Source organism: Micromonospora sp. NPDC049374, from assembly GCF_040677165.1.
Classification (GTDB): Bacteria; Actinomycetota; Actinomycetes; order Mycobacteriales; family Micromonosporaceae; genus Micromonospora.
Genome location: NZ_JBFAQH010000024.1, coordinates 1 through 57,671, shown reverse-complemented (window position 1 = coordinate 57,671; position 57,671 = coordinate 1). Strand labels below are relative to the sequence as shown.

At 71.0% G+C, this 57,671-nt stretch carries 46 protein-coding genes and 3 pseudogenes; 27 read left to right on the top strand and 22 right to left on the bottom strand.

Annotated elements, in window-relative coordinates:
• Nucleotides 1–226: 226 nt before the first annotated feature.
• From AB0J93_RS28030 to pgi, 3 genes and pseudogenes are all read right to left on the bottom strand, one after another.
• Nucleotides 227–601 (bottom strand): YciI family protein, encoded by a 375-nt coding sequence (locus AB0J93_RS28030; RefSeq protein WP_363925320.1) that lies wholly within the window; start codon nt 599–601, stop codon nt 227–229.
• 102 nt (nt 602–703) lie between these two features.
• Nucleotides 704–1,949: pseudogene (locus AB0J93_RS28025) on the bottom strand (DUF6596 domain-containing protein).
• 81 nt (nt 1,950–2,030) lie between these two features.
• A complete protein-coding gene (gene pgi, locus AB0J93_RS28020; RefSeq protein WP_363925319.1) occupies nt 2,031–3,665 on the bottom strand; it encodes a glucose-6-phosphate isomerase in 1,635 nt (544 codons plus the stop codon).
• A gap of 232 nt (nt 3,666–3,897) precedes the next feature.
• Here pgi and AB0J93_RS28015 point away from each other — a divergent pair, with 232 nt between their 5' ends.
• Nucleotides 3,898–5,340 (top strand): glucose-6-phosphate dehydrogenase, encoded by a 1,443-nt coding sequence (locus AB0J93_RS28015; RefSeq protein ID WP_363925318.1) that lies wholly within the window; start codon nt 3,898–3,900, stop codon nt 5,338–5,340.
• A gap of 69 nt (nt 5,341–5,409) precedes the next feature.
• Here the strand turns inward: AB0J93_RS28015 and AB0J93_RS28010 are convergent, their stop codons facing one another.
• Both AB0J93_RS28010 and AB0J93_RS28005 read right to left on the bottom strand, forming a co-directional pair.
• Nucleotides 5,410–6,852, bottom strand: a complete 1,443-nt coding sequence (locus AB0J93_RS28010; protein ID WP_363925317.1) for a cellulase family glycosylhydrolase — start codon at nt 6,850–6,852, stop codon at nt 5,410–5,412.
• Nucleotides 6,853–7,045: 193 nt separating this feature from the next.
• Nucleotides 7,046–7,276 carry a hypothetical protein gene (locus AB0J93_RS28005; RefSeq protein ID WP_363925315.1) on the bottom strand — a complete coding sequence of 77 codons (231 nt, stop codon included), beginning with the start codon at nt 7,274–7,276 and terminating at the stop codon, nt 7,046–7,048.
• 181 nt (nt 7,277–7,457) lie between these two features.
• Between AB0J93_RS28005 and AB0J93_RS28000 the strand changes: the two genes are divergently transcribed.
• The 4 genes from AB0J93_RS28000 (at nt 7,458) to AB0J93_RS27985 (ending at nt 10,189) form a co-directional block, all read left to right on the top strand.
• A complete protein-coding gene (locus AB0J93_RS28000; RefSeq protein ID WP_363925314.1) occupies nt 7,458–8,339 on the top strand; it encodes a hypothetical protein in 882 nt (293 codons plus the stop codon).
• A gap of 140 nt (nt 8,340–8,479) precedes the next feature.
• A complete protein-coding gene (locus tag AB0J93_RS27995; RefSeq protein ID WP_363925313.1) occupies nt 8,480–8,803 on the top strand; it encodes a plasmid stabilization protein in 324 nt (107 codons plus the stop codon).
• 318 nt (nt 8,804–9,121) lie between these two features.
• The gene (locus tag AB0J93_RS27990; RefSeq protein ID WP_363925312.1) at nt 9,122–9,601 is read left to right on the top strand and encodes an aromatic ring-opening dioxygenase LigA; all 480 of its coding nucleotides are present in this window, start codon (nt 9,122–9,124) and stop codon (nt 9,599–9,601) included.
• Between the two features lie 222 nt (nt 9,602–9,823).
• Complete coding sequence (locus AB0J93_RS27985; protein ID WP_363925311.1) at nt 9,824–10,189, top strand: hypothetical protein; 366 nt, start codon at nt 9,824–9,826, stop codon at nt 10,187–10,189.
• A gap of 331 nt (nt 10,190–10,520) precedes the next feature.
• On the opposite strand, the gene AB0J93_RS27980 is transcribed toward AB0J93_RS27985, so the two are convergent.
• Nucleotides 10,521–11,192, bottom strand: coding sequence for a response regulator transcription factor (locus AB0J93_RS27980; RefSeq protein WP_363925335.1), 672 nt, complete (start codon nt 11,190–11,192; stop codon nt 10,521–10,523).
• Between the two features lie 5 nt (nt 11,193–11,197).
• Nucleotides 11,198–12,433 carry a sensor histidine kinase gene (locus AB0J93_RS27975; RefSeq protein ID WP_363925310.1) on the bottom strand — a complete coding sequence of 412 codons (1,236 nt, stop codon included), beginning with the start codon at nt 12,431–12,433 and terminating at the stop codon, nt 11,198–11,200.
• A 153-nt stretch (nt 12,434–12,586) separates the two neighbouring features.
• Between AB0J93_RS27975 and AB0J93_RS27970 the strand changes: the two genes are divergently transcribed.
• The 4 genes from AB0J93_RS27970 to AB0J93_RS27955 all read left to right on the top strand — a co-directional run bounded on the left by AB0J93_RS27970 (nt 12,587) and on the right by AB0J93_RS27955 (nt 18,735).
• On the top strand, nt 12,587–13,006 hold the full coding sequence (locus tag AB0J93_RS27970; protein ID WP_363925308.1) for a DUF6220 domain-containing protein: 420 nt from the start codon (nt 12,587–12,589) through the stop codon (nt 13,004–13,006).
• The gene (locus tag AB0J93_RS27965) at nt 13,003–14,967 is read left to right on the top strand and encodes a multicopper oxidase family protein (protein WP_363925306.1); all 1,965 of its coding nucleotides are present in this window, start codon (nt 13,003–13,005) and stop codon (nt 14,965–14,967) included. Before AB0J93_RS27970 ends, AB0J93_RS27965 begins: the two co-directional genes overlap by 4 nt.
• A 343-nt stretch (nt 14,968–15,310) precedes the next feature.
• Nucleotides 15,311–17,023 carry an ABC transporter ATP-binding protein gene (locus AB0J93_RS27960; protein WP_363925305.1) on the top strand — a complete coding sequence of 571 codons (1,713 nt, stop codon included), beginning with the start codon at nt 15,311–15,313 and terminating at the stop codon, nt 17,021–17,023.
• On the top strand, nt 17,020–18,735 hold the full coding sequence (locus AB0J93_RS27955) for an ABC transporter ATP-binding protein (RefSeq protein WP_363925303.1): 1,716 nt from the start codon (nt 17,020–17,022) through the stop codon (nt 18,733–18,735). The genes AB0J93_RS27960 and AB0J93_RS27955 overlap by 4 nt, the downstream gene beginning before the upstream one ends.
• A gap of 135 nt (nt 18,736–18,870) precedes the next feature.
• On the opposite strand, the gene AB0J93_RS27950 is transcribed toward AB0J93_RS27955, so the two are convergent.
• Nucleotides 18,871–20,274, bottom strand: coding sequence for an MFS transporter (locus AB0J93_RS27950; protein WP_363925302.1), 1,404 nt, complete (start codon nt 20,272–20,274; stop codon nt 18,871–18,873).
• Between the two features lie 213 nt (nt 20,275–20,487).
• Between AB0J93_RS27950 and AB0J93_RS27945 the strand changes: the two genes are divergently transcribed.
• Complete coding sequence (locus tag AB0J93_RS27945; RefSeq protein ID WP_363925300.1) at nt 20,488–21,174, top strand: TetR/AcrR family transcriptional regulator; 687 nt, start codon at nt 20,488–20,490, stop codon at nt 21,172–21,174.
• 101 nt (nt 21,175–21,275) lie between these two features.
• On the opposite strand, the gene AB0J93_RS27940 is transcribed toward AB0J93_RS27945, so the two are convergent.
• Complete coding sequence (locus AB0J93_RS27940; protein WP_363925299.1) at nt 21,276–22,640, bottom strand: PHB depolymerase family esterase; 1,365 nt, start codon at nt 22,638–22,640, stop codon at nt 21,276–21,278.
• A 286-nt stretch (nt 22,641–22,926) separates the two neighbouring features.
• On the opposite strand from AB0J93_RS27940, the gene AB0J93_RS27935 reads away from it, so the two are divergent.
• The gene (locus AB0J93_RS27935) at nt 22,927–24,021 is read left to right on the top strand and encodes a PaaX family transcriptional regulator C-terminal domain-containing protein (RefSeq protein ID WP_363925297.1); all 1,095 of its coding nucleotides are present in this window, start codon (nt 22,927–22,929) and stop codon (nt 24,019–24,021) included.
• Between the two features lie 53 nt (nt 24,022–24,074).
• On the opposite strand, the gene AB0J93_RS27930 is transcribed toward AB0J93_RS27935, so the two are convergent.
• Nucleotides 24,075–25,208 carry a sensor histidine kinase gene (locus tag AB0J93_RS27930; RefSeq protein ID WP_363925295.1) on the bottom strand — a complete coding sequence of 378 codons (1,134 nt, stop codon included), beginning with the start codon at nt 25,206–25,208 and terminating at the stop codon, nt 24,075–24,077.
• Nucleotides 25,209–25,283: 75 nt separating this feature from the next.
• On the opposite strand from AB0J93_RS27930, the gene AB0J93_RS27925 reads away from it, so the two are divergent.
• The 4 genes from AB0J93_RS27925 (at nt 25,284) to AB0J93_RS27910 (ending at nt 31,165) form a co-directional block, all read left to right on the top strand.
• Entirely contained in the window at nt 25,284–25,922 is a 639-nt protein-coding gene (locus AB0J93_RS27925) for a nitroreductase family protein (protein ID WP_363925294.1), read from the top strand.
• Between the two features lie 136 nt (nt 25,923–26,058).
• Nucleotides 26,059–26,481 carry an OsmC family protein gene (locus AB0J93_RS27920; protein ID WP_363925292.1) on the top strand — a complete coding sequence of 141 codons (423 nt, stop codon included), beginning with the start codon at nt 26,059–26,061 and terminating at the stop codon, nt 26,479–26,481.
• Between the two features lie 137 nt (nt 26,482–26,618).
• Entirely contained in the window at nt 26,619–29,450 is a 2,832-nt protein-coding gene (locus tag AB0J93_RS27915) for an AAA family ATPase (protein WP_363925290.1), read from the top strand.
• 158 nt (nt 29,451–29,608) lie between these two features.
• Entirely contained in the window at nt 29,609–31,165 is a 1,557-nt protein-coding gene (locus AB0J93_RS27910; RefSeq protein ID WP_363925289.1) for an SGNH/GDSL hydrolase family protein, read from the top strand.
• Nucleotides 31,166–31,234: 69 nt separating this feature from the next.
• Here AB0J93_RS27910 and AB0J93_RS27905 read toward each other — a convergent pair whose 3' ends face one another.
• From AB0J93_RS27905 to AB0J93_RS27890, 4 genes are read right to left on the bottom strand one after another with little or no spacing between them, the layout of a single operon-like run.
• Nucleotides 31,235–32,461 carry an ABC transporter permease gene (locus AB0J93_RS27905; RefSeq protein WP_363925288.1) on the bottom strand — a complete coding sequence of 409 codons (1,227 nt, stop codon included), beginning with the start codon at nt 32,459–32,461 and terminating at the stop codon, nt 31,235–31,237.
• A gap of 1 nt (nt 32,462) precedes the next feature.
• Nucleotides 32,463–33,146, bottom strand: a complete 684-nt coding sequence (locus AB0J93_RS27900; protein ID WP_363925334.1) for an ABC transporter ATP-binding protein — start codon at nt 33,144–33,146, stop codon at nt 32,463–32,465.
• An 8-nt stretch (nt 33,147–33,154) separates the two neighbouring features.
• Complete coding sequence (locus AB0J93_RS27895) at nt 33,155–34,231, bottom strand: peptidoglycan-binding protein (RefSeq protein WP_363925287.1); 1,077 nt, start codon at nt 34,229–34,231, stop codon at nt 33,155–33,157.
• Nucleotides 34,228–34,761 (bottom strand): hypothetical protein, encoded by a 534-nt coding sequence (locus AB0J93_RS27890; protein ID WP_363925286.1) that lies wholly within the window; start codon nt 34,759–34,761, stop codon nt 34,228–34,230. Before AB0J93_RS27890 ends, AB0J93_RS27895 begins: the two co-directional genes overlap by 4 nt.
• Nucleotides 34,762–34,890: 129 nt before the next feature.
• Here AB0J93_RS27890 and AB0J93_RS27885 point away from each other — a divergent pair, with 129 nt between their 5' ends.
• Together AB0J93_RS27885 and AB0J93_RS27880 are read left to right on the top strand one after the other, a co-directional pair.
• Nucleotides 34,891–35,547, top strand: coding sequence for a response regulator transcription factor (locus tag AB0J93_RS27885; RefSeq protein ID WP_363925285.1), 657 nt, complete (start codon nt 34,891–34,893; stop codon nt 35,545–35,547).
• Entirely contained in the window at nt 35,544–36,707 is a 1,164-nt protein-coding gene (locus AB0J93_RS27880; protein WP_363925284.1) for a HAMP domain-containing sensor histidine kinase, read from the top strand. The genes AB0J93_RS27885 and AB0J93_RS27880 overlap by 4 nt, the downstream gene beginning before the upstream one ends.
• A gap of 74 nt (nt 36,708–36,781) precedes the next feature.
• Here AB0J93_RS27880 and AB0J93_RS27875 read toward each other — a convergent pair whose 3' ends face one another.
• A complete protein-coding gene (locus AB0J93_RS27875) occupies nt 36,782–37,897 on the bottom strand; it encodes a GNAT family N-acetyltransferase (protein WP_363925283.1) in 1,116 nt (371 codons plus the stop codon).
• Nucleotides 37,898–37,954: 57 nt separating this feature from the next.
• On the opposite strand from AB0J93_RS27875, the gene AB0J93_RS27870 reads away from it, so the two are divergent.
• On the top strand, nt 37,955–38,404 hold the full coding sequence (locus AB0J93_RS27870) for a MarR family winged helix-turn-helix transcriptional regulator (RefSeq protein WP_363925282.1): 450 nt from the start codon (nt 37,955–37,957) through the stop codon (nt 38,402–38,404).
• 171 nt (nt 38,405–38,575) lie between these two features.
• Complete coding sequence (locus AB0J93_RS27865; protein ID WP_363925281.1) at nt 38,576–39,073, top strand: VOC family protein; 498 nt, start codon at nt 38,576–38,578, stop codon at nt 39,071–39,073.
• A 27-nt stretch (nt 39,074–39,100) separates the two neighbouring features.
• Here AB0J93_RS27865 and AB0J93_RS27860 read toward each other — a convergent pair whose 3' ends face one another.
• On the bottom strand, nt 39,101–40,567 hold the full coding sequence (locus AB0J93_RS27860; RefSeq protein ID WP_363925280.1) for a hypothetical protein: 1,467 nt from the start codon (nt 40,565–40,567) through the stop codon (nt 39,101–39,103).
• Between the two features lie 424 nt (nt 40,568–40,991).
• On the opposite strand from AB0J93_RS27860, the gene argS reads away from it, so the two are divergent.
• Entirely contained in the window at nt 40,992–42,722 is a 1,731-nt protein-coding gene (gene argS / locus AB0J93_RS27855; protein WP_363925279.1) for an arginine--tRNA ligase, read from the top strand.
• Between the two features lie 203 nt (nt 42,723–42,925).
• On the opposite strand, the gene AB0J93_RS27850 is transcribed toward argS, so the two are convergent.
• Complete coding sequence (locus tag AB0J93_RS27850; protein WP_363925278.1) at nt 42,926–43,567, bottom strand: maleylpyruvate isomerase family mycothiol-dependent enzyme; 642 nt, start codon at nt 43,565–43,567, stop codon at nt 42,926–42,928.
• A gap of 56 nt (nt 43,568–43,623) precedes the next feature.
• On the opposite strand from AB0J93_RS27850, the gene AB0J93_RS27845 reads away from it, so the two are divergent.
• Together AB0J93_RS27845 and AB0J93_RS27840 are read left to right on the top strand one after the other, a co-directional pair.
• Nucleotides 43,624–44,331, top strand: coding sequence for a helix-turn-helix domain-containing protein (locus AB0J93_RS27845; RefSeq protein WP_363925277.1), 708 nt, complete (start codon nt 43,624–43,626; stop codon nt 44,329–44,331).
• The gene (locus AB0J93_RS27840; protein WP_363925333.1) at nt 44,310–44,624 is read left to right on the top strand and encodes a dihydrofolate reductase family protein; all 315 of its coding nucleotides are present in this window, start codon (nt 44,310–44,312) and stop codon (nt 44,622–44,624) included. Before AB0J93_RS27845 ends, AB0J93_RS27840 begins: the two co-directional genes overlap by 22 nt.
• 73 nt (nt 44,625–44,697) lie before the next feature.
• On the opposite strand, the gene AB0J93_RS27835 is transcribed toward AB0J93_RS27840, so the two are convergent.
• A complete protein-coding gene (locus AB0J93_RS27835) occupies nt 44,698–45,207 on the bottom strand; it encodes a GNAT family N-acetyltransferase (protein WP_363925276.1) in 510 nt (169 codons plus the stop codon).
• A gap of 262 nt (nt 45,208–45,469) precedes the next feature.
• Between AB0J93_RS27835 and AB0J93_RS27830 the strand changes: the two genes are divergently transcribed.
• From AB0J93_RS27830 to AB0J93_RS27820, 3 genes are all read left to right on the top strand, one after another.
• Entirely contained in the window at nt 45,470–46,924 is a 1,455-nt protein-coding gene (locus AB0J93_RS27830; RefSeq protein WP_363925275.1) for a glycoside hydrolase family 43 protein, read from the top strand.
• 222 nt (nt 46,925–47,146) lie between these two features.
• Nucleotides 47,147–47,374: a potassium transporter TrkA gene (locus tag AB0J93_RS27825; protein WP_282238207.1), complete on the top strand. Its 228-nt coding sequence runs from the start codon at nt 47,147–47,149 to the stop codon at nt 47,372–47,374.
• 49 nt (nt 47,375–47,423) lie between these two features.
• Nucleotides 47,424–48,902, top strand: coding sequence for a cation:proton antiporter (locus AB0J93_RS27820; protein WP_363925274.1), 1,479 nt, complete (start codon nt 47,424–47,426; stop codon nt 48,900–48,902).
• Between the two features lie 46 nt (nt 48,903–48,948).
• Here the strand turns inward: AB0J93_RS27820 and AB0J93_RS27815 are convergent.
• From AB0J93_RS27815 to AB0J93_RS27800, 4 genes and pseudogenes are all read right to left on the bottom strand, one after another.
• A pseudogene (locus AB0J93_RS27815) lies at nt 48,949–50,631 on the bottom strand (hypothetical protein); the annotation flags it as partial.
• 337 nt (nt 50,632–50,968) lie between these two features.
• Entirely contained in the window at nt 50,969–51,682 is a 714-nt protein-coding gene (locus tag AB0J93_RS27810; protein ID WP_363925273.1) for an aquaporin, read from the bottom strand.
• Nucleotides 51,683–51,730: 48 nt separating this feature from the next.
• Nucleotides 51,731–53,323, bottom strand: a complete 1,593-nt coding sequence (locus AB0J93_RS27805) for an FGGY-family carbohydrate kinase (RefSeq protein ID WP_363925272.1) — start codon at nt 53,321–53,323, stop codon at nt 51,731–51,733.
• 4 nt (nt 53,324–53,327) lie between these two features.
• On the bottom strand, nt 53,328–55,703 hold the full coding sequence (locus AB0J93_RS27800; RefSeq protein ID WP_363925271.1) for an aminotransferase class III-fold pyridoxal phosphate-dependent enzyme: 2,376 nt from the start codon (nt 55,701–55,703) through the stop codon (nt 53,328–53,330).
• 98 nt (nt 55,704–55,801) lie between these two features.
• On the opposite strand from AB0J93_RS27800, the gene AB0J93_RS27795 reads away from it, so the two are divergent.
• Together AB0J93_RS27795 and AB0J93_RS27790 are read left to right on the top strand one after the other, a co-directional pair.
• Nucleotides 55,802–56,983, top strand: coding sequence for a helix-turn-helix domain-containing protein (locus tag AB0J93_RS27795; protein WP_363925270.1), 1,182 nt, complete (start codon nt 55,802–55,804; stop codon nt 56,981–56,983).
• A 497-nt stretch (nt 56,984–57,480) separates the two neighbouring features.
• Nucleotides 57,481–57,671 (top strand): annotated as a pseudogene (locus tag AB0J93_RS27790) (1,4-beta-xylanase); the annotation flags it as partial.

Genomic DNA, 57,671 nt, shown 5'->3' with positions numbered 1-57,671 from the left:
CAGCGGTCTCCTTCGTCGTTGATGCCGGCGACCCGACGCGCCGTCTCGATCGACCACCACCTTGCGCAACGACCTTGGAGTCGACCGCACGGTTGGATGACAGTTGGATGACAGTCACAGTGGCGTGCTGGCCGGTGGCCGGGAGTCTCCGGTCCGGTCGGCTGCCGGCTGCCACAGCACGAAGGTGCCGGCAGGGGGTCGCACAGCGCGATCCGCCGTGGTCAGGTCAGCCTCGTCTGCCGGCCTCGCGGAGCATCGCGTCGGTTTCGGGGTCCGGCATGAGGTGCCGCACCTCCTGCGCGCAGCGGCAGGCGACAGCGATCTTGGCAGCCCAGGTCAGCGCCTCCTCGCGGGTGGCCACGTCGACGACCACGAATCCGCCGATGACCTCCTTGGTCTCCGGGTAGGGGCCGTCGGTCACCAGCCCGTCCGTGGCGACGACGCTCGCCCGCTGCCGCTGCAGTCCGGCGCCGAACACGAACACTCCGGCGTTCACGGCCTCCTGGGTCACCGCGTGCGCGGCCTTGCCCACGTCGGGCCAGTCCTCGTCGGGGATGTGGTCCATCGCGCCGTCGTTGAACGAGATCAAGTACCTCGTCATCACATCGCTCCCTTGTCCCGGCGGCCTCCTCCGGCCACCTGTCACCTGATCCACGAACGACCCGCCGCCCATCCGACAATGTGCCAGGAGATTTTTCACCGGTCAGCCCGCGAGCTGGTCGCGGCGGCGGGCGAGATAGGCCCGCTCCGCGGGGTTGCCGGCAAGACCGATGGCCCGGTCGTACGCCGCCCGCGACTCGCCGCCGCGTCCGAGCCGTCGCAGCAGGTCGGCGCGGGCGGCGTGGAAGGCGTGGTAGCCGTCGAGGGTGTCGGCGAGTCGGTCGATCTCGGCAAGCCCGACCGCGGGACCGTCGACCTCGGCGACCCCGACCGCCCGGTTCAGCCGCACGATCGGCGAGGGGTCGAGCAGCAGCAGGCGGCCGTAGAGAGCGACGATGGTGGACCAGTCGGTGTCCCGGCTGGACGGGGCGTCCATGTGGACCATGTTGATCGCGGCCTGCAGTTGGTAGCGACCCGGTGGGTCACCGCCGCCCGCCACCGCGCTGATCCGCTCGCGGATCAGCGCGCGGCCCCTCGGCGACGAGGGTGTGATCCCATGCACCGCGGTCCTGCTCGTCGAGGGTCACCAGTTCACCGGTGCGGGACACGCGCGCCGGACGCCGGGCGTCGGTGAGCAGCATCAGGGCGAGCAGGCCGGCCACCTCGCCGTCGTCCGGTAGGAGGGTTCGGAGCAGGCGACCGAGGCGGATCGCCTCGTCGCTGAGGTCGGCGCGTACCGGGTCGTCTCCCTGGCTGGGCAGGTAACCCTCGTTGAAGACGAGGTAGACGACGGCGAGCACCCCGACGAGCCGTTCGTGGATGTCATCGGCCTCGGGTACCCGGTAGGGGATGCCTGCCGCCTTGATCTTTGCCTTGGCGCGGGTGATCCGTCGCGCCATCGTCGTCTCCGGCACCAGAAAGGCGCGGGCGATCTCGCCGACGGTGAGGCCGCCGAGCAGGCGCAGCGTCAGCGCCACCCGGGCCTGCATCGCGAGCGCCGGGTGGCAGCAGGTGAAGACCAGTCTGAGCCGGTCGTCCTCGATCGGACCGGTCGGCTCAGCCGGGGTGTCGTCGTAGACCATCCGGGCCGCCCGGTGCTTGGCGTCGCGCTGCGAGTCGCGACGAAGCCGATCGATCGCCTTGCGGGTCGCGGTGGTGGCGAGCCAACCGCCGGGATTGGGCGGTACGCCCTCGCGCGGCCACCGCTCCGCGGCCGTCACGAACGCCTCGGCCGCCGCTTCCTCGGCGACATCGAGGTCGCCGAAACGGCGCGCGAGGCTGGCGACCACCCGCGCCCACTCCTGGCCGTGGACGCGGGCGATTGCCTGCTCAACGCTCCGACCAGTCACGGCTCACGCAGCGCTCGGCCGGGATTTCCGGGTTCGGTCGGTACGGGCCTCGACCCTGCCGCGGCGCGCTATTGATCAATTTCAGTCCCGTTGGCGCTGGACGCGGTAGCGGCGGATCAGGGCGGCGGTGGAGGAGTCCAGGTCGGTCAGGTCGGCCCGGTCGCCGGTGAGCAGCGGCGCGAGCTGGTTGGCCATCACCTTGCCCAGCTCGACACCCCACTGGTCGAACGGGTTGATGTCCCAGATCGCGCCCTCGGTGAGCACGATGTGCTCGTAGAGGGCGACCAGCTGACCGAGAGTGGCCGGGGTGAGCCGGTCGGCCACGATCGACGTGGTCGGGTGGTTGCCGCCCATCACCCGGTGCGGCACGAGATCGGCCGCGGTGCCCTCGGCCGCGACCTGCTCGGCGGTCCGGCCGAAGGCCAGCGCCGCGGTCTGGGCGAAGAAGTTCGACATGAACAGGTCGTGCATGTCGCCGATGTCGTGGTTGGGCTCGCTGAAGGCGATGAAGTCCGCCGGCACCAGCCGGGTGCCCTGGTGCAGCAGCTGGTAGAAGGCGTGCTGGCCGTTGGTGCCGGGCTCACCCCAGAAGATCTCCCCGGTGTCGTACGACACCTGGCGGCCGTCGGTGCGTACCGACTTGCCGTTGCTCTCCATGGTCAGCTGTTGCAGGTAGGCGGGGAACCGGTGCAGGTACTGCGAGTACGGCAGCACGGCGTGGGTCTGCGCGCCAAGGAAGTTGGTGTACCAGACGTTGAGCAGGCCGAGCAGCACCGGCGCGTTGGCCGCCAGCGGCGCGGTACGGAAGTGCTCGTCGACGGCGTGGTAGCCGGCCAGCATCTCGTCGAAGCGCGCCGGCCCGATGGACAGCATCACCGACAGGCCCACCGCCGAGGGCAGCGAGTACCGGCCGCCGACCCAGTCCCAGAAGCCGAACATGTTGGCCGGGTCGATGCCGAAGTCCGCCACCCGCTGGGCGTTGGTGCTGACCGCGACGAAGTGGCGGGCCACCGCGTCGGCATCGGCGTCGAGGCCGGCGAGCAGCCAGCGCCGGGCCTGCTCGGCGTTGGCCAGCGTCTCCTGCGTGGAGAAGGTCTTCGACACCACTACGAACAACGTGGTGGCCGGGTCCAGGTCGGCGGTGGTGTCGTGGATGTCGGTGGGATCGATGTTCGACACGAAGCGGCAGCTCAGACCACCGTCGCGGTACGCCTTCAACGCCTCGTACGCCATCACCGGCCCCAGGTCGGAGCCGCCGATACCGATGTTGACCACGGTGCGGATCCGCTCGCCGGTGTGCCCGCGCCACTGGCCGGAGCGCACCTTCTCGGCGAACTCGGCCATCCGCTGCCGCACCGCGTGTACGTCGGCCGCCACATCCTGCCCGTCGACGGTGAGCGTGGCGTCGGACGGCAGCCGCAGCGCGGTGTGCAGCACCGCGCGATCCTCGGTGCCGTTGATGTGGGCACCGGCGAACATCGCGGCGATCCGCTCGGTCAGCCCGACCCGCTCGGCCAGGGCGGTCAGCAGGCGCAACGTCTCGTCGGTGACCAGGTTCTTGCTGTAGTCGACGTAGAGGTCGGCCACCTCGACGGTCAACCGTCGGCCCCGTTCGTGATCGGTGGCGAACAGCTCCCGCAGGTGCGTCCCGCGGATCTCCTCGGCGTGCTTGCGCAGGGCCTGCCACTCGTCGGTGCTGGTGACGTCCGCAGCCATCGGATCGATCGTCTCCTCGCAGGTTCGGGCACGCCGCCGGCCTCGTCCCCGGCCGACGGTGAGACCAGACTGCCACATGAAGATCGGCTCGCCAGCCCGACACCACGACCGGTGGGAACTCCGGACACCACGGGGGTGACGATCCGCACGGATCCGGGTGCGGTGCGCGAACGGCCGGCGAGTCCACGGGGTCCGGTGCTTGCCGGTCGCCGGGACAGGGCATGGTGGTGGCATGACGACGCCGGCATCGAGCGCCCCCGCAGCTGTCCCCGCAGAACCCGCCGCCACCGGCGTACGGCAGACACTGCTGGTGCTCGGCGCCAGCGGTGACCTGACCGGGCGGTTGTTGCTGCCCGGCCTGGGCCGGCTGCTGGCCACCGGGGCGGTGCCCGGGTTGCGGCTGATCGGCAGCGGCATGGACGGCTGGGACGACGAGCGCTGGCGGCGCCGGGTGGCCGACTCCTTCGGAGCCGTCGGCGCGGTGGGTCCGGTCGAGTCCGAGGTGATCCGTGAGACGCGCTACGTGCCCGCCGACGTGACGCGCGAAGAGGACCTGCGGTCGCTGCTGAGCTGCTGCACCGGGCCGCTGGTGATCTTCTTCGCGCTGCCGCCACTGGTGACCGCCCGATCGGCCGCCGCGCTGGCCCGGATCGGGGTGCCCCCTGGCACCCGGCTGATGCTGGAGAAGCCCTTCGGCGTCGATCGGATCTCGGCCCGCTCGCTCAACGAGCTGCTGACCACCCTCGTACCGGAGAACCAGGTCCACCGGATCGACCATTTTCTCGGCAAGTCGACGGTGCTCAACCTGCTCGGCCTGCGCTTCGCCAACCGGATCTTCGAACCGGTACTCAACTCCGCGCACGTGGCCTGCGTGGACATCGTCTTCGACGAGACGCTCGGCCTGGAAGGGCGGGCGGGCTACTACGACGGTGCCGGGGCGCTGGTGGACATGGTGCAGTCCCACCTGCTCCAGGTGCTGGCCCTGCTCGCCATGGATCCGCCGCCGACGCTGCGCGCCGAGGAGCTGCGGGGACGCAAGGCGCAGGTGCTGCGGGCCACCCGGCTGTGGCGTGACGACCCGGCGGTGGCCAGCCGGCGTGGCCGGTACACCGCAGGAGAGGTCGGCGGGCGGCGGCTGCCGAACTACGCCGACGAGCCCGGCGTCGACCCCGCGCGCGGCACGGAGACGCTCGCGGAACTGGCGGTCACGGTGGACACCTGGCGCTGGGCGGGAGTGCCGTTCCGGCTGCGCTCCGGAAAGGCGGTGGACGCCGTACGCAAGGAGGCGATCATCACCTTCAAGCAGCCGACCCGGGTGCCCGACGGCCTGACCGGCTACGAGCGACCCGACCGGCTCCGGATCGGCTTCGGCCCGGACCGGCTCTGCCTGGATCTCAACGTCAACGGTCCCGGGAACCCCTTCGAGCTGGAACAGGTGAACCTGACGGCGAACTTCGGCCCCGGCGGCCTGCCCGCGTACGGCGAGGTGCTGCGTGGCGCCTTCGACGGCGATCCGACCCTGTCGGTGCGCGCCGACGTCGCCGAGGAGTGTTGGCGCGTCGTGGAGCCGGTGCTGGCTGCCTGGAAGGCCGGTACGGTGCCGCTACAGGAGTACCGGGCGGGCTCTGCCGGGCCGGCCGACTCGCTTATCGGCCCGCTGCCCGACGCGACCTGAGCCGGGCCTCCGCACCAGTGCGGCCCCGGCGGTGAACCGCCGGGGCCGCGTGGTGGTGGTGCGCTCGGATCAGCTGGTGGGGAAGTTGTCCGGGGTGCGGATGCGGTCGCGCATGAACGCCCCGGAGGTGGTGAGCACCGAGGTGCCGGTGTAGGTGCTGCCGTTGCAGGTGCCCGGCCGCAACGCGGCGCTGCCCTCGGCCTTGTCGGAGAAGGTCCAGTTGGCGTAGCCGATCTTCAGCCGGTCGAGCAGGTCGAGCCACTGGGCGCTGCTGGTCAGGTCGGCGGCGCCGTCACCGGTGTAGTCCACCGTGCCGAACTCGGTGACGAACAGCGGCAGCCTGGCGGCGGCCCGCTCCACCTCGGCGCGGTAGTTGTCCTTGTGTGACGCGGCGTAGAAGTGGAACGCGTACATGATGTTGCTGGCGTTCACCGGGTTGTTGACGATCTCGGTGTGGTTGGCTCCCTCGGAGACGCCCAGCGAGGACCAGGCGCGCGTACCCACGATGATCACCGCGTCCGGGTCGTTGGCCCGGATCACCGGAATGACCTGCTCGGCGTAGTTCTTGATGGTGGACCAGGCGACCCCGTTGGGCTCGTTGGTGATCTCGTAGATCACGTTGTTCTTCGCGGCGTGCCGGGCCGAGACGGTGGCGAAGAAGGTCTTGGCCCGCTCCAGGTTGTACATCGGGTCGCCCGGGGTGAGCGTGTGGAAGTCGATCATCGCGTACATCCCGCGCCGGGTGGCCTCCTCGACCAGGTTGTTGACCCGGTTGGTGAAGCCGGCCGGGTCGGTCTCGTAGCCCTGCTCCTGCACGTACATCGCGATGCGGAACAGGTCGGAGCGCCAGTCGTCGGCGAGGGCGTCGAGGGAGGCGTTGTTGTAGCAGTTGCCGAACCACTGGATGCCGTGGCTGCTCATGCCGCGCAGTTGGATCGGTCGGCCGTACTGGTTGCAGAGGTTGACCCCGCAGACCCGCAGTTGCCCGTTGATGGCCACCGGAGTCTGCCCACCGGGCGGGGGCGTGGTGGGCGGCGGGGTCGTCGGCGGGGGAGTGGTGGTCGGCGGGGGAGTGGTCGGCGTGGTCGAGCCGGTGCACGCCGTGCCGTTGAGGCTGAACGAACTCGGCGACGGGTTGGCGCCGGTGAAGCTGCCGTTGAAGCCGATGTTGGTGCTGGCTCCGGTGGCGAGCGAACCGTTCCAGGACATGCTCTGCGCGGTCACGGAGCTGCCGCTCTGGCTCCAGGTGGCCGACCACCCCTGGGTGAGCCGCTGGCCGCTGTCGGGGAAGCTGAAGCCGAGCGTCCAGCCGTTGACCGGGTCACCGAGGTTGGTGACGGTGACGCTCGCGGTGAACCCGCCGGACCAGCTGTTCGTCGTGTAGGTCACGGAACAGCCGGTCGCGGCCATCGCGTTGGTGGTGGGCAGGGCCGTCAACGCGCCGAGGGTCAATGCGCCGACGGCACCGGTCGCGACCAGCAGGCGCCTCAGGCGGCGCGGGGGTTGCTTCATGATGGACCATCGCAATCCGGTCGTGGTGGTGGGGGTACGGCACTCCGCGACAAGGGACGAGAATTCCGGGAGCGCTCCCACGGCAGCCTACGATGCTTCGAAACGATGACGCAATATTTCGATACGTCGAAGCCCTGGATCAACTGTGGCCCCGGGACGACGTCCCGGGGCCACAGTTCGGGGCAGGTCTGGCTCAATCCACGCCGGCGGCCCGTCGCCGGTCGGCTTCGGCGTCGGCAGCCCCGACGGGAGTCGGATCGGTGTCCCGTCCTGCTGCGGTCAGATCGATGTCGGCTCCGGCTCGTACGGCATCGGCCGCCGCGTCGTCCGCGCCGACCAACTCGGCGCCGGTGTCGCCATCGTCGTCGATCAGCTTGCCGGTCCCGGTCAGCGCGATCGGCGTGTACCTCGGGTCGGTCGTCATCTCGTCCTCCTCTCCGGTGCCCGACAGGTACCCGCCGCGCGACCCCGGCACACCGGATAACCCGCGCGCGACGTCCGTCCTCCGGATGGTCGGGGAGTCGATGGCGTCCGGACTTGCGCTGCTCACTACCCTGACTGTGATCATCGGCAAGGTAACCTCTCGACTTTGACAAGGGCATCAGATGAGTGACAGCCACCCTCCGTACGGTGGGCAACAGCCGGATCCGAACGCCGCCCCCTGGGGCACACCACCCGGATCCCCGGTCGGTCCGCCGGGCTCACCGGTCACCCCGGCCGGCTACCCCTCGCCGTACGGTGCGCCGGTGCCGCCTCCACCCCCGCCCTACGGGACGCAGCCGACGAAGTCCTCGAACAAGGGCCTCTGGCTCGGTCTGGGAATCGGTGCCGTCGTGATGGCGGTGCTCGTCGCCTGCGGTGGCGTCATCGGCTTCTTCGTGCTGGCCGACGACGACGAGGGGGAGCCGGTCGCGGGCACGCAGAGCGTCGCGCCCGGTGCCCCGACCGACGCGCCGTCGATCGTTCCGCCGGCAGAGGAGCAGCCGGACAACAACAACGCGGTCACCGCCCGTAACTCCAGCGACATGTCCGCCGTGTGCGAAGGCAGCCCGATCCTCAACGCCGCGCCCTACAGCGGGGCGAAGGGCACCAAGGTCTACACGTTCGCCAACTCCCCGGAGCGCCCGCAGTCCTGGCTGAGCAAGTCGGTCGGCTTCGACAAGCCGTACTACGCCAAGACCGCCGAGTGGGCATCGGTCTCCGTCGTCGGCTGCCTCACCTTCGAGCAGGGCAGCGAGGGCACGCCCCGCAAGTGCCAGTACAAGGACCGCGACGACAAGCAGGTAAGCGTCGACTACGTCTCCTCGCGCTACACGCTGACCTTCTACGCCGCCAAGACCGGCGAGAAGATCGGTGAGGGCGGCCGGGTCAACGCCCCGGCGGTGCGGTGCCCGAGCTTCATCTCCTACAACAAGGAGACCATGCGGGCGTACGCCCAGCCGGACAGCGGTGCCATCGAGGTGGCGCTGGACAAGTTCACCTCCTGAGTCACCGGCATCCCGGGTGGCGGGACGGACACCGTTCGCCCCGCCACCCCGGTCACGGGGCGGGTTCGCGCGCTGGGTGTTTCGGTCGCCGGCGGTGGGGCACCTGACCACTGAACACTGTCGGTGGAGGGAGGCACTCCATGCCTGCGGGATCCAGCCCGAAGAGAGAACGGCAGTACGAGCACATCAAGGCCAGCGCCAAGAAGCGTGGCGTGGCCACCAGCCGGGCCGAGGAGATCGCGGCCCGTACGGTAAACAAGGAGCGGGCCCGATCCGGTGAGGCGCGGACCGCCAGCCGATCCTCGGTCGACGACGTCTCGTCCGGCCACCGGGGTGGCAAGCGTTCGCACCGTGGCGCTGGTGGGCGCACCAAGGAACAGCTGTACAACGAGGCGAAGAAGCGTGGCGTCAAGGGCCGCTCGTCGATGTCGAAGGCGGACCTGGAGAAGGCCCTGTCCCGCTGATACGGCGTCCCGGAAAGGTCGGCGGCCCGGTGAACGTTCCTGGACATCGCGCGCTCCGGACACCGACCCCGAGCCGGCACGACGGCCCGCCGAGCCACCACCCTCCCGCAGCAGCGGAGAACCCTTACTGCTGTGCCGGCCGCACCGCGGACGCCTCCGGTGCGGGATGCTCCCGGTCACCCCCTCGGTCTGTTCATCGGCCTGCCTGCGGGTCCGGGGGGTGTGCGCGCAACGCGGTACGTCCATACTGATCATCGTCCCCACCCTGGGGCAGCCGCATCCGCAGACGTGCGGGCTGCGACCAAGAAGGGAGAAGTCATGACGAAGACGACCGACGCCAGCGCGGTCAGGTCGACGACGCCCGGCGGTATCGTCCGGGTCCTGTCGGTGCTGGTGATCGTGGCTGGCCTGGTCATGTCGGTGGCCGGTGGGGCGACGTGGCTGACGGTGCAGCGGCAGCTTGCCGACGAGCGAATCACGGTTTCGGAGGACGCGAAGTGGTTCGCCGGTGAGAAGATCGACGGCCCCCTCACCGCGTACGCCGAGGCCGAGGTCATCGAGCGGCACGCGCTGGAGGCCAGCGGTGGCCGGACGTACGCTGAACTCGACCGGGAGGACCCGACGCGGCAGGTCGTGATGACCGGGTCCTTCCTGCGGGCGTCCCTCTTCACCTCGGTGGTGTCCTTCGGGGTGGCCGCCCTGGCCATGGGCCTCGGACTGATCCTCGCCATCATCGGCTACGTGCTTCTGCTCGTCTCCCGCCGACTGGCCGCGCTGACACCGCCCGCGACGGATTGACGATCGGCTGGTGGTCGCGCCACGGCCGTGGGTGGGCCCGCACCATCGGGCTCGCCCGCGACCGGTCGCTTGATTCTGTGCGCGCCTGGCACCGGGCAGGACTGTCGACACCCGACGAACGGAGACCTCTCGCGGGTGCGCGAGACGCCCGACGCGGCGTCGATGTCGGAGCCGGCGGCTAGCCTCTCGGCATGTCGCGATCGGTAATCCCAGGGAGAGGCGATGGCTGACGCCTCCGACGTACGCCGGCTGGCCCTGGCGCTACCGCACGCCGTGGAGATCGACAGCGACGGCTTCGACTTCCGGGTCGCGGACAAGGGCTTCGTCTGGTCCTATCCCGAACGCCGGCCGGGCAAGCCGCGCGTCATCCGCACCGACATCGCCGTGTTGTACGTCGGCGACGAGGCCGAGAAACAGGCGCTGCTCCTCGGCGAGCCGGCGCTGTTCTTCACCACCCCCGCCTACGACGGGCTTCCGCTGGTCATGGTGCGTCTGGCCGAGGTCACCGTCGAGCGGCTCGACGAGCTGATCACCGACGCGTGGCGGATGCGCGTACCGGATCGTCTGTCGCCGTCTCGACGCCCCTGACCCGGACGTCGACAAGGCGGCGTAGCGCCTCGGTCTCGCCACACCAGTCGGACGTACACGGCACAGATGACGGAGATCCGGCACGTCTCGTCGCCGCCGAGGATCAGGCTGTAGCAGTTGACCGCGACCTCCTCGACGGTCAGCGCGACCCCGTCCACCTCGGCGCTCGCGAGCATGCTGAGCACGTCGTCGCCCGGCTTGCTCCGCCGCTCCTCGGCCACCTCGGCGGCGAAGTCGAAGGAGCCCGCGCCGACATGGTCCGATGGTGGCAGGCCGAGCACGCTCCCGTGTGGACTCTTGCCGGTTCCTTTCCGACGCGGCTGGGACCGGATCAGTGCTGCTCGGTGTACTGGCCCAGACCGGTCTGGTAGGCGATCGCCACCAGTTGCGCGCGGTCCCGGGCACCCAGCTTGCCCATGGTGCGGCTGACGTGGGTGCGGGCGGTGGCCGGGCTGAGGAACAGGACGGCCCCGATCTCGTCGTTGCTCAACCCCTGCGCGACAAGCGCGAGCACCTCACGCTCGCGATCGGTGAGCACGGCGAGTCGGTCCTCGCCGGCCTGCGCCGCCTTACGCCGCGCGGTGAACTGACTGATGAGCCTGCGGGTGACCCGGGGGGCGAGCAGCGCGTCTCCGGCGGCGATGACCCGGATGGCGTGCAGCAGCTCGGCAGGGCCGGCATCCTTGAGCAGGAAACCACTCGCGCCCGCCTGAAGGGCCTCGAACACGTTCTCGTCGGTGTCGTAGGTGGTCAGGATGAGAATGCGGACCTGGTCCATTCCGGGCATCTCGACGATCTGCGCCGCGGCGCGGATGCCGTCCAGTCGCGGCATGCGGATGTCCATCAGGACGACGTCGGGTCGGGTGGCGCGAGCCAGTTCGACGGCCTCGGCGCCGTTGGTGGCCTCGCCCACCACGGTGATGTCGTCCTCAAGGTCTAGCAGCAGCCGGAAACCGGAGCGGACCAGTCGCTCATCGTCGGCGAGCAGCACCTTGATGGACACGGCGGTCACGGGAGGGACGCAACCGACGCGAGCGGCAGGCGGGCGACGACCTCGAAGCCGCCACCGGGACGTGCCGTGGCGTGCAGTTCCCCGCCGAGCAGTTGGCAGCGCTCCCGCATGCCGACGATCCCACGGCCGCTCGACTGTGGACCACCCGCACCCACCGCGACCAGCACGGGGTCCCGGGCGCCCTCGTCGATCACCTGGATGCGGAGCGCGTCGGACGCGGTCTCGATCGTCACGGCCACCCGGGTCGGCCCGACATGGCGGATCACGTTGGTGATCGACTCCTGGACGATGCGGTAGGCCGCGCTGTCCACCGCGCTCGGCAGCGACGCCACGGCCGGGCTCTGCTCGATGGTGACCTCCAGGCCGGCCTCGCGGGCCTTACCGGCGAGCGCGTCGACCTGGTCGAGACCCGGGTGAGGTTCGCGCCCGTCGTCCTCACGCAGGACGCCGAGCACCGCGCGCATCTCGTGCAGCGCCCGGGAGCTGGTCTGCTCGATGGCCCGCAACGCGTCGCGGGCCTGAGCCGGCCGCTTGTCGAGCACGTGCGCCGTGACGCTGGCCTGCACGTTGATGATGGCGATGGCGTGGGCGACAGTGTCATGGACCTCGCGGGCGATCCGTAACCGTTCGGCGTCGACCCGCGCCCGGGTCTCCTCCTCGCGGGCGCGCTCGGCCATCTCGGCCCGTCGTTGCGCGTCGGCGGCGATGACCCTGCGGGACCGGACGGACTCGCCGAGCGTGATGCTGATGACCGACGCCCCGATCCGGAAGAGCACCCAGCCCAGGGCTTCACTCGGCTGGACGTCCGCCCCGGCGACCAACCAACCGGCGGCCAGCACCGCGGTGCCCGTGCCCGCGATCAGCAGTGACCGCCGCCCGTCGCCGTAGGCGGCGAGGGTGTACAGGGCGACGAACAGACCGAGGCAGGACATCCGGTCGGGGAACCCGAGGCCGAAGTAGACCAGGCTGGCCGCTCCGGTGACCGCGAACACGGCAACCGGCCACCGGCGTCGGGCGACGACGGCCACGCCACTCAACACCACCAGGGCGTAGCCGGCGTACCCGAAATCCGAGGCGGGACGGCCGATCGGCTCGGGAAGGACGGCACCGTGCTCACTGACACTCTGGACCTGAACCACCGTGACGAACAGAGCCAACAGGACGTCGGCGAACCAGGCAGGCCGACGGCCGAGCCAGGCCCGTAGTCGTTCCGGCATCAGCCGCAGGTCCATGCCGCGATCCTACGACACCTGTCGCACTCTCCGGTGCGTGGCCGACTACGCCCTGCGACGTACCCGGACCGTCTCCAGCTACGCGGATCCGCGTAGTAGGAGCCACGCCTCGTGCCATGCGCGACAGGTGGCCCCGGCACCAGGATCGGTGCCATGAAGAAGCTCTTCGCGGGCCTGGCGTCACTGTTGCTGCTCGCCGAGGTCGCACAGTTCTATCTCGCCGCCAGCGGAGCGTTCGACTCCGCGCCGATCGAGGAGGCGTTCTCTCCCCACCGCTTCCTCGGGTATTTGATCCTCTTCTCCGCTGTGGTGCTCGCGGTCGTCTCCGCGGTGGCCCGGATGCCCGGCCGGGTCATCGGCAGGACGGCCCTGGTGGCCGGGCTGGTGCTCATCCAGTCGCTGATCCGCGAGGTCGCCAGGTCCTTCGGCGAGGGCTCCGAGACGGGTCACCTCATCTTCGGCGTACACGCCGTCAACGGGCTGATCATCGTCGGGGCGACCATCTGGGTGGTGCGGGAGGCTCGCCAGATCGCCTGGCAGCGCACCGAGCTCAGCGACGCGACCCGGTCATGACCACGGCGGCACTGACCGTCCTGGACCACGCCTGGGCGCTGCTCGGCGCCGGCGCGTGGCTCGCCTCCGCAGTGACCGCGGTACGGGGCCACGCCAGAGCCGCCCTGGTGCTGCTCGGCGCGGCACTGGTGTTCACCCTGGCCAAGGCCGTGTCGGTGGCGGTGCTGGCCGGACGGGGCTGGTGGTTCGTCCAGGAGAAGGTGCTGCTGGGGATGCCGCTGCTCGCGGTGGCCGCGGTGGCCGCCGTGGTGACCGCCGGACCGATGCTGCTCGCCCGGGGTACCGGAGCACCCCGGCGATCCGGTGGCGAAAGGGTGGGCGTCGTCGCGCTGTTCGCTGCCGGGTACGCCGCGTTGGCCGGCTTCGTGGTCACCTACCTCGGGGGGTATCCGCTGACCCTGCCGACGGCGCTGATCACGGTCGGCCTGGTGGCGGCGGCCGTCGGGCTGACCGCGCGGTCGCTCCCGGCACCCGGCGCGGACGTCGCGGGGGAGGGGTTCCCGAACGCCGGGATGCGCCTGTCCCGCCGTGGCTTCCTCGGCGTCGCCGGTGGCGTGGCCGCGGTCGGCGCGACCGGCACCGGCGCGGGCCTGTCGGTGCTGTCCTCCGGCGCGACGCACACCGTCGGCGGTGGGCCCGGCCCGAGCCGAGGGTTGCTGGTGTCGGTGGCCGACCTGCGCGGGCCGGACACCCCCGCGCCGGGCGGCGTTCGACGGGCGTACGAGGTGACCGCCCGCAAGGCCGCCGTGCGTCTGCCGTCCGGGAAGGACATCGACGCCTGGACCTTCGACGGTGCGGCGCCCGGCCCGCAGCTCAGCGCGACCCAGGGCGACCTCCTCGAAGTGAGACTGGTCAACCAGGACATCGACGAGGGGGTGACCCTGCACTGGCACGGCTACGACGTGCCGTGCGGGGAGGACGGGGTGCCGGGGCTCAGCCAACCGGCGGTGGCGCCCGGAGCCGCCTTCGTCTACCGGTTCCGCGCCGAGCAGGTCGGGACGTACTGGTATCACACCCACTACGCCTCCCATGTCGGCGTGCGGCGCGGCCTCTACGGCGTGCTCGTCGTGACCCCTCGTACGGATCCCGATCCCGCCGATCTCGACGTGGTCGTCCCCGTGCACACGTTCAGCGGCGGCGCGGCCGTCGCGGGCGTCGAGCATGTCGCGGTGGCGGGCGCGACGGTCCGGTTGCGTCTGATCAACACCGACTCCGACCCGCGTCGCTTCGCGCTGGCGGGCACCCCGTTCCGGGTGGTCGCGGTCGACGGCCGGGACCTGCACGGGCCCGGTGAGACGAGCCGGACCGCGGTGCGGGTCGCCGCGGGTGGGCGGCGCGACCTGGTGTTCGCCATGCCGGAGACCGCCGTCGCACTGTTCGTCGACGGCGTGGCCGCGGTGTGGCTACGACCTCATCCCGGCGCGCCCGACGGTGCGGCGGCCGCGCAGGACACCGCCGGGTGGCCGGAACTGGACCTGTTGACCTACGGGACCTCGACCCCCGTGCCATTGCGCACCGCGTCCGCGGACCGGCATTTCACCCTCGTGCTCGACCGTGGGCTGGCCATGGTCGACGGACGACCCGCGTTCGCGCAGACCGTCAACGGGCTTGGTCACCCGTCGATCCCGGACCAGCTCGTCGCCGAGGGCGACGTCGTCCGATTCACCGTGGTCAACCGCAGTCTGGAGACCCATCCCTGGCACCTGCACGGCCATCCGGTGCTGATCCTGTCCCGCGACGGCCAGCCGTCCTCGGGCAGCCCGCTGTGGATGGACACCTTCGACGTCCGTCCCGGCGAGGTGTGGAAGGTCGTGTTCCAGGCGACGAACCGGGGCATCTGGATGAACCACTGCCACAACCTGCCGCACGCCGACCAGGGCATGATGCTCCGCCTGCGGTACGACGGCGTCAGCACGCCGTTCCACGGCGCGCACGCGGCGGGACACCGCCGCCCTTCCTGACACGACAGCCTCAGGTGGTCAGCATGATCTCCGGGTACCGCGCCGTGACCATCTCGCTCACCTTCGTACCACGAACGAACACCACGTTCTCGTGATCGATCTCTGGGCGAGCCACATTCTGTTCATTCGCGGCCTGCCGGTTCGCGGTAGCTCGGCGGATGGGTCCGGGGTAGGGTGATTCTCGAACATGTTTGAAAATAGGGACGGGAGAGCGATGAATGCGACCCACTCCGTTGAGGTAGGAGAGCAGTCCACGCCGTCATCGGGAGGCACTCCCACGGTACGGCAGCCGGTGAACACGGGGCCGTTGCTGCGCCCTCATGCCCCCAGTTTCGTGGCGGTCGTGGTCCTGCAGGTCATCGGCGCCGTCGCCGGGCTGGCGCCGCTGTTCGCGGTGATCGAGTTGGGGCGCGCCCTGCTGTCGTCCGGCCCGGTTGACTCCGATCGGGTATGGACCTTCGTGATCCTCGGTGCGATCGGTCTGTTCGTCCGGCTGGTGTTCACCGGCGCGTCGTCCGGGCTCGGCCACGTCCTCGACGGCAAGGTGCAGCTGTCGCTGCGTCGGGCGCTGGCCCGCAGCCTCGGGCAGGCTCAGATCGGCTGGCTCTCCCGCCGCCGCAGCGGTGAGCTGGCGAAGGTGGTCGGTGACGATGTCGCCGCCGTGCACCCGTTCATCGCCCATGCTCCCGGCGAGTTGGTCTCCGCCTTCGTCGTGCCGTTGGTGTCGCTGGTCTACCTGCTGACCATCGACTGGCGGCTCACCCTGATCACCCTGATCCCGGTGGTGCTGGCCATCGCCCACGTCCCGCTGCTGATGACTCCGGCGCGTACCCGCGAGCAGCAGGACTTCGACGCGGCGATGGGCCGCATCGCCACCTCCGTCGTCGAGTTCGTACAGGGCATCGCCGTGGTCAAGGCGTTCGGCGGCTCCGAGCGCGCCCACCGCAAGTTCCTCACCGCCGCCGACGAGTTCGTCGACATCTTCACCCGCTGGGTACGCGGCGTCTCCGCCGTCGCCGCCGGCATGCAGTTGGCGCTGTCGCCGCCCTTCGTGCTGCTGGTGGTGCTGATCGGCGGCACGGTGCGGATCACCTCCGGCGACATGGCACCGGTGGACCTGCTGCCCTTCCTGCTGCTCGGGTTGGGGCTGACCGCTCCGGTCGCGGCCCTCGGCCACGGCTTCGACGACATGCAGGCCGCCGGCCGCGCGGTGAGCCGCATCCGCGAGGTCCTCGGGGTGGGGGCGCTACCGCAGCCCGCGCGCCCGGCCACCCCGCAGGACAACCGGGTGGAACTGCGTGACGTCCGGTTCAGCTACGACGACGGCCCCGAGGTCCTGCGCGGGATCGACCTGACGCTGGAACCGGGCACGCTCACCGCGGTGGTCGGCCCGTCCGGAAGCGGAAAGTCCACGCTTGTGCAACTGCTGCCCCGGTTCTTCGACCCGACGGACGGTTCGGTGCGCCTCGGCGGCGTCGACCTGCGCGACATCGACAGCAGAGAGCTCTACCGTCGAGTCTCCTTCGTCCTGCAGGACGTCCGGCTGCTGCGCACGTCGGTCGCGGACAACATCGCGCTGGCGGTTCCGCACGCCGCCCCCGAGGACGTGAAGCGCGCCGCCCAACTGGCGCACATCCACGACCGCGTCCTCGCGTTGCCCCGCGGCTACGAGACCGTGATCGGCGACGAGGTCAAGCTCTCCGGCGGCGAGGCGCAACGCATCGCCATCGCGCGTGCCCTGGCCGCCGACACGCCCGTCCTGGTACTGGACGAGGCGACCGCCTTCGCCGACCCGCAGACCGACCAGGCGGTACGGCAGACCCTGGCGACGCTGCGCGACCGGACCGTCCTGGTCATCGCCCACCGCCTGGAGACCATCGCCGACGCCGACCTTGTCGTGATGCTCGAGGACGGGGCGGTCGTCGAGCAGGGCAGACCGACCGACCTGCTCGCCCAGGATGGAAAGTTCGCCGCGTTCTGGCGGGCCCAGCAGTCGGCGGCCGCCGACGACAGCGAATCCCGCGGTGGTGTACTGCAAGGAGACCTTTCCCGATGATCAGAATGTTGTTGCGGGTGCTCGGCGACGAGTACGCCAAGCCGATGCGTCGCACGGTCGCCCTGATGACGGTGACCGCCGTGCTGGAGGGTCTGCTCTACGCCCTGCTGGTGCCCGTGCTGCGGGCGCTGTTCGGGGACACTCCGTCGGACGCCTGGCCGTGGCTGATCGCGTTCGGGATCTCCGTCGCGGTCTACGCGGTGCTGCGGTACACCAGCGACCTGTCCGGCATGCGCGTCGGCACCACGATGCTGCGGGGCATGTACCACGGCCTCGGCGAACACCTGGCCCGGTTGCCCATCGGCTGGTACAACGCCGCCCGGGTGGGCGAGGTGTCCGTCATGGCCAGCCGCGGTCTGCTCGCGGCGATGGGCGTGTCGGCGCACCTGCTCGGGCCGTTCATTTCCGCCTGCGTGACGCCGCTGACGATCGTTGCCGTGATCACGGTGTTCAACTGGCAGCTCGGGCTGGCCGCGCTGGTGGCGGCGCCGCTCGTGGTGATCACTCAGCGATGGACCGCGCGACTGACGGCCGCCAACGACGCCGACGACGCCGCGCGCAACAACGATGCAAGCGCCCGGGTCATCGAGTACCTCCAGGCTCAGCCGGTGCTGCGGGCCGGTGGCCGCAGCGGCGAGCGTTTCAGTCTGCTCGACGACGCGCTGCAGGGCGTGGAGCGGGCCTCCCGCCGCCAGACGATGTCGGTGCTGCCCGGCGCGGTGGGTCTGACGCTCATCGTGCAGGCCGTCTTCACCACCGTACTGGTCCTGGGAACCTATCTCGCGCTCGGCGGAGACGTCGGAGCCGCGGAGGTTCTGTCCATTCTGGTGCTCGCCGCCCGGAGTGCGGACCCGCTGCTGTCCCTGTCCGACATCGGCGGCAAGCTACGCACCGCCCGCGCCGAGTTGGACCGGCTCGACAAGGTGCTGCGCACCGAGCCGCTGCCCGAAGCGGACCAGCCGGTCCAGCCGCAGCGGTTCGACCTGGAGTTCGACGCGATCACGTTCCGCCACGGCGACCGCACGGTGTTCGACGGCGTGTCGCTGTCGGTGCCGCAGGGGCAGCGGTTGGCCGTCGTCGGTCCGTCCGGCGCGGGCAAGAGCACGCTGCTCCAGCTGATCGCCCGGTTCTACGACGTGGAGTCGGGAGCGGTGCGGGTGGGCGGGGTCGACGTGCGACAGATCGACTCCGGCGTGTTGATGGCACAGATCGCCATCGTCTTCCAGGACGTCTACCTCTTCGACGGCACGATCGAGGAGAACGTACGGCTCGGTCGCCCCGACGCCACTGACGCCGAGGTGCGGGCGGCGGCGACCGCCGCGCGGCTGGACGAGGTCGTCGAGCGGCTGCCCGGTGGATGGGCCGCGAACGTCGGCGAAGGTGGCGCGTCGCTGTCCGGCGGTGAGCGCCAGCGGGTCTCGATCGCGCGGGCACTGCTGAAGGACGCGCCGATCGTTCTGCTCGACGAGGTGACCTCGGCCCTCGATCCGGTGAACGAGGCGGCCGTCCACGACGGCATCGAACGCCTGATGGCGGGTCGGACGGTGGTCATGGTCGCGCACCGGATGCGGACCGTCCGACGCGCCGACCGCGTCGTCTTCGTCGACGACGGACAGTTCGTGGAGGAGGGCAGTCACGACGAGTTGCTGCGTCGCGGCGGTCGCTACGCCGACTTCTGGAGCCTGTCCATGGCCTCCAACACGAGTGAATGAGCTGCTCAGATGCCGGCCCATGAGCTGCTCGCGGGGGCGTGCGATTCCGGCCAGGGGCGGCGCACGACACGTGTGTCGTCGCGTGCCGCCCCCGGCCGTCACCGAGTGAGCCGCTCAGGACCTACCGGCCGCCGGTCAGGCCGCCTTCTCCGGTACGTCGATCAGCTCGCGGTCGCCCAGCTCGGCCTGAGCCGTCGGGCTGACCCGGGGTAGCACGACGAGCGCGATGACGGCGGCGACGATCCAGAGCCCGGCGCCGAGGGTCAGGGCTAAGGCGTACCCGTCGCTGAGCGCGCTGGGCGTGCCCTCCTTGCCGGAGTACTCGAAGGCGGCGGTGCTGAGCGCGGCGAGCCCGAGCGCGGCACCGAGCTGGCGGGAGCTGTTCAACAGGCTGGACGCGGTGCCGGTCTCGTGTTGGGCGACCCCGTGCGTGGCGGTGGAGACCATCGGCCCGAGGCAGAGCCCGAAGCCGACACTGGTGATCACCGACGGAACGAGGACGTCGGCGAGGAACGAGCCACCGGCATCGATCATGCCGAACCCGGCGAACCCGACCGCGCACACCAGCGCACCCGCGATCATGAGCGTGCGGGCGGGAATCTTGTAGCCGAGCTTGATGGCGATGACGGAGCCGACGACCACACCGATCGCCAGTGGCAGGAACTTCAGCCCGGTCTCCGCCGGGCTGGTGCCGAGCACCCGTTGCAGATAGAGCGAGAGGAAGTAGAAGGCCGAGGCCATGGTGGCGCCGGAGATGAGGTTGTAGGTGTTGGCACCCGCGACCGAACGGTTGGCCAGCAGGCCGACCCGGACCAGGGGATCGCGGGTGGTGGTCCGCTCGACGTAGACGAACGCGGCGAGCAGCACGACCGCCGCCGCCAGGGTGCTGAGCGTGACCATCGAACTCCACGCGTACCGGTCCGTACGGACGATGCCGAGCACCAGCAGCGTCATGCCTCCGGTGGCCAGCAGTGCACCCAGCACGTCCGGGCGGCCTTCGGGCGCGACCGGCAGGTCCCTGGCGATGCCACGCCAGGTCAGGACCATGGCGAGCGCGGCCATCGGCGCGCTGACCCACATCACCCACTCCCAGCCGGCGTACTCGGTGAGCACGCCGCCGATCAGGACGCCGAGGGCACCACCCGCGGCGTTCATCGCGGCCCACACGCCGAACGCCTTCACCCGGGGCTTGCCGCTGGGGAAGGTCGCGGTCAGCAACGCCAGCGCGGCGGGCGCCAGCATCGCGGCCCCGACACCCTGCGCGACGCGGGCGGCCACCAGCTGACCCGGCACGTCGGCGAAACCGCCCGCGAGGGAGGCGAGACCGAACACGACGAGCCCGATGAGCAGCATCCGCTTGTGGCCGTACCGGTCGGCGATCTTGCCGCCGAGCAGGAGTAGTCCGCCGAAGGCCAGGGCGTAGGCGTGGATCACCCAGGTCAGGCCCAGTTCGCTGAAGCCGAGGCTTTCGGCGATCTCCGGAAGACCCAGGTTCACGACTGACAGGTCCAGCGAAACCATGAACTGCACGACGGCCACGGCGGCCAGGGTGAGCCCTGGCCGGGCACCCCGGTCGACTGCTGATTGTCCGTTGACTAATGCCTTGTTCGTCACCGCAAAACCGGTCCTCTGTCGTAGCGACGGGTAGCGTCCGAGTTTTCGAACGCGTTCTTAAATTAACCTCGGCCGTGGGCCGCTGTCTAGCGCGTCACCTCGAAGGAACCTGGTTGGTGGAGGGGGCATGATGGGTCGGTGCCCCAAGCCAATGCGCCGCGACTCAAAGCAGGCAGACCGCCGACGACATCTCGCGCCCAGATCCTGGCCGCCGCGCGCGGCCTCATCGATCGCAACGGCTGGGAGAGGCTCACCATCCGCAAGCTGGCCGCCGAGATCGGCGTGGGGGCAACGACCCTGTACCACCACGTGCAGGACAAAGAGGACCTACTGTTCCTCTTGATCAATGAGTACGGAGAGCAGGTCGTCCACCCCCGGCTGCCGGAGGAGCCGCAGGAACGCGTCATCGTCGCTGCCGCCACGATCCACGATGCGCTGGCGGCGTGGCCGTGGGCGGCCGAGGTCCTCACCACCGACGGATTCATCACCCGGCTCGGCGACTCGCCGCTGGGGCTGGTCGAGGCGGTCCTGGCCGGCGCCATCGACCACGGCTGCACTCCCGACCACGCTGTCTACGTCTTCCGCAGCATCTGGTACTACACGGTCGGTGAAATTCTCGTCCGGTCACACACAGCGCGTCGGGGCGGCGGCGACGGGGCGAACCACCGAGGCCCGTTCTTCGGCAACATCGACGCCGAGAAGCTGCCGCATCTCGCGGCGCTCGGTGACCGCTGGGCGGTGCTGGCCCCGCGCGACACCTATGTCGACGGCCTCCGTGCTCTCGTCGACGGGCTGCTCGCCCAAGGCGTCCAGGCTGAGTCGTAGGCGCGTCGGGGCGCGGGACCCCAGGGCTGCCGACGCGGCATGTCACCGACAGGCACGCCGGGGAGGTGCGCCAACGGCTCCTCCCCGGCGTGCCGACGGTGTCAGGCGATCGTGCAGGACGCCCCGTTGAGGGTGAACGAGCTGGGCCTTGCGGTGTTACCGGTGTGGGTGGCCTGGAAGCCGATCGTCAACGATCCGTTGGCGGGGATGCTGGCGTTGTACGAGACGTTCCTCGCCGTCACCTGCCCCGAGCTGGGGGAGTAGGTGGCGTTCCAGCCGCCGGTGATGTTCTGACCACCGGGCAGGGTGAACACCAGTGACCAGCCGTTGATCGCGCTGGTGCCGGTGTTGGTGATGGTGATGTTCTCGGTGAGCCCGTTGTTCCACGCGTTGATGGCGACGGCCACGCGGCAGGCGGCGGGGCCCGGCGGTGGCGTGGTCGGGTTCGGCGGCGGGGTGGTCGGGTTCGGCGGCGGCGTGGTGGGGTTCGGCGGCGGGGTGGTCGGGTTCGGCGGTGGCGTGGTCGGGTTCGGGTTGGTCAGGCCGAAGAACTGGACGGCGGCTGCGGCCATGCCGCCGGAGGGCAGGCTGTGGCCGGCACCCTGGATGCTGTACGCCTCGACCTGGACGGTGCCGCTGGTGTCGGCGAACCGGCGGCGGTTCCAGTTGGCCTGCGGCGTGTCGGTGGAGGTCGGAGTCTGGCTGAGACCGAACACGTTGGTCCACTGCTCGACGGCTTCCTGCAACAGTGAGAACGGCACGAGCGTGTCGTTGGTGCCGTGCCACAGCTGCACCCGGGGACGCGGACCGGAGTAACCGGGGTAGGCCTGGCGCACCGCGTCACCCCACTGCTGCGGGGTCCGGTTCATGTTGCCGCCGGTGCACTGGCTGCTGCCGGGCGGGTAGTCCGCCGCGTTGGCGAAGCAGTTGAACGGGACCCCCATGAACGCGGCACCGGCCTTGAACACGTCGGGGTAGAGGGCCAGCATGTGGTTGGTCATCATGCCGCCGGACGAACTGCCCGTCGCGTACACCCGGTCGGGATCGGCGTTGTACTGCTGTTGCGCGTACCGGACCATCGACATGATGGAGACCGGGTCGCTGCCGCCGCCGCGACGCTTGGCGGCATCCGACCAGACGTCGAAGCAGTTGCCGAAACCGGCCTGCTGGGTCGCGGACGGGTAGATCACGATGAAGCCGTAGCGGTCGGCCTGGCTGGCGAACTCGCTGCCGGAGTAGAAGCCGGGGCCCGAGCCGCCGCAGCCGTGCATGGCCACCACCGTCGCCGGCCTGGCCGGGCGGTTGTCCGGCACGTAGATGTGCATGCGCATCCGGCCGGGGTTGTCGCCGAAGCTGGTCACCTCGGTCAGCGAGGCCGCGTACGCGGGACTGATCGTGGGGGCCACCAGGCCGGCCGCGACAAGCGACACGGCCAAGCCGAGCAGTAACTTTCTTCTGATTTTCACGGACGACTCCTTCGAACGCCTGTTAGCAGGCTGGGATCGGTCTGCGCGTTGTGCTCGCGGGTGCGCCCAACTCCCCGCAGTGATCACGGCGTGTCCACCACGTCTGGCTTGCCCTGCCCGGCTCCGTGTGGCGTCGTGTAGCAGATATTGTTCTCCTGGGCCCAGGAAGTGTCAATCGACGTACCTCGATCAACTGTGGCCCTCGTCCCGGCCGGGCCGACGGACCGACTCATCAGCGTCCATCTACAGTCGATACCCCGTCCCCCGAGTCGAGTCCGGAGCGCCCGTGACTAGCCCGTTCCACATCGAGGAGATCTACTCCGACGACGGGAGCAACTCGCTCCGGATGCCGCGGCGACAGGTGGGCAACTCGCCTCAGGGCTTCGCGATGACGCTGCTGGCGGACTACACCCTGCGGACCCGCGCCGCGCTTCCCTCCGCCGCAATCGTCGCGCTGCTCACCGAGTCCGGGGTCACCACCGCCGGTGCCCGTACCGCGATCAGCCGGCTGGCCCGTCGTGGTGTGCTCGAAGGAAGTCGGCACGGACGCCGCAGCTCGTACCGACTCAGCCGGGCCGCCGCCGCCAACCTCTCCAGCGGAGGCAACTGGATCCTCACCTCCACCACCGCCGCGGCGCCGTGGGACAGGTGCTGGACGATCGTGGCCTTCTCGCTGCCGCAGGATCGCAGCGCCCAGCGCCGGGCGCTGCGCAGTCAACTCCGCTGGCTCGGGTACGCGCCGCTGTACGACGGCCTGTGGATCTCGCCGTACGAACTGACGCCGCGGGCGCGGGTCCAACTCGAACAACTGACCCTCGGCACCGTCACGGTCTTTCGCGGCCGCCAGAACGTGCTGGGGTCGATCAGTGACCGTGCCCCCATCGAGGCATGGGACATCGACGCCATCAACCGGCACTACGCGGAGTTCCTGGACAGTTGGACTTCGCTGCTGCCGCTGGTCAGCTCCGGGCAGGTCGACGGTGCCGCGGCGGTCCGAGCGCGTACCGAGGTGATGGACACCTTCCGCCGCTTTCCCACCCTCGACCCGCAGCTACCGGTGGAACTGCTGCCGGCCGGCTGGCTCAGGCAGCCGGCCCGGGAGCTGTTCGCAGCGGTGTACGACGGTCTCGCGCAACCCGCCGAGCAGCACGTCCGGGCGGTCGTCGGGCGGTTCACCGACAGCGCGCCGCTCGGCATCCGGGCCCACACCACCGCCGACCTGATCGCCGGCGTACGCGCTGACGGCGGCGCCGGCCCGGCTGAGACCGGGCAACCCGGTGAGTGGCAGGGCCCGGACCCGGCCACCCACTGCGACGAGGCTGACGGCCCGGGCCCCGGCCGAGCTGACCTGACGGCCCGGGCTCCGGCCGTGCGGACCTGACGGCCGGCGTCCAGCACCTGACCGTCAGGCCGGCGGGCGTCGCCCGCTGCGGCTCATGCCGCCACGGTGCGCGGCAGCGTCGCCGACACCGTCCAGCCGCGGTCGAGGTTCGGCCCGGCATCGACCGAGCCGCCGAGCAACTGGGCCCGTTCGCGCATGCCGATCAGCCCGAAGCCGGCGGGCCCGAACCCGCGTGGACCAGGACCTTCTCCGTCGTCGCTGACCCGTAGCCGCACCACCTCATCGTCGCAGGCGACCCGCACCACGATGCGCGTCGCATGTCGGGCGTGCCGGCGGGCGTTGGTGATCGATTCCTGGGCCAGCCGGTAGATCGCAGTGGACACCGGCATCGGCAACCCGTCGAGATCACCGGACAACTCCACCTCGACCGCCGGGCCCCGAGCGGAGCGGCTGGCCAGATGTTCGAGGTCGGCGATGCGTGGGGCCGGCGTCCGGTCGGCCGGCTCGTCGCGGCGTAACACCCGCACCATCGCGCGCATCTCGACAAGCGCCCGGGTCGCCTCGGCCTCGATGATCCGTAGCGCGTCGGCGGCAGCGGCCGGTTGCGTGTCGAGCACGGCCAGCCCCGCCTGGGCCCGGATCGCCATCGCGGACACGTGATGGGCGACCGTGTCGTGCAGATCGCGGGCCAGTCGCTCCCGCTCCAGCAGCTTCACCTGCTCGAACTCGCGTTGGCGCGCTCGTGCCCGGTAACGCAGCGCAGCTCCGAGGGCCAGCGCGGCCGAGACCACCCCGGCCCCGGCCAGCGCGTCGCCCGGACGGAGATGACCGACCGCCGCCGACAGCACGATCTTCGCGGCGACGATGGTCGCTCCGAGGACGGCCTCGCGTCCCGCACCCCACCGCGACAGCGAGAACACCAGGATCAGCAGGTAGGCCAGCGTGTGCAGGCCGAGATCGCCGCCGACCACGGCCTCGCCGACGGCGCAGACCGGGAAGGCGACCGCCGCCATGAGCAACGGCCTGGTCCGTCGCCAGAGCAACACCGGGGCGAGCCCGACGCCGACCAGGACCGGCACGAACGCCGGTGCCGGCAGATCCGACCGTACGAACCCCTCCAGCAGCGCCGTCGCCGCGAACACGACGACCAGCAGCCAGTCCCGCCATCCGCGCGGTGGTCCCGCCGGGCGCGGCTCGTGCCACCACGATCGCAGCAGCTCCCGCACCACCCGATCGTACGGGCGGCCGAACCTCGACCACCAGGGGCGACAGCGCCCCGGACCTGGTGGCAGGATCCCCGCATGCAGTTCGCAGAGGTGATCCGTCGTCGTCGGATGGTGCGGCACTACGCCGACCGGCCGCTCAGCCCCGAGATCGTCGAGACGATCCTGGCCAGCGCGCTGCGGGCGCCGTCGGCCGGCTTCTCGCAGGGCTGGGCCTTCCTCGCCCTCACCGAGCCGGGCGACCGCGCCCGATTCTGGCCCTTCGTGCCGACCCGCGTCGCGCAGACCCCCACGATGCAGAACGCGCCGCTGGTGGTCGTACCGCTCGCGCACAAGGCGGCCTACCTCGCCCGGTACGCCGAGGCCGACAAGGGCTGGACCGACCGGTCGGAGGCCCGCTGGCCGGCACCCTACTGGTACATCGACACCGGCATGGCGGCGCTGATGATGCTGCTCACGGCCGTCGACGAGGGACTGGACGCCTGCTTCTTCGGCATCATGCCGGCAACCGGTGCGGACTTCACGCCCGAGGTCGACGTCCCCGCGCACACGGCCGCCTTCAAGGCCGAGTTCGGCATCCCCGACGAGTACACGCCGATCGGCGGCATCTGCATCGGTTACCGCGCCCACGACCTGCCGCCGCAGAACCCCACCGTCGCCGCGCGTCGCCGGGACGCCAGTTCGGTCATCCACCGCGGCCAGTGGGGCAACGCCTGACCCAGTCTTCCGGCTCCGGCAGCACCGTGCCGGTCCGGTCGGGTGTCGATCAGCGGGGCGGTGCAGGCCCAACGGCCCTGCCGCGCATACCTCCTCAGGGTTGGGATGAGAGAGAGGACGTACCCGAGGAGGGGCTATGACACCCACGAACACCAGAGTCGACCTGGACCCGATCGACGTGCGGTTTCGTGCCGGAGAGGCGTACGAGATCCGGGTGCGCGATCACCGGCTGCTGGCCGACCAACCGGTCGACGCGGGCGGTGCTGACACCGCGCCGAACCCTACGGAGCTGTTCGCCGCCTCGCTCGCCGCCTGCGTCGCGTACTACGCCGGGCGTTACCTGACCCGGCACGGGCACGACCGTGCCGGCCTGACGGTGACCGCGTCGTTCGAGATGGCCACCGACCGACCGGCCCGGGTCGCCGCCATCCGGATCACCGTACGACCGCCGACCGACCTGCCGCCGGAGAAGTGGCCCGCGCTGCGTGCCGTGGCGAGCCACTGCACGGTGCACAACACCCTGCTGAACCCGCCGGAGATCGAGGTCGACATCGAGTGAACCGGCGACGGCCGGTGCGGCACCGACGACGCCGACGAGCCGGCGGCGGCACGGCACCGACGATGCCGACAACGATCGGGCCGATAGTTGATGGTCACCGATGGCTGTCGCTGTGACACTCCCCGTGGGGAGGCGAGATGACGGCCAACCGAGAGGTGGGATTCGGGCCCGACCCGGTGCTTGTGGGCCGGGCAGCCGAGCTGGAGTCGCTGGACGGTGCGGTGGCCACCGTGCGGGCCGGGCGATCCGTGGCGGTCGAGGTGTGCGGCGAGGCGGGCCTGGGCAAGACCCGGATCCTCCGCGAGTTGGCCCGGCGGGCCGCCGCCGCCGGGCTGCTGGTCCGCCTCGGCCGGGCCACCCAGTACGAGCAGGGTGTGCCGTTCGGGCTCTACGCCGAGATGGTGGAGGCGGCCGGTAGCGGGCCGGGCGACGCGGCGCAGCCGTCGGTGCCGGTGGCGGTGCGGCGGATGCTCACCCAGGCACCGGAACCGGGTGCCGCGCTGCTGCTCGACGACGTGCACTGGGCCGACTCGGCGTCACTGGAGCTGACCGAGCATCTGATCGGCAACCCGCCGCCGGTACCGATGCTGCTCGCGGTGGCGTTCCGCAGCGCCTGCCCACCGGCACGGCTGGTCAACGCCATCGCACGGCTCGGCCCGGCAGCCACCCTCATCGACCTTCCGCCACTGGACGCGGCCAGTCTGGACGTGCTGCTGGCCGGCGTGCCACGTCGCCGCCGGGAACTGATCCTGCGGTCCAGTCTCGGCAACCCGCTCTACATCCAGGCGCTGTCCCGGCTCGACGACGACGAACTGGACGGTCTGGCGGCCCTGGCCCGGCGCGACCCGGTCGACGACGACCGCCTCGCCGGATCGCGACGGTCCGTGCTGGCGGGACTCGCCGCCGAGATCACCGCCCAGCAGTTGTCGGTGCAGCGGGTCGCCCACATCGCCGCGGTGGTCGGCGACCACACCACGATCGACCTCGTCGGGCACGTCGCCGGCCTGCCGATGCCCGTGGTCACCGCGGCGGTCGACCAGCTCGGGCGGCTCGGGCTGCTCGACGCGGACGGCGGTCGGCTGCGCTACCGGCACCCGTTGATGCGGGCCTCGGCGTACGCGTTGACCGGCGCGGCCTGGCGGTTCGAGGCGCACACCCGCACCGCCGGCTACCTGCGTGGCCGGCGGGCGTCCCGGCAGTTGGTGGCCCACCACACGGAACGGTCCGCCCGCCACGGTGACGAGACCGCCGTGGCCACGTTGGTCGACGCGGGTGTCGCGTTCGCCCACGAGGCCCCCGCCCAGGCGGCCCGCTGGCTCGGCACCGCGCTGCGCATCATGCCGGACGCCGGGCCGCGCGACGAGCGGCGTGCCGAGGTGGCGATGTGGTACGCCCGGGCCCTCGGCCGCAGCGGCGAGCTGGCCCGCAGCCGCGAGGTGCTCCAGCGGCTGCGTCGGGCCGGGGGGCCGGTGCAGACGCGGGCCGAGACGTTCGGTGTGGCGGTGGCCCGGCAGCTCGGCGACTTCGCCGAGGCGGCCGCGACACTCGGCACGCAACTCGGCCGGGGCGGGCTCGAGCCGGTCGAGGAGGCGAAGCTGCACGTGGAACTGGCGGCCGTTGACGCGTTCCGGGAGGAGCCGACCTCGGCGGTGCACCACGCGCAGCGGGCCCTTGAACTGCTCGACGAGCGCCGGTCGGTGCTCGTGGCGGCGGCGCTGACGCTGCGGGCCCTTGCCACCCTGTACCTCGGCTGCGCCGGGTCGGCACGCGAGCAGCTCGCCGCCGCCGTCGTCGCCGTGGACGCCACCGGCGACGCGGACCTGCGCCCGTACGTCGAGATCGTCTCACCGTTGGCGCTGGTGGAGATCCAGTTGGGCAACTTCGCCGACGCGGACCGACATCTCGCCCGGGCGAGACGGATCCTGGACGGCCTCGGGCCGAGCAGCGCCTCGCCGTACCTGCTCGTCATGGAGTCGCTGGTGCACACCCGCGCCGGCCGGCTGACCCGTGCGGTGCGGGCCGCGGAGGAGGCGCGGACCGCCGCCGAGCGGGTGGGTAGCACGGAGATGGGCGCGATGGCGGCGGCGGTCCGCCTGCGCCCGGTGCTGTGGACCGCCGGCCCGGCCGCGGCCCTCGCCACCGCCGGCCCCGCCGTGGCCCCCGTCGGCGGCGACCTGGGCAGCGACGGGCCCGAGGTGGTCGGGCCGCCGCGGTCCCGGGCGTGGTGGCGGATCAACCGGGTGGAGCTGGCCCTGGCCAGGGCGGTCGCGGGTGACTGGGGTGGTGGCGCCGACCTGCTCACCGAGCCGGCGACACCGCCGTCGAGACATCCACCGGTGCTGGTGGCGCGGGACCTGGTCGCGGCCGTCGCCGCCGTCGGGCGAGGTGACCACGCCACCGCCAGACAGGTCGGTGAGCGGGCGGAACGCCGGGCAACCGCCGCCGGCCTGCCGTACGAGATCGGACTGGCCCGGTTCGCCCGGGCCTTCACCGCGTACCGGATGGAGGGCCCGGACCGGGCGACGATGCTGGCGGAGAGCGCGGCGGCCAGCTTCGCGGCGGCCGGGACGCCGATGGAGGAGGCGTTGTCCCGCCACCTCGCCGGTGCCGCGTACCTCGTCGCGGGCCGGTACGGCCCCGGCGCCGCGGCACTCGACCGCGCCGAGACCGGTTACCGGGCCTGCGGTGCCGGGTGGGCCGCATCCGTGCTCGCCGAGCACCGTGCCACCGGCCCGGCACGCTCTGGGCGACCGGCCGGTGATGCCGCCCTCACCGTCCGGGAGCGGGAGATCGCCGGCCTGGCGACGACCGGCCTGAGCAACAAGGAGATCGCCACGCGGCTCTATCTGAGCCCACGGACCATCGAGTCCCACCTGAACCGGGTCTTCGCCAAGCTCCAGGTCCACTCCCGCACCGCGATGGCGCGCCGGCTCTCCGAGGCTGCCGGCGACCACGGGCCACCTGCGTAGCCGCTTGCGTAGTTTCACGGATCCGCTGCGTCAGCGCGCTTTGCCACCCTGCCGGTACCCGATTCCGCAGGACGTGAGGGGTGATGATCGTGGACGGAAGACGCCGGTCCCGGCACCGGAGCGCCATCGCATGGTGGTCGCTACGGCGACGTTCCCGGGTGGGCGTGTCGATCCTGATGGTGGTCGGGCTGCTGACTGCGATCCAACCGGTGACGGCCGCCTCGGCCGCCCCGATCGGTTCGACGGCCGGGCCGACGGTGTCGGCTGCGGGGTCGGACGCCGGGTCGACCGAGACCTGGGAGCCGCGGCCCACGCTGCCCGGACCAGTGGTGGTGCCGCGTAAGGGCACCCGGCCGGCGCCGTTCACCAGCCGGACCGCACCGGTCAGTCCCAAGGCGCTGCCGGGGCAGGAGAAGGCGACCGGGAACGGTCTGCGGGCCGGCGCCGGATCCGCGGTCCGCAGCCGGACCGCCGGTGCCGGTCAGGACGCGGACTGGTACTGCCAGGAGCAGGTGACGCGCCGGACGTCGGTCAACGCCGACGCCGACAACTACTCCGCGACCGTCGAGTATCTCGCCGAGCTGAGCTGCAACTTCTACCTCGACTACGCGTACGGTGTCGCCGGTGTCGTCGACCGCACCCCCGGCTACGACGGCACGCTGCTGTACGTGGGCTCGCCGTTCGCCTTCAACCGGTACTACTACGGAGCCACCAGCGGCGGCGTCCGGATCCCCGGTGACCTCTACGACGGTGGCCGCCAGGTGGAGATCCTCTTCGAGCTCTACCTGCTGGCGCCGGTCGGTTCCGCCTGGGGCGCCTGCGGTCCACTGCCGGGCCTGCGCTACCTGCTCTGCGAGGGGCTCGGCACGGATCTGCTGCACATCGTGCTGGGCACCGGGACGTTCGACAGTGGGCTGGCGGCACCGGTGATCCGTCACACGGCGCTGGGTGACTCGTACTCCGCCGGCACGGGTGCACCGCCGTACCTCGGCCCGCCGAACCCGGCGATCTGCCGGCGGGCCAACGCCACCTACTCGATGCAGATCCAGGGTGACCGCTTCCGGGGTCTGCCGATCGACCGGACCAACCTCAAGGCGTGCCACGGCGCGCGGATCAACGACCTGACCAACCGGCAGAGCCTGGAGGAGTTCGCCCAGGTCGACTACGTGAAGCCGTACACGAGGCTGGTGACGGTCACGATCGGCGGCAACGACCTCGGGTTCGCCACGAAGCTGCGCGACTGCGCGCTGTCGGACTGCGGTGGCGCTCCGCTGGTCACCCCGGCGGAGCTACAGGCCACCCAGGCCAGGCTGGTGTCGCTCTACCAGAACATCCTCTCCCGGATGCGGTCCGACGCCGTGCTGGCGGTGCTGAGCTACCCGGCCTTCCTGCCCGTGCCGGGCGTCGACCCACTGCCCACGAGCGGGGGGTGCTTCGGTACGAACGCCACCATCGACACCGCCGAACTCACCCGCATCGCCGAGGCCACCGCCCAGGCCCGGGACATGATCGCCGCAGCCGTCCGGGCGACCGGTGACGGGCGGATCGTCTTCGTGGACGCCTTCGACGTGTTCCAGGGCCACCGGGTGTGCAGCGGTGATCCGTGGTCCAACGGGTTCGTGGTCTCGGACCCGGAGGATTCCTTCCACCCCAACGCCCGCGGCTACCGGGCCATGGCCGACCGGCTGCGCCAGGTGCTGGGCATCACTCTGTGACGGTGACGCCGGCAGGGGCACCCGGGTGCCCCTGCCGGCGTCACCATGGCGGGCCGGTCCTCCGCCGACTCACGTCGTCGCCAGGGCCTCGGTGGGGGAGAGGCGGGAGGCACGGATCGCCGGATACAGGCCGGCCAGACCGCCGATGAGCAGCGTCGCGAGCACACCCCCGGTCGTCGCCCAGGCCGGGACCACGGTCGGCCACCCCTGGGACAGCGCGTAACCGGAGGTCACCAGGATGCCCACCAGCACCCCGCCGGCCCCGCCGAGGGCCGACAGCAGCAGCGATTCGGCGAGGAACTGGGTGCGGATCTGCCCCCGGGTGGCACCCAGCGAGCGCCGCAGCCCGATCTCCGACCGCCGCTCCAGCACCGAAATGACCATGGTGTTGGCCACTCCGACGCCACCGACGAGCAGGGCCACCGCGCCCAGCCCCAGCAGCAGCGCGGTGAACGTCTCGTCGGTGGCCTGCGCGGCGGCCAACGCGTCCGAGGGACGGGAGACGTCGACCTCGTTGGGTGCCTCCGGGTTGGCGGTCGCCCCGAGCACCGCGCGGACCGCCTCTACCTGGTCGGCTTCGGTCCGGGTGTAGACGGTGGTCGGGTGACCGTCGAAGCCCAACTGGTTCGCGGCGACGGCCCAGCCGACCAGGGCCGAGCTGTCCAGCTCCGGTGCCAGCGGTGCCGGAGCGAGGATGCCCACCACGGTGAACCAGCGGTCACCGAGCCACACCTGCACGTCCGGGCCGGCGGCACCCAGCCCGAGCCGCTCGGCGGTGGACGCGCCGAGTACCACCGCCGGGTACCGGGCGGTGGCCTCGTTCAGCCAGGTGCCGCTGGACACCTCGCCGCCGACGGTGTCCAGGATCCCGAGCTGGGCCGCCCGTACCGCGATGCCGCCGGTCTCCGCCTGCGGGATGCGGTCGGTGCGGTAGACCTTCGCGTCGGCGACCTGACCGGTGGCCGCCACCTGCGTCACCGGACCGATCCGCCCGATCATCGCCACCGAGTCGTCGGGCAGTTGAGCGTCGGCACCGAAGAGGGTCCGGCCCGGTGACACGGTGAGCAGGTTGGTGCCGAGCGCGGCCAGGGTGCGATCCAACTCGGCACGCGAGGACGACGAGATGCCGACCACGGCGATCATCGCGGCGATGCCGATGGCGATGCCGAGCGCGGAGAGAAACGCCCGCAGCGGACGGGTCCGGAGCCCGACGCCACCCACCCGCACCACGTCGGCGGCGGGCATCCGGGCCGGGGTGAGCTGTGCGGCCGGCCGGTTCTGCACCGTCACGGACATGTCAGCTCACCCCGCTCGACACGAGCCGCGAGTCCGCGCAGATCCGCCCGTCGCGCATCCGCACCTGCCGTGGCAGGGCGGCGGCGACTTCCCGGTCATGGGTGATCACGACAACCGTGGTCCCGGCCCGGTGCAGCTCGTACAGCAGGTCGAGCACGGCCGTCCCGGAGCCGGTGTCGAGGTTGCCGGTCGGCTCGTCGGCGAGCAGCACGGCGGGCTCGCCGACGACCGCACGGGCCACCGCGACCCGCTGCCGTTCGCCGCCGGAGAGTTCGTGCGGCCGGTGCCCGAGCCGGTGCCCGAGACCGACCCGATCCAGCGCGGCCTCCGCCCGCCGCCGACGCTCCCGGCGGGGTACGCCGGCATAGAGCAGTCCGTCCGCCACGTTGTCCACCACCGGTACGCCCGGGGCCAGGTGGAACTGCTGGAACACGAAGCCGATCCGGGTGGCGCGCAACACGGAGAGTTGCCGGTCGGACAGCCGCGCCACCTCGTGACCGTCGATCACCACCGTGCCCGAGGTCGGCTCGTCCAGCGTGCCGATCACGTTGAGCATCGTCGACTTGCCGGAGCCGGACGGGCCGACGATGGCCACCAGTTCGCCGTACCCGATGCGCAGCGACACCTCGGCGAGCGCGACCACGTCGCCGCCGTACCGCTTGCCGACCTGGTCGAGCACGACCACGTCGCCGCTCACCGGGGCATCCCGACGGTGCTGCCCTCGACGATGCCGTCGCCGGTGATCTCGACCCGACCGTCGGCGAACAGCCCGGTCGTCACCGCCACGATCCGGCTGGGCCCCTCGTCGAGGACCTGCACCCCGTAGCCGCCCTCGGCGAGCGCCAGCAGCGCGGCCACCGGCACGGTCAGCACGTCCGTGCGCTCGCTGACGGTGAAGGTGATCTCGGCGGACGCCCGGTCGAACTCGGCCAGCGCCTGTTGGTCGTCGACGGCGATCGTCACCTCGATTCTCGTCTCGGCGCTGGTGTCGCCACCGGCGTCCGCCGATCCGTTGTGGATCACCGTTTCGACCGTGGCGACCTTCCCCGTCACCCGCCGGCCGTCAGGCAGGGTGACCTGCACGGTCGTGCCACGCTCGGCGAGACGCTTGTCGTCGACGTCGAGTTCGGCGGTGACCAGCCGGCTGGTGCCGGTGTAGGTGAGCACCGCCTGCCCCGGCTGGATGGCCGCGCCCTCGTCCACCTGGTGACCCTCCACCCGGACGGCGCCGTCGGCGAAGGTGATGCGACCCAGCTCGACGCGGCCGGTCTCCGGCACGCCGAGGTCGTCCTGCCAGGCACGGACCGCCTCGGCGGTGGCCCAGGTGTACGCGTCGTCGACGGTGAAGCCGGAGTAGCCGAGGGCCTCCAGGTTCCGTTCCAACTGTTTGACGTCGGCCCCCTCGACGCCGGGTTGCAGCGTCCGGTAGGCGGGCAGCCGCCCGTAGAGCAGGACCACCGGATCGTTGTCGACGGCGTAGAGGGCCTTGCCGCGCGTCACCGTGGTGCCGGTGTCGGGCAGCGCGGTGAGCGTGCCGGGCAGGCGGCTGGTGGCGGTCCGACCGGGCCCGTATCCCAGCTCCCCGTCGACGGTCTCGGCGTCGGCGAGGGTCTGTCGGGTGACGGCGGCGCTGCCGGGCGCGGCGGTGCGAGCCTCGGCGGAGCCGTCGCCGGAGCCACCACCGAAGCCGACCGCTGCGGCCACGCCGGCCCCGGCGACGAGGACCAGCGCCGCGCCACCGGCGGCGGGCAGGCGGGTGCGACGGGTCACCGGCCGCCCCCGAACTGCGGGGCGTGCTGACGACACGCCTCCAGGGCGGAGCGGAACGCCGGGTCGTCCGGGTCGATTCGCAGGGCGTCCCGCTGGATCTGGATCCGGCCGTCCGCGGCCGGGTCGGGGAAGTCCGGCACGCCGTTCTCGCGCATGCACCGGGCCATCACCCGCATCTGTTCGAGCTGCTCGGCGTCGAGCTGCGCCGCCTGCCCGCCGTTGGGCAACAGCTGGCGGCACTTCTCCATGCCGGCTTCGACCTGCTTCGGGTCGACACTGCCGTCGAACCGGAACATCGGTCCGTTGCCGGCCTCCGGGTCTGGCATCTCCACCCCGTTCTCCCGCATGCAGCGGGCGAAGTCCAGTCTTCGTTCGGCGTCGCTGCCGCCGGCACCGTCACCGTTGGCGGAGGCGGTGGGCGCGGCGGCGCCGCCGGCGGTGGCCACCCCGGTCCGGTCGCCGTCCTGGCCGGCGCACCCGGCGAGCGCCAGGATCAGCAGGACGGGAAGCGTGAGTGTGCTCCGTCGCATCGTCGGTGTCCTTTCCGGTGTCCGACGGCGGTCGCCGGACACCGGACCAGTGCATGCGAGGCGGCGTATCGCGGGCGTAACCGATCACGTTTACGGCGGCGTTATCTCCGGTCGCGGCACCATGGACCGGTGCGAGTGCTGGTGGTCGAGGATGAGGACGTGTTGGCCGACGCCATCGCGGAGTGGCTGCGCCGGGAGGCGTTCGCGGTCGACGTCGCGTACGACGGCGACGCCGCGTTGGAACGGCTCGGGGTCAACGAGTACACGGTGGTGGTGCTCGACCGCGACCTGCCGGTGGTGCACGGCGACGACGTGTGCCGGGCGATCGTCGACTCCGGGGGTGACACCCGGGTGCTGATGCTCACCGCGGCCGCGGCGGTACGTGACCGGGTGGCCGGCCTCGCCCTCGGCGCGGATGACTACCTGGTGAAGCCGTTCGCGCTGGTGGAGCTGGCTGCCCGGGTGCACGCGCTGACCCGGCGGGCCCGGCCCGCCGCGCCACCGACGTTGCGCCGGGCGGGCATCGCGGTCGACCCGGGCCGCCGCGAGGTGTACCGCGACGGTCGGTACGTGCCGCTGTCGCGCAAGGAGTTCGCGGTGCTGGCCGAGTTGCTGCGGGCCGACGGTGCGGTGGTTTCCGCCGAGGAACTGCTGGAGCGGGCGTGGGACGAGCACATCGACCCGTTCACGAACGTGGTCCGGGTCACCGTAATGAAGCTGCGGCGCAAGCTCGGCGATCCTCCGGTGATCGAGACCGTGCCGGGCACGGGGTACACGATCCGGTGAAGCGACTGACTCTGCGGGCCCGCCTCACCCTCGTCTACGGCGGTCTTCTCCTGCTCGCCGGCATCGTCCTGCTCGGTGTCACGTACGTGCTTGTGGACCAGCGGATGCCGCAGCCCATGCGCGCCGAGTTGCCGGACCGCGCCACCGTGGTGACCCGGTTGCCGACGTCGATGGAGGACCTCGACAAGATCCGCATGTTGATCCAGGACGTGCAGAGCGAGGCCAAGCGTTCCGCCCTGGAGTCGCTGCTCACCCAGGGCGGCCTCGCGCTGGTGGTGGTCTCGGCGGCGGCCGTGGCGATCGGTTGGCTGGTCGCCGGCCGGGCGCTGCAACCACTGCACCAGATCACCGGGACGGCCCGCCGGATCGCCGGGGCCGACTCCGCCGGACGCGGTTTGCACGAACGGATCGCCCTGACCGGCCCTCGTGACGAGGTACGGGAGCTGGCCGACACGTTCGACCAGATGCTGGAGCGGCTGGACCGGTCCTTCGACGGGCAACGACGGTTCGTGGCGAACGCCTCCCACGAGCTGCGTACGCCGCTGGCGCTGAACCGGGCGCTTGTGGAACTGGCGGTCAGCCGGCCGGACGCGCCGGCCGAGGTTCGTCGGCTCGGTGAGGCGTTGCTGTCGGTGAACGAGCGGCACGAGCGACTGATCGACGGTCTGCTCACCCTCGCCGACTCGGAGAGCGAGCTGACCGAGCGCGTGACGGTCGACCTCGCCGAGATCGCCGCCCACGTGGTCGAGCAGGTGGCGCCGGTGCACCCCGGCGTTCCGGTGCACCGCTCGTTGGAGTCGGCCCGCACGGTCGGTGACCCGGTGCTGCTGGAGCGGCTGGCGTTCAACCTGGTGGAGAACGCCCTGCGGCACAACGTCCCGGTGGACGGCTGGGTGCGGGTGCGTACCGGGCAGGTGGCCGGACGTCCCACGCTGGTCGTGGTCAACACCGGTCCGGTGATCCCGAGCTACGACGTGGAGACGATGTTCCAGCCGTTTCGGCGGCTCAGCCGGGAGCGGGTCGCCGGCACGCGGGGCTTCGGGCTCGGGCTGTCCATCGTGCGGGCGGTGGCCCGGGCACACGGCGGCACCGCCGAGGCAGAACCACGCCCCGACGGTGGCCTGACCGCGACGGTGACGCTGCCGCCGTCCACGCCGTGACGGTGATGTCGCTCAGCGCAGCCGTGGGAGAGCGTCACGCCGGCTCCGATCACCCGGACCCTCGTGCCTCGAGATCACACCACACCGGCAGCGTGGTGGACAGCGTCGGTCAGGTGGTGGGGGAGTGGCTTGGACAGGTGGACGCTGTCCGGTGGGGTGTCGGCGGTGGCGGTGCGGGTGTAGCCGGCGCGTTCGTACAGGCTGATGTTGCGGGTGCTGCGGTGGCCGGTGAACAGCGTGCAGTGCGTGGTCTGCTCGGGTGCCTGTCCTTCGGCGTACGACAGCAGCCAGGAGCCGATGCCGTTGCCCGCCTGGTCGGGTGCCACCATCAGGCGACCGATCAGCCAGGCCCGCTCGTGTACCCGGGCGCGCACCGCGGCGACGAGGCGGCCGTCGCGGCGTACGCACCACCACCGCCACGTCGCCAGCGACGCCCGCAGGTCGTCGATGGTCTCCCGCAGCGGCGCCAGGTCGAGGGTGTCGTTGACGACGGCCTCCTGGACCCAGCAGCACCGCTGAAGGACGAGCAGCTCCGCCAGGTCACCGGCCCGGGCTTCGCGAAGCGTGAGACCGGCGACCGGTCCGTCGACCGTCGGGTCGTCGCCGCCGCGCAGTGGACGCAGCGCCCGGGCCACCCGGCTCAGCTCGACCAGCACCGCGCGGGCGGCGTCGTCGAGCGCGGCCGACCCGGCCACGTGACCGTCGTGGACGGTGTCCGCGATGCGCAGGGCGACCGTTGCGCCGACGGGCATCATCCGCAGCGTGGTGACGACCTGCTTCGCCATCTGCACCGACCGGGTGCCGGCGGAGGTGTTGCCGTAGCTGACGAAGGCCACCGGCTTCCACGCCCACTCGTGATAGAGGAAGTCGAAGGCGTTCTTCAACGCCGCTGGCATGCCGAAGTTGTACTCGGGCGTCACCACCACGAAGGCGTCGGCCGCGGCGACGGTGCGGCTCCAACGGCGGGTGTGCTCGTGCCGGTAGCTGCCGCGGGCGGGATGGTCGGGCTCGTCGAGCAAGGGCAGTGCGACGTCGGCCAGATCAGCGACGTCGACCGTGATGGCGTCGGCCGCGGCGTCCGGGCGGACGGTCCGGACGAACCAGTCGGTGATCGCGGGTGCGAGCCGGCCGGGGCGGGTGCTGGCGGTGATGACGAGGACACGGAGATCGCCGGAGCTATTCGATGACATGTCAACGACCCTAGACGCAGTTTCAATGACGTGTCAATGACATGTAGGGTGGCGGACATGGAGACCGCCTGGCTGAGCGCGGACGAGGAGCAGGCGTGGCGTGCCTTCCGGCGGCTGCTCGTCGCACTACCCGCCCGGATCGGCCGTGATCTGGCACGCGACTCGGGACTGTCCGCCCCGGACTACGAGGTGCTCAGCACACTTTCGGAGAAACCCGACCGCCGATGGGCGCTGCGGGAGTTGGCCGCCAAGATGGAGTGGTCGCGCAGCCGCCTGTCCCACCACGCCGCCCGGATGCAGGCACGGGGGCTCATCGACAAGGAGCCGGACCCGCAGGACGCTCGCGGGTGCCTCCTGCACCTGACCGACGACGGCTTCGGCGTCCTCGAACAGGCCGCCCCGCACCACGTCGTCTCGGTGCGATCCCGTTTCCTGGAGCACGTGAGCGCCGACGAACTCGCCATGCTGCGCAAGCTCTCGACCCGGATCGCCGACCTGCCCGACTGAGGCCGGCGACTCGTGGTGCCGCGGGTCGGTGACCACCCGTACCCGCGAGGTGCCCGGCGACGTGGCGACGGGCCCGGCCGCCCAGGGTGGCGGTCGGCGGCCGAGCGCACCACCATGGCCGGTGGGTGCCGGCGCCGGCACCCACCGAACAGGCACAGGGGAGTGGCAGCAGTGAGTTCATCCGAAAAGTCCACGTCGACGGTCCGTCAGCTGCGGCTCGTGGTGCAGGCCGACGACTACGACGCCGCGGTGCGCTTCTATCGCGACGTGCTCGGCCTGCCGGAGCATGCCGCGTTCTCCGGCAGCGACGGCGCGCAGGTGGTGATCCTGGACGCCGGACGGGCCACGCTGGAGATCGCCAACCCGGCGCAGAAGCGCATGATCGACGACGTGGAGGTGGGGCGCCAGGTCGCGCCGCGCATCCGGGTGGCGTTCGAGGTGGACGACACCGCCGCCACCACCGACCGGCTGGTCGCCGCCGGTGCCGAGCAGGTGGCACCACCCACCACCACGCCGTGGCAGTCGGTCAACGCCCGCCTCGACGCCCCGGCAGGTCTGCACATCACCGTGTTCCAGGAACTGCGTACGCTCGACGAGCGTGCCGCGCTCGACGGGTTCGGCACCGACGCGGGCGGGTCACCGCCCCCCGGCGACGACGCGGTCCGGTGACCGGACGTCCGGACCGCCGGCATTCGGTCAGCCGGCGGCCGGCTTCGGGGTGCCGCAGAGTTTGGTGCCGGGCGGAATGACCTCCTCGTCGCTGTGGATGACGTACGGCGGCGGCCCCAGCTTGCCGGAGGGGTCGATCGGCTTGACGTTGATCAGGCTGAGGAACTTGTTGATCACGTTCACCACCGGGGCCAGGATGGTGTATCCGACGCCGTACGAGGCCCGGACGCCGATGCCCACGCCCCGGCAGACCGCCAGCGGCGCGCCCAGCGCCGATCCGATGGTCGTCCCGTACGCGGTGGACACCTCGAAGAACAGCCCGGCCTTGAGCACGAACGCGCTGAACCCGACGTCGAACCGGACCTGATGCTCGATGAGCAGGCCCATCACCCCGACCGGAACGCCGTGCAGCGAGTTGATCAGGCTCTCCTTGCGCTTGAAGTTCTTGCTGACCTGCGGGCCGAACGTGCCGTTGGCGTAGCCGTAGCCGAGCGAGCCGGCGAGGGAGAACTCACCCTTGCCCTTGATCGTGCCCACCTTCGCGCCGAACGCGGTGGTGACCTTCACCGTCTGACTGATGGTCAACGCCAGCGGTACGCCGAGCACCGTGCCCATCGGAACGCTGAAGTCCACCGGGATGGGGAGCACCGTTCTGATGTTCTGCCCGTCCCGGAGACCGGCCTCGAACGAGTAGCGGATGCCGAAGCCGCCGCTGATCGACAGCTCCGCCCGGGCCACCGAACCACCCCTGATGTTCAGGTGGAAGTCCGCCTCCGGCTTGGCGAAGGTCAGCGCGGCCCGCCCGGACAGCTTCGTACCGTTGCGGTGGTAGTGGAAGCTGACCTCCGCGCCGTCGTTGAGGCTGACGCCGGTGGAGAAGTTGGCGACGACCGTCCTGACCTCGCCACCGCCACGGCTCGGCGGCGGCTGGTTCGGTCGGGGCGGCGGCGGGGCGAGCCGCAGCGGCCCGGCGCGCCCGGCGCGGCCGGACGGCGTGGCGCCCAGGGCGTCGGCCTCCTCCTCGGACATCGCCCAGATCGGCTCACCGGCCTGGTAGACGACCGGGTTCTCGATGGCGATGCCCCGCTGCTCAAGCGTGCCGTCGCGGATCACGTCGGTCACCGTGACGGGACCGATCGTGACGAGCAGGTCGCCCCCGTCGCGTTGGAGGTCGAGCACCCGGCCGACGCCACGACCGGTGACGAACATGACCTTTCCGGGAGCCAGGTCGTCGGCACGGGGGGCGTCGGGGTCGATCCGCCAGGTCAACCCGTCGGCGGTGACCGACCGGACCGAGCGGCCGCCGCCACCGACGAGGACCACGTCCGGCTGGTACGTCAGGTCGGGATGCGGCACCGGCGCCATGCCGTAGCGCAGCGCGGACTCGCTGTACGGGTCCTCGTCGCCGGTCGGATCGCCCGGGAACCGGCCGCCACAACCCGTCGCGGCCAGCGCGAGGACCACGGTGAGGACAGCCGAGACAACCTTGCGCACCGGGACTCCTCGTCGGATCGGGACGACGCCACCCACCGGCACCCCGACACCGGAGCTGTGGCGTCAGGCGCGGTCAGACCGGCGCGGACCAGAGCGGGCCATGGATTCGACCCTAGACAGCGCCCGCGGTGAGGGAATCAGGGTTTTCCCCACGCCTCGTCGGCACGGGCACTCCGCCGGCGCGGAAACCCGGTCCACGTCCGCTCGGGATGGCGCGTACACTTCCGGCATCTGGCCGCGCTCGGTTCGCGGCCCCGGCGTTCGAGGCGGTGGAGATGGATCGGGTGCTCGGCACCGTCCGCCGCTCGCGCCTGCGACGACGATAGTCGTTCCGCTCACTCGCGCGTTCCTTCCGCCGTGCCCGCACTTGCCGTGCGGCCGGCACGCCTCGTGACGATCGCCCATCCCATCCCCGGGAGTACCCGTGACCGTGCCCTCGCTGGCCTCGTCGTTGTCCGACTCCGTCACCGCCGCCGCGGCCCGCCTGGGAATGGCGGACCTCGCGCCGCAGATCCGCCGTTCCGAGCACGCCGACTTCCAGGCCGACGGCGTGCTGGCGGCGGCGCGGACGCTGCGCCGCAACCCACGGCAGGTGGCGGCGGAGGTGGTCGCCGGCCTACCCGACGACGGTCTGCTGGCCAGCGCGGGTGTGGCCGGGCCGGGCTTCGTCAACATCGAGCTGACCGACCGGGCGCTGCTGGCGCAGCTCGCCGGCCGGTTGGGCGACGACCGGCTCGGCGTCGGCACCCCCGAGGCCGGCGTCACCACCGTGATCGACTACTCCCAGCCGAACATCGCCAAGGAGATGCACGTCGGGCACCTGCGCTCCACCATCATCGGTGACGCGCTGGTACGCATCCTGGAACACCTCGGCGGCACCGTCGTGCGGCGCAACCACATCGGCGACTGGGGAACCCAGTTCGGCATGCTCATCCAGTATCAGGTCGAGCACCCCGAGCCGCCGACGCCGGACGACGCCGGCGCCATGAGCCGGCTGGCCACGCTCTACCGGCGGGCCCGGGCGGAGTTCGACACCGATTCCACGTTCGCCGACCGGGCCCGGCGGCGGGTGGTGGCGTTGCAGGCCGGCGACCCGAGCACCGTGGCCGCCTGGCGGGACATCGTCGCCGAGTCGACCCGCTACTTCGTGGAGGTCTACGACCGGCTCGGCGTGCGGCTGACCGACGCCGACACGGTGGGGGAGAGCGCCTACAACGCCGCGCTGCCCGGGGTCGCCGACGAACTTGAACGCCGGAGGGTCGCGGTGACCAGCGACGGCGCGCTCTGCGTCTTCTTCGACGACCTCCGCGGCCCGGACGGCGAGCCGACGCCGCTGATCGTACGCAAGCGGGACGGCGGTTTCGGCTACGCCGCGACCGACCTGGCCGCGCTGCGGCAGCGCGTCGTCGAGCTGCGCGCCGACCGGCTGCTGTACGTGGTCGACGCCCGGCAGGCCCTGCACTTCCGGATGGTCTTCGACACCGCCCGGCGGGCCGGTTGGCTGCCGTCGGCCGTGGCCGCCGAGCACGTGGCGTTCGGTACGGTCCTCGGCCCGGACGGGCGGCCGTTCAAGACCCGGGCCGGTGACACCGTCCGCCTGGTCGACCTGCTCACCGAGGCGGTCGATCGGGCCCGGGAGGTGGTCGCGGCGAAGAATCCCGGGCTGACCGGGGCCGCCCTGGACGAGCGGGCGCGGCAGGTCGGCATCGGCGCGGTGAAGTACGCCGACCTGTCCACCAACCGGACCCGGGACTACAGCTACGACCCGCAGCGGATGCTGGCGCTGGCCGGCAACACCGGCGTCTACCTTCAGTACGCGCACGCCCGCGTCCGGTCCATCCTGGCCCGGGCCGACGGCACCGACCCGACCGTCGACCTCACCGTGGCTCTGGAACCTGCCGAGCGGGCGCTGATCCTCGACCTCGATGCGTTCGCCGACACCCTCGCCGAGGTGGTCGCGGTGCACGAGCCGCACCGCCTCTGCGGCTACCTGTACCGGCTGGCGCAGACCTTCACCGCGTTCTACGAGCACTGCCCCGTACTGCGCGTCACCGGACCACAGCGCGCCAACCGCCTGGCCCTGTGCCACCTGACCGGCGAAACCCTGCGTACCGGCCTCCACCTGCTCGGCATCCCCGCCCCCGCCCACCTGTAACCACCACGCCACCCGCCCCCGCGGGGGCTGCGGTCTGGGCGGGGTCTTGGGTAGGGGTGCCGGCCGCGGGGCACCAGACGTCGGTGGCGGGGCGCTCCCGTCAGCACGCGCGCGCAGCGGGCGGCCGGCGTGCGCCTCACGATGCGTGACCGTCGCGGCAGGCTGCCGCGCAGGCTCGGCGGCAGGTCCGGATGAGATTCTCGTCAGGAGGTGGCGCGCTCGGCGAGAGTCGCGGCTCCGGGGCCCGTGAGCTCATCGGGCTCAACCGGGCGACCGGAGACCGCGAGCAGGAGGGCGAGGGCCGATCCGCGCACCTGGGGTCCGGATCCGCTTTCGATGGGTGCATCGGAGGCGACCAGTCGCAGACCGTTCGCGCGTTCCTTGCCGCCGCCCATCTTCACCGTCGTACGTAGTTGGAACTCCAGCGCCGTCGCCACCTGGTCGGCCGGGTAGTCGCCGCTGAGTCCAACCGCCCGCCGGACGTCTTCCCCATGGACGAAAGCCTCGACGAGGCGGGTGGCGATCGCTGCCGGCGGAGTGCTGGTGCGTGTCACGACGGATCGGAACGCGCCGAGGGTGTCCGTCGGGTCGTCGCGCCGTTCGCGTGCGAGACCGAGGGCGTTCTGGCGGTCGAAGTCGAAGCGGGCAGTGACCATGTCTCGGACGAAGCGGATCCTCGTCGCCTTCGCACCGTCGACGAGGTGGGCCACGACGTCGTGCACGTCCCATCCGGGGCAGCCGGTCGGAGCGCTCCACTGCTCGGGCGTCAGGGTCGCGAGGTCGCGGACAAGAGCGGCGCGCTCGTTGTGAACGACAGTCCACACGGCGGTGCGTTGATCCTTCATGCCGCTACTAAATCAGTAGCGCCTACTACCAGGCAAGTAGTTAGAATGATCCGGTGGTGGCTCGAAGGACATACGGCTCGTACAACGACGGCTGCGCCTCTGCGCACGCGCTGGACCTCATCGGAGAGCGGTGGGCCCTCATCGTCGTGCGGGAACTGCTGCTGGGACCGAAGCGATTCGTCGACATCCAGCGCGACGTCCCAGGAATCGGCCCGGGAGTGCTCTCCCGCAGGCTGCAGGACCTGGAGGAGTCCGGCATCGTCGTGCGGCGCACCCTGCCCCGCCCCGCAGACGTCACCGTGTACGACCTCACCGAGTGGGGGCGCCAACTCGAGGAGGTCAACGCGGCCCTGTCGCGATGGGCGGTACGCTCCCCTCGACTGCCGCTCGAGGCAGACATGAGTCCCGACACGCTCGTTCTCGCCATGCGGGCACATGCGCGGCCGGCACCGGCGGGTGATCCGATCCGCCGGGTCGCGATGACGCTGACGGATTCCCGCACCGCCGGGCACCAGCCGGTCGAGTACCTCGCGACCGTGGGCCCGGGCGGCACCACGGTCTCGAAGGAGTCGATCCCAGACGACGTGGACGCGCGAGTCGAGGGAACAACCCTCGCCTGGAAGGCTCTCGTCATCAGCGGAGCTCCGATCGAGGGTGCAGCGGCGGTCGCCGTCACCGGCGCCGTCGAAGCAGTCCGTGCCCTGCTGGACGCAACCCGGCTGGAGAGTACGGGCGCTTCAGGATCACGGGCGTCGGGCGTCTGAGGACGTTTTTCCGGCACGGTGTCGGATCTGCCGCAGTACACGAGTTGAAGGCCGCGGCCGGCAGCGATCTGGCCGTAGGAGGTGCCGACCTCGCGACGCAGGCTTTCCAGGCCGGGCTGGTCGACGAGTGTCAACTGTTCGTCCTGCCCGTCGTCGTCGGCGGCGGCAAGCCAGGGCTGCCGACCGGCATGCGCACCGACCTCGAACTCCTCGATGAGCGCCGGTTCCGCAACGGCGTCGTACACCTCCGCTACCGCCCCCGGGCAGCAGACGACACCCCTGTCCGCTCATAGGCGCAAGCACCGTCGGGACGACGGCAACGACAGCGCGCCTCAGTCCGGGGAACGTCCCGAGAACGACCCGCCCTCAGCACAGAATCCGGCGCATACAGACGCGGGGCCAGCGGTCGAGTCCGTGTGCCGCCTCGCGTTGGCGGACGGCCCGAAGGCCCGGGGTGAGGTCGCTCTGGTCGAGGGTGTGGAAGCCGCAGCGGGCGTAGTACGGGGCGTTCCAGGGCACCTGAGTGAAGGTGGTGAGGGTCAGCGCGGGGATGCCGCTGGTCATCGCATGGTCGGCGAGGTGGTTGATGAGCTGACGTCCGATCCCGCGACGGGCGACGTCGGGATGTACGGAGACTTGTTCGATGTGGAAGTTGCCGTCGACGAGGTCGGCGATGAGGTAGCCGACCGGCGCGTCGGTGGCGTCGGTGGCCACCCAGGCACGGCCTGCCTCGTGGTAGCGGCCGAGCACGTCCAACGGCAGCGGTTCATCGTCGGCTATCTGCGGCATACCGACGTCGCGAAAGCATTGTCCGGCGGCACGCTCGATGCCTTGCAGGATGGGTAGCTCGTCCTGACGCACCTCTCGGATCTGCACCGGGACATTTTGTCGGTGCTGTTCTCCACCGTCATCCATGTTTCCGTTGCACGGCACGGCGGAAGCGGAGACCGGCCCGGCTGACGTCTGCCCGTCATCCTCACCGTCGGCATCGGCATCGGCAGGGAGGCGACCACCATCTTGACGGGTGTCGATTTCAAGCGGAGACTGCGTAACACCCCCGAAACAGTGACCAGGGCCGCTCGGGCGCGGGTGATGTTAGCGCTAACGTCGGCCGGGCCGGACGGACGGAGAGCCGTACATGTCCAGAGTCCTGACCAGGGCGAGCGCCCTGCTCGCCGCCCTGTGTCTACTGTTGCTGCCGGCGGCGCAGGCACCTCGTGCCGAGGCCGCCGCGCTCGACCCGTTCACCGGCTACCTCATGGCGCATTTCACCGGCGAATCGGCCAACGGTGAGCAGGTCTACTTCGCGCACAGCCGGGACGGATTGACCTGGCGTGACCTGAACAACGGCGCACCCGTGCTGCTGTCCACGATCGGCACCCGGGGCGTACGTGACCCCTCCATCGTCCGGTCGCCCGCCGGCGACCGGTACTGGATCGTCGCCACCGACCTGCGGATCGCCAGCGGCACCTCGTGGAACGACGCAGCGAACCGGGGCAGCAGATCGCTTGTGGTGTGGGAGTCCCGCGACCTGGTGAACTGGTCCACGCCGTGGCTGATCAACGTCGCGGGCGCTATCCCCGGCGCCGGCAACGCCTGGGCACCGGAGGCCATCTGGAACGCGGCGACCGGTGACTACGTCGTCTACTGGGCGACGAACTCCCTCCGCGACGGCGTGACCAAGCACCGCATCTGGTACGTGCGGACCAGCGACTTCCGCAGCTTCACCGCGCCCCAGCTCTACATCGAACGCCCCGGCGGCGGCCAGGGCATCATCGACACCCAGATCATCGAGGTACCGGGCTCCGTCGGCGGCTACCGCTACTACCGGGCGTCGGCCGACGGGCACATCACCATCGAGGCCAGCAACTCGATCCTCGGCTCGTGGACGACGCTGGGGAACCTTTCCCACCTGGGCATCTCCAACGGAACCGGCGGCGGCAACGTGGTCGAGGGGCCGATGTGGATGCAGTTCAACGGTCGCAACGAGTGGGCGCTCTGGCTCGACCAGTACGCCACCGGCCGCGGCTACCTGCCGGTCACCTCCACCAACCTGGGCGGTGTCACCAACTTCCGGACCCGGTCGGACTACAACCTGGGCGGCACCCGCAAACGGCACGGCTCGATCCTTAACCTGACCGCCGCCGAGGAGAATGCGGTGCTCGGGCGCTGGGGTGCCACCACCCCGGTCAACCGGATCCAGGCGTACACCCATCAGGACCGGTACGTGCGGCACGCCAACTACGACGTACGCATCGACGCGAACGTCAGCCCGGCGCAGGACGCCCAGTTCCGGGTGGTGCCCGGGCTGGCCGACGCCGCCAGCGTGTCGTTCGAATCGGTGAACTACCCCGGCCACTACCTGCGGCACTACGGCTTCGACTTCGTGCTGGCGGCCAACGACGGAAGCTCGGTGTTCGCCGCGGACGCCACCTTCCGGCAGGTCGCCGGCCTGGCCAACTCGTCCTGGTCGTCGTTCCGGTCGTACAACTACCCCGACCGGTACGTCCGGCACTACAACTACCAGCTGCGACTGGACCCGATCAACGACGCCCAATCGCGCGCCGACGCCACGTTCCGCCTCACCTCGTAGCCGTAGGCCAGCGGGAGCGCGTCGACGACGCGCCAGCCGCACGGCACCGGGGCGATCACCGCGACGAACCGCTGGTCTTCCTGGAGATGTGCCGCCACCATCAACGTGTCCCGGTCCCTGATCGACGCGTTGCCGCAGCGCAAGCAGGTGGTGATTCAGCCGCACTGCGCCGGCCGCCTCGTACCATTGCGCTGAGATCGGACCGTGCAGCGGGGAGGGGCCATGGGCAAAGGGATATATGTGCAGGAACTGCCGGGTATCGGCAAGCGGTACGACGTCGACCTGGGCAGCAACACCCAACGGATCTCGGTGGTGGTACGCCGGGACGGTAACCGTGACCTGTACGTCTTCGCCGCCGGGCAGGATGATCCGGTCGCTGTGATCGAGATGTCGGAGGAGCAGGCACGTAAGGTGGGCGCCCTGCTGGCCGGCACGTACTTCTCCGAGTAGCCGTCCCGCGTCGTAGGCCCTCGTTCAGTCCGCTCCAGGAGTCCTCACCGTGCATGCTGACCTCGTGGGCTTCGGGGCCCTCGTACTGATCGCGGGCCTGCTGGCCCGTGCGGGTCGCCGGATCAACCTGCCCACCGTGCCGTTCTTCATGCTCGCGGGCATCCTGCTCGGGCCCGGTACCCCCGGTCCGGTGCTGATCGCTCATCCCGAGGACCTGAGCCTGCTCGCCTCCCTCGGCCTGGTCCTGCTGCTGTTCCATCTGGGCGTCGAGTTTCCGGTCGACCAGGTGCTCGGCAGCGGCAAACGACTGTTCGTCGCCGCCGGCTCGTACATCGGCCTCAACGTCGGCGCCGGCCTGCTGTTCGGCTTCGCGCTCGGTTGGGGCGGCTACGAGGCGTTCGTGATCGCCGGTGCGCTCGGCATCTCCTCCTCGGCGATCGTGACGAAGCTGCTCATCGAGCTCCGTCGGTTGGCAAACGCGGAGACGCCGGTCATCCTCGGCATCATCGTGATCGAGGACCTGTTCCTCGCGCTGTATCTGGCGCTGCTCTCGCCGCTGCTGTCCGGTGCCGGGTCCGCCGGGGAACTGGTGCTGCGCATCGGCCTGAGCTTCGCCTACCTGGTGGTGCTCTTCGCGGTCGCCCGCTTCGGTGCCCGCCTGGTCGGCAAGGTGATCGACAGCAACGAGGACGAACTGCTGGCCATCCTGATGGTCGGGTTGGTGGTGCTCGTCGCCGGGGTGTCGGCCGAGATCGGCGTCTCCGACGCGATCGGCGCCCTGCTGATCGGTCTCGTGGTGGCCCGCACCCCCATCCGCGAACGGGTCGAACGCCTGGTGCTGCCGCTGCGTGACGTCTTCGCGGCCGTCTTCTTCCTGGTGTTCGGGCTGAGCATCGACGTCGGCGATTTCGGCTCGGTGGCGTTGCCGGTGCTGCTGGCCGTACTGATGACCATCGTCACCAACGTGGCGGCCGGCCTGATCGCCGGCCGGCTGTTCGGGCTCAATCAGCGCGGTGCCGCCAACGTCGGCCTGACCGTGCTGGGCCGGGGCGAGTTCTCGCTGATCCTGGCCACCCTCGCCATCGCCGCCGGCCTGGACGACCGACTCGGCCCGTTCATCGCCCTGTACGTGCTGATCCTGGCCGTGGCGAGCCCACTGCTCGCGGCGAACTCGCGCTATCTGGCCCGGATCATCCCGGACCGGCTGCTGCACTCCAGTTGGCGGTACGTGCGCGAGGAGACCATCAGTACCGCCTGCACCCACCTCGACCGGATCCACATCACCGAGTCCGACGCCGAGGCGTGCCCCCAGTGTGTGGAGAGCGGCGACGACTGGGTGCAGTTGCGGATGTGTCTGACCTGCGGCGCGGTGGGCTGTTGCAGTGACTCGGTGAACAACCACGCGGAGGAGCACTACCGGCAGACCGGACATCCGTTGATCCGGTCGCTGGAGAAGGGCGAGGACTGGCGTTACTGCTACATCGACGGTGCCCTGATTCGCGAGCCGATGGGCGCCACCCGGGAGTGACGGGCGTCGTCCGCGGACGACGCCCGTACCCCTGCGCTGATCCGGCTCAGTCGAGGCGGTACACCAACGCGCCGGCTATCTCCTCCCGGGTGATGCCGAGACCATCGACGGGCCGGGTGGGCAGGCCGTCCCAGGGCGTGCCGGCCAGCCGATCCGGCAGGACGACCACCGACCGGATGCCGACCTGCCGGAGAAACGCGATGCTGCCCGGATCGGGAAAGGTCGTGGTCACCGCGCGGATCTGTTGGTGACTGGCCGGTAGGAAGGTGACGGAACCGTTTGCGACGCGGGGAAATCCGTCGGTGGACCAGAGCATGATGTCGGATTCGGCCGTACCGTTACTGGGCAGGACCAGGAAAGGTTCGGTCGCCGCCCGGAGCGCTGGCGGGGCGGTTGGCACGGTGGGGTGCGGTGTCCGGTTGACGCCCTCGACCGTGACCAGCAGCAGGGGCAGCAGGAGCACGACTGCGCTCACCGACCTACGCCACCCGAGCTTGGGGCGGTTTCGTCCGAACTCGCTTATCGCCCCGGCGGCGAGAATGGCGAGCAGCAGGCTCGTCCACACCATCAGCCGCCCCGGGGTTCGTAGCGCATCCCAGCCGGGGAGCAGGCGGGACAGGGTCAGGTATCCCGGGTCACCCTGACCGACGAGGTTGGTGCCCAGCCCGAGGGCGCCGGTGACCAGCACACCGAGCCCGAGCAGAACACGGTGACGGACCCGGAACGTCGAGTAGCTCAGCCCGGCCACGGCCAGCACGATCAACGTGACGCCCGGCAGCAGCGCCATCTCCGGCGGCCAGGACAACTGGGCGCGGGCGGCCGCGAAGTGCTCGCCCCACAGCCACGAGTCCGCCGGCGCGACGAAGTATCCCCGCAGGGGTGGGGAGAACATCTCCGTCCAGGACAGATCCCGGTGCGCCTCCGGGTTCAGTTCCACCACCCGCAGGAAGGCGGTTCCCAACCAGACGCACACCCCACCGAAGACGACGCCACCCAGCAGGTTGGCCAGCACCACCCGCCGACCCAGCACCCATTTACCGGTCCGCCACCGGGCCCAACCGACGGCCGCGAGGACCACCAGCCCGATACCGGCCAGGACATACGCGAGCGGCAGGCCGATCGCCAGGCCCAGGGTCAGCTGCCAGGCGGCGACCAGCCAGCCGGCCACCACCCACCCGGGGCGGTGCAGCTCCGGTCGGTGACCGTCGCGCAGGGACCAGCCGTGACCGCGAGCCAGCATCGCCAGGCACAGCGCGACGCCGCCGATGGAGAGGATGTTCAGATGGCCGCTGTGCGCGAGCCGCCACGGCGCGAAGGCCCAGGCGACGCCCGCCACGGCCGCCGCCGCCCGGATAGCCCCCAGCTGGCGCACCAGGGCGTACGCCCCGACGAAGGCGAGTGCGTGGGCCAGGACGTAGAGCAGGTTGTAGCGGAAGATGGCCGCCGCTACGCCGTGGCCGAGCAGACCGGCCGGTGCATAGCCGAGCACCACGTCGGTGTAGGCGTACGTGTACAGATTCGGGAAGAACGTATTGGAATGCCAGAGGTTGAGTGGGTCGGTGAGCAGCGCATGCCCGGCCCAGGCGACCTGCCACGCCTGCAATGGGGGATCGCCGATGTCGCCCGGGATGGTCGTCCACGGCTGTTTCAGCGTCGGCCAGGTGAGGAGAACGGCAAACGCCAGGCCAGCGATTGTCGCCAACGTCCATTCATGCCGCAGCAGGCGCCACGCCCCCCGAAAGGCCCTCGCCCGCCGCTGTTGTCCGGGTCGGGACTGGGGCTCCGTTTCGGCCTGGTCCGTTTCGGCCTGGTCCGGGTCGGCTTGCTCACGGTCAGCGGACGGGGCTCCGAGTAGCCTTCGACGTATTGCCTGCACGTATCCTCCTGTCGATGGCCGTCGCCGACGTCATAGCGTCGCATCGATTGGAGGATAAAAGCCATCATCGATGATGACCGAAAATTCCAGGCGGGCACCTCGGCCACCGATCCCGATTGATGGGAAACGGGCAAAAGCGAATCAAGCGTTTAAGGCGCAGAATGTACCCGCGCCACCAGGGCGGCCCGGGTCAGCGCCCGGAGGGCCGGGGGGTGCCGATCCTGGTGACGCCGGAGCCGTGTTCGACAAGCGGCGCGACCAGCGCGGCCAGGACACCGCCGAGCAGCGGGAAAACGATGAACACCCAGAGCTGACGGAGCGCGAGGCCGCCCTCGAAGATCGCTGGCCCGAAGGCCCGGGCCGGATTCACCGCCGCGCCGGTCAGCGCGACGCCGACCAGGTTCGCCACGCCGAGAGCGAGCCCGATCGCCAGGCCGGCGAAGCCCGACAGATCCGTGCTGCGCTTGCTCACCACGAGTACGACCAGGACGAACAGGAAGGTCAGTACGGTTTCCAGCAGCATCGCGCCACCGGCGTTGATGTTGGTGCCGTAGCCGTTGGCGCCCAGCACGCCGGTCTGATCGGTCACCCCTCCCCGGCGCACCAGCACCCAGAGCAAGAGAGACGCCACGGCGGCACCGGCGAACTGGGCGATCCAGTAGACAACCGCCCCGAGTGCAGTGATCTTGCCGGAGAGCAGCACGCCGAGGGTCACCGCCGGGTTCACATGACTGCCGGAGAGCTGGCCGATCGTGTAGACCAGCGCGAGCAGGACGAACCCGAACGCCAGCGAGACCACCACCACACCGCCGTCGATCCGGGCCGCGACGGCGCTGCCCACGCCGAAGAAGACCAGAAGGAAGGTGCCGATGAACTCAGCCAGGTACCGTCTGACGTCGACCATGGCCTCAGTCTCGCCAAACCGGACCCTCTTGGTGGCCGTTTCCGCAGGTCAGCTGCGGTTGAGGCGGCGGTAGACCGGGGCCAGCCGCTGGTGCAGTTGCCGGTAGACGGCGAAGATCTCGTCGTAGCCGGCCCGGTGCGCCGGATCCGGTGTGAAGACCCGGTCGGTACGCATCAGGCCCGGGATGTCGGCGAAGGTGAGCTGACCGGTGCCGACCGCACCGATCCAGCCCGCACCTCGGGCGTTGACCGCGAGCGGTTGGGCGTCGCGGCGGATCTCGACGCCGAGCACGTCGGCGAAGATCTGGCACCACGAGTCCGACAGCGCCCCGCCGCCGGTGATGGCCATCGAGGCGACCGGCGCGCCGAGGAACCGGTTCACCGCGCCGAGCAGCCAGCGGGTGTTGAACGCCACCCCCTCGAACACGGCCCGCAGCAGGTCCGAGCGGTTGGTGTCGAGGGAGATGTTGAAGAACCCGGCACGCAGGTTCGCGTCGTCCACCGGGGCGCGTTCGCCGTACAGCCAGGGGGTGTAGAGCACCCCGTTCGCGCCCGGCGGCACCGTCGGGATGATCGTGTCGAAGGCGTCGAAGATCGTCCCTTCGTCGCGGCTGAGGTGGCCGGCGCTGAGCAGCGGATCGTCGTACTCCACGATCTTGTCCCGCAGCCAGGTGAGGTTGGCGCCGGCGGTGGCCTGGAGGGCGGTCATCAGGTAGCGGTCGCCGATCGCGCAGGGCACCGCGGCGATGCCGGCGGCGACGTCGGTCTTCTTCCGGGGCACGTGGGCCGCGATCCAGGAGGAGGTTCCGACGTACAAATGCGGCTCCCGGTCGCCGGTGGTGCCGGCGCCGATCGCCGCCGCGGTGTTGTCGATCGCCCCGGCGACCACCCGCACCGTCTCTGGCAGGCTCAGGTGCGCGGCGGCGGTCGCCGTCAACGTGCCGATCACCTCGGTGCAGGCGACGATCGGTGGCAGTTTGTCCGCGTCGACCCCGCTGTCGGCGACCAGGGCGGGGGAGTAGCGGATGTCGCCGGGACGCCGGTTGTCGGTCACCCACGAGGTCAGGATCGAGTCGACGGTGGCCACCGTGCGGCCGGTGAGCTTCAGGTTGATCCAGTCGAGCACGTTGAGGAACGTCGCCGTCCGCGCGTACACCTGCGGCAGGGTGTCGCGGACGAACAGCATGTGGGCGGCGGGGTCCTTGCCGGTCGGTGAGGGCATGCCGCCGGTGAGCCGCAGCCAGCGGGCGATCCGGCGTACCGACATCCCCTGGTACGCGGGAAAACCGCCGAACTGCCGTCGCAGGTGCGGCGCGCCACGCATGTCGAGCCAACTGATGCACGCGGTAAGCGGTGCGCCGGCGGCGTCCACCGCGATGGTCCCCTCGCCCTGGGTGGAGGCGCACACCGTGGCGACCGCCCGCATCTGGTCGGGATGGTCGCGTCCCAGGTCGGCGGCGACCTGCCCGAGCGCCGTCCACCAGGCGAGTGGATCCTGTTCGGCGCCGCCACCGGGCAGCACCCGCAGCGGGACCGGTCGCTCGGCCCAGCCGGTGACCGTGCCGTCGGCGGCGACCAGCGCGGCCTTCAGTCCCGAGGTGCCCAGGTCGATGGCGAAGACCTGCGGCGGGCTGGCAGCCACCGGCTCAGACCCCCTCGACCAGCGCGAAGACCTGGTCGAAGCGGGCGAGCGCGTCGTCGATGACCTCGTCGGTGTCCGCCATCGACGTGTACATCCGCGATCCGGCCAGGGTGACGATGCCGTGCGCGGTGTAGGCGGCCCCCATCTGTTCCATCAGCCGTTTGCGGGCCTTGTTCTCCTTGAGCAGCTTCACCGCGTTGCGCATGTCCAACAGCATCACGCCGCTGCACTCCAAATGCACGATCGACCCCTGGTTGTACGCGACGTACGGCAGCCCGTACGAGTCGATCAGCCGTTGCAGCCCCCGGGTCAGCCGGTCACCGGCCCGGCCGGCGATCACCGGGGCGTTGGTGCGGGCCATCTCCTCGATGGCGAAGTAGCCGGCCGCGCAGGACAGCGGGTTGGCCGACAGGGTGCCGCCGACCTGGATGTGCGCGCCGCTCCTGCCGTCCAGCCCGGAACCGAAGACCGCCATCACGTCGGCCCGCCCGCCGACGCCGCCGGCCATCGGATAACCGCCGGAGACCGCCTTGCCCAGCACGGTCAGGTCGGGGGTGACGCCGAAGTAGCCGGCCGCGCCACCGAGCCCGAGCCGGAAACCGGTGACCACCTCGTCGAAGATCAGCAGCGCGCCGAACTCGTCGCACAGCTCGCGGACGTGCGCGTTGAAGTCGCGCGGTGCCGGCCGGGTGCCGGACTCCGGGCCGACCGGCTCGACCACCACCGCCGCGGTGCCGCCGCGCAGCCGGTTCTCGATCAGCTTGCGCTTGAGCTGCCCGAGGTCGTGTGGGAAGGCCTCCCGGGTGCGGGCCGTCGCCCCGAAGGGAATGCCCTTGGCGTTCATCCGCCACGTGCCGGGCACCCGCAGCCCGTAGACCATGGTGTCCGACCAGCCGTGATAGGCGCCACCGACCTTGATCACCATCTTCTTGCCGGTGAAGGCACGGGCACCCCGGACGGCCGCCATCACCGCCTCGGTGCCCGAGCCCAGCGACCGGTACATCTCCACGTGTGGCATGAACCGGTGGATGATCTCGGCGAGCTTCAGCTCGTACTCGTGGAACAGCCCGGTCACCGGGCCGGAGTCCCGGACCACCTCGGCGACCCGCTCGTTGACCGGGCCGTAGTTGCTGCCCAGGATCGTCGGGCCGCCGGCCTGAAGGAAGTCGATGTACGTGTTGCCGTCCCGATCCACCAGGTACGCGCCGTCGGCCTTGTCGACGGCGAGCGGGAACGGATAGTTGAACGCCAGGTTGTGTTGCACCCCGCCGGGGATGCGCCGCCGCGCCCGATCGGTGATCTCCTTGCTGGCACGGCACTTGGTGTCGAAGTAGTTCAGCACGTCGAGCAGCGCGTCGTGGCGCAGCCCGCGCACCGGCTGGGCGGTCAGCGCCTTCAGCCGACGCATCACGTCGTCGACGTCGGGGTACTCGCTTATCGCGTACCCGAGCCGGGCCGACTCGGCACCCGGGGCGCTGCCCGCCTCGTCGTCGGCGGTCCCGTTGGCCCTCGCCGCGCTGCCGGCCGCGCTCGCCGCCGCACCCGGCGTGGTGCTGGTGGTCCGGGCGGCGACCTCGGTGGCTGCCGCGTCGGCGCTGGGTAGTTCCTCGTCGGCCGGTACGCGCAGCGGCTCGACCGCCTCGGTGAGCTGCGCGGCGATCCGCTTCTCGTCGGCCCGCAACTTGGTGAAGGCGATCTCCCGGATCGCGGTCGGGATGGTGTGGACCTTTCCCGCCTCGCTGGTCAGCGCCAGCAGGTAGGCGATTGACACCTTCTCCAGCAGCGCCATGTTGAACACCGCCCGATCGGGGTCGGTGCCGACGGCGACCACCCCGTGGTTGGCGATGATGAAGGCGTTGTCCCCGCTGGCGACCTTCTTCTGCACGTTGCGGGCCAGGAACCCGGTGCCCGACGGGGCGTAGTCGATGATCGCCACCTCGCGGCCGAGGAAGCGCACCTGCTCGTCGGTGAGCGCCGGGATCGGCTTGCGCAGGAAGGCCAACGCCGAGGCGTACGGCTGGTGGGTGTGCACGATCGCGTTGACGTCCGGCCGCTCCCGGTAGATGTTGGCGTGCATCCCGCACTCGATGGACGGCTTCAGGTCGGCGCCGGAGTCGTCGGGTACGTGCTTACCGTCGAAGTCCACGATGCAGATGTCCTCGACCCGCATCCGGTCGTAGTCGTAGTTGCTCGGGGTGACCGCGTACAGCCGGTGGCCGGGCACCCGGACCGAGACGTTGCCCTCGGTGGCCTTGAGGTACCCCCGGGCGAGCATGGTCCGGCACATGTCGACGACGTGCTGGCGGGACAGGCGGTGCTGCACGGCGTTCTCCTCCGTCGGTTCGTCGGCCGCCGGGCGGTCACTCGTCGGCCCGGTCACCGGTCGGGTTCATCGTCGCGCGGGTGTGCCGATCGAAACACGTCCCGCCGGCAGCGAGAACCGCCGCCGTTCTTATCCTGTCGTGACAAAATCGCCGGGTGATCGCGCCTGTCTCCGCGACCCCCTGGCGACACCTGCCCGCCGATCTGGCCGCCGCGATGCGCCCGCACCTGCCGGCCACCGTGGCCGCCGTCGCGGTCGCCGTCACCGAGGCCACCCCCGCCTTCGCCGGCATCGCCGACGACAAGTTCGCCCGGGACGTACGCACCGCCGTGCAGGTGGCGCTCGACCGCTTCCTCGATCTCATCGGCACCGGGGAACCGGCACTGCCGCCCCGGTTCCGGGAGGTCTTCGTCGGGTTGGGGGCCGCCGAGGCCCGCGAGGACCGGGGGCCGGAGGCGCTGCTGGCCGCGCTGCGGACAGCGGCCCGGCTGTTGCTGCGTACGGCGTCGCAGTCACTGGCCCGGCTACGCCCGGTCGACCCGGAGGAACTGATCGACCTCTCCGACGCGGTAAGCGCGTACGTCGCCGAACTGGCCGCCGCGAGCACCGACGGGTACGCGCTGCAACTGCGCGAGCAGGCCGGCGAGGGCGACCGTCGTCGACACCTCGCCGAGCTGCTGCTCCGCGGCGACGGCCTGCCCAGCGCCGTCGAGTCGGCGGCGGCCCGGATCGGCTGGGCCGACCTGGATGCGGTGGTGCCCGTACTGCTGCCGCTGGACCAGGCCCGCGACGCGCGGTTCCGGTACGGCCCGGACGGACTTGTCATCGAGCGTGGCCGCGACGCCGTGCTGCTGCTGCGGGCCGGCGCCCGGGCGTCCCGCGCCACCCTGGCCGAGGCGTTGGCCGGGCGGCCGGCGGTGGTCGGCCCGGAACTGGGCTGGCCGCAGGTGCCGGCGGCCGTCCGGCTCGCCGAACTGGCCGCCGGGCTGGTCGGACCGTCCCCCGGTCCGGTCTTCGTCGACGACCACCTGGTCACGTTGACCCTGCGCGGCGATCAGCGGGCGTTGGCGGTGCTCACCGCCCGCCGCCTCGCGCCGCTGGCGCACCTACGCCCGGCACAGCGGGAGAGTCTGTTGGCGACGCTCTACGCCTGGCTCCGGCACTGGGGCTCGCGTGCCGAGGTCTCCACCGAGCTGTTCGTGCACCCGCAGACGGTCAGCTACCGCCTCAAGCGGCTGCGTGACCTGTACGGCGACGACCTGGACGACGCCACCGCCCGTTTCGAGCTGCTGGTGGTGTTGACCAGTCATCTCACCAGCCACCCCGGCAGCGGATAGCCAGGTTCACCCGTCCCGCCACGGCAGGTGGGGGACCTCCTCCGGCCCGGGTCGCCGCCGGTCGCGCAACCGTCCGACCAGCCAGTATGGACCGAGCCTGCCGGCGAGGAACATCCGGAAGGTCGCTGGAACTTCCGGTCGACAGTGGTCCTGACCTGGCGTGGCCGGTCGTTACCTCACGTTGCGGTGACCTGCCGGCCCTGTTGTTGCTGACCAGCCCCAACGTACTCCCGCCTGTCCGCGGCTGGCCGGGGCAAGGTTTCGAGAGTATTTCCGGAAGTTGTTGACGGCTCGACGGCGACGCGCCAATACTGTTGCCCATCGACGAATCTGGATGATCGTTGATTGTCGCTACCTACTCCGCCGGTCACGGTGCAGGACGACCGGCAGACCACCACCCGGTACGACGTCGACAGTCGATGGTGGCCGTCCGGCCACCGGGACCGCCGGTTCGTAGCGCACTGCTGGCCACCGGCCAGCCGTCATGAGGAGGAAGCATGAACAACGTCCCCGTCCCACCACGAAGTCGCAGGCGTGGACGCATCAGGATGCTCGCTGCCGCCGCCTTCGCCGCAGTGTTGGCCACTACCGGTACCGTCGCGATCTCGGCCAGCCCCGCCCAGGCCGAGGCCGACCGGCAGGTCTGCTCGAACACGGAAGGCACCCACAACGGGTTCTTCTTCTCGTT

Bases quoted from the DNA above. Each gene is read 5' to 3' on its own strand.
- AB0J93_RS28030 (WP_363925320.1), bottom strand. From the start codon at position 601: ATGACGAGGTACTTGATCTCGTTCAACGACGGCGCGATGGACCACATC.
- AB0J93_RS27965 (WP_363925306.1), top strand. From the start codon at position 13,003: ATGACCACGGCGGCACTGACCGTCCTGGACCACGCCTGGGCGCTGCTC.
- AB0J93_RS28015 (WP_363925318.1), top strand. From the start codon at position 3,898: ATGACGACGCCGGCATCGAGCGCCCCCGCAGCTGTCCCCGCAGAACCC.
- AB0J93_RS27830 (WP_363925275.1), top strand. From the start codon at position 45,470: ATGTCCAGAGTCCTGACCAGGGCGAGCGCCCTGCTCGCCGCCCTGTGT.
- AB0J93_RS27875 (WP_363925283.1), bottom strand. From the start codon at position 37,897: ATGTCATCGAATAGCTCCGGCGATCTCCGTGTCCTCGTCATCACCGCC.
- pgi (WP_363925319.1), bottom strand. From the start codon at position 3,665: ATGGCTGCGGACGTCACCAGCACCGACGAGTGGCAGGCCCTGCGCAAG.
- AB0J93_RS27870 (WP_363925282.1), top strand. From the start codon at position 37,955: ATGGAGACCGCCTGGCTGAGCGCGGACGAGGAGCAGGCGTGGCGTGCC.
- AB0J93_RS27915 (WP_363925290.1), top strand. From the start codon at position 26,619: ATGACGGCCAACCGAGAGGTGGGATTCGGGCCCGACCCGGTGCTTGTG.
- AB0J93_RS27975 (WP_363925310.1), bottom strand. From the start codon at position 12,433: ATGGACCTGCGGCTGATGCCGGAACGACTACGGGCCTGGCTCGGCCGT.
- AB0J93_RS27850 (WP_363925278.1), bottom strand. From the start codon at position 43,567: ATGAAGGATCAACGCACCGCCGTGTGGACTGTCGTTCACAACGAGCGC.
- AB0J93_RS27825 (WP_282238207.1), top strand. From the start codon at position 47,147: ATGGGCAAAGGGATATATGTGCAGGAACTGCCGGGTATCGGCAAGCGG.
- AB0J93_RS27970 (WP_363925308.1), top strand. From the start codon at position 12,587: ATGAAGAAGCTCTTCGCGGGCCTGGCGTCACTGTTGCTGCTCGCCGAG.
- AB0J93_RS28005 (WP_363925315.1), bottom strand. From the start codon at position 7,276: ATGACGACCGACCCGAGGTACACGCCGATCGCGCTGACCGGGACCGGC.
- AB0J93_RS27920 (WP_363925292.1), top strand. From the start codon at position 26,059: ATGACACCCACGAACACCAGAGTCGACCTGGACCCGATCGACGTGCGG.
- AB0J93_RS27810 (WP_363925273.1), bottom strand. From the start codon at position 51,682: ATGGTCGACGTCAGACGGTACCTGGCTGAGTTCATCGGCACCTTCCTT.
- AB0J93_RS27890 (WP_363925286.1), bottom strand. From the start codon at position 34,761: ATGCGACGGAGCACACTCACGCTTCCCGTCCTGCTGATCCTGGCGCTC.
- AB0J93_RS28000 (WP_363925314.1), top strand. From the start codon at position 7,458: ATGAGTGACAGCCACCCTCCGTACGGTGGGCAACAGCCGGATCCGAAC.
- AB0J93_RS27990 (WP_363925312.1), top strand. From the start codon at position 9,122: ATGACGAAGACGACCGACGCCAGCGCGGTCAGGTCGACGACGCCCGGC.
- AB0J93_RS28010 (WP_363925317.1), bottom strand. From the start codon at position 6,852: ATGAAGCAACCCCCGCGCCGCCTGAGGCGCCTGCTGGTCGCGACCGGT.
- AB0J93_RS27925 (WP_363925294.1), top strand. From the start codon at position 25,284: ATGCAGTTCGCAGAGGTGATCCGTCGTCGTCGGATGGTGCGGCACTAC.
- AB0J93_RS27985 (WP_363925311.1), top strand. From the start codon at position 9,824: ATGGCTGACGCCTCCGACGTACGCCGGCTGGCCCTGGCGCTACCGCAC.
- AB0J93_RS27905 (WP_363925288.1), bottom strand. From the start codon at position 32,461: ATGTCCGTGACGGTGCAGAACCGGCCGGCCGCACAGCTCACCCCGGCC.
- AB0J93_RS27995 (WP_363925313.1), top strand. From the start codon at position 8,480: ATGCCTGCGGGATCCAGCCCGAAGAGAGAACGGCAGTACGAGCACATC.
- AB0J93_RS27955 (WP_363925303.1), top strand. From the start codon at position 17,020: ATGATCAGAATGTTGTTGCGGGTGCTCGGCGACGAGTACGCCAAGCCG.